We start from the raw sequence: 57,671 nt of genomic DNA, 5'->3' as shown, positions 1-57,671 counted from the left end.
AAATGCAGAGACGATAGGCGACCTTCCAAAGGGAATTTACATCATCAATGGCAAAAAAATAGCTCTTTAAGGAATAAAAAAGCCCCAAATACTTGCCATTTTGGGGCTTTTTGCGTACCTTTGCACCCACATTCAAATGTAATCGACAATTTATGAAGAAATATATGATAGCCCTGGCAGTAAGTTTACTGCCATCTTTGACGACAATGGCGCAGCAGGCAGAGAACCTTGGCAAGGAGCAATCTGCAGAGAAATGGATCAAGAACATAGACGCCTCTATCACAACAGGTACAACAGGTATAGGTATCGACGTAGCCGTACCTCTAAGCAACGTGGTTACCCTGCGTACCGGTTATTCATGGATGCCCCGTACACATGTAACAATGAACTTCGGTGTACAAGTGGGCGACGAAAGGATGTCTGACGAAGAAGAAGCGGCCAAGTTCAATAAGCTGGCAGACATGCTGGAAGAATATACTGGAACCCGAGTTGATAATAATATCGACATGGTGGGAACACCAACGATGAACAACTTCAAGTTGCTGGTAGACGTCCATCCTTTCAGAAACAAGAATTGGCATATCACTACAGGTTTCTATTGGGGACCATCCAAGATAGCCAAGGCAGAGAATGCCATCTATGACGGAACTTCGCTGGTAGCTGTGAGCATGTACAACAACCTCTATGAGCGCGTAAAAGCATCATACGAGAACTTTATCCCTTACATGCAAATGGGCGACCAGTATCTCTATGCCGGCAAGGAGTTATACGATAAGTTTATGAGCTATGGCAGAATGGGTGTACACCTTGGTGAGCGAAAAGACGGTTCTATCTTCCGCCTGGAGCCTGATGCCAACAACAATGTATCAGCCACCATCCATGTGAACAATTTCAAGCCATATCTCGGTTTTGGCTATGGAGGACGCCTCCTCAAGAACAATGATATCTACCATATCTCGTTTGATGCCGGTATTCTGTTCTGGGGTGGAACGCCAAGAATCATAACCAATGACATCTACAAGGTAACCTTCTCGCCAAACGAGGACTATACAGAAGCCATCAAGAACGAACAGATAGAACCTGGTGTAGACCTGGCAAAGGATATATCCAATATTCCTGGCAAGGTGGGCGACTATGTGAAGTTCTTCAAGGCATTCAAGGTTTATCCTGTATTGGAGTTGAGATTAAGCCGTAGAATCAGTTTTTAAACGCAAAGAATCATATCAATAAAACATAAAAACGCTAGAGTTTCCAGATGGTAAACTCTAGCGTTTTTTTTTATTACTGATGCCACGATATATATATAGTTGATGACACGAAAAACAATTATGCTACAATGAATAGCATGCCTATTTTTTCTTATTTTTTAATTCCTTATTCAAGTTTCGCAAGTAACCTCCGGTCCCCGAAGGGGGCCAACTTTCAATAACCGCTGGTGGAATGACCGAAGGTCATGGAACCTGCGGACAAACTAATAGTAGGGAGAAAGCGTCCCCAAAGGGGGCGAACCACATCCAGTCTTGCTCCTGTTCGCCCCCTTCGGGGACGATAAGAGAGTATCTGTGACTATCCGCAGGTTCCATTCCCTTCGGTCATTCCACCCGCGGTGATTCACATTCGCCCCCTTCGGGGACGGTAGAATGCTACTTGCGAAACTTCAGTTCCTTATCCCATTTTAGGAGACAATTATACTCCTTCTTGGTGATTCGCATGAAACTGCCGTGCTGCGGACCGGTTACGCCCTTGATATCCACAGGGTCTGAGAAATTGCGGAGATACTTGTCTGCCTTGCAGATGCGATAGTGCTTTGGATTATCGTGATACTGGATGTATGCCACGCGCCAGGTGTCATCGCCGATGAGCTGGAAGGCAGAGCTACCCTCGCAGTTCTTGCGGCCTTCGAAGCTTACATAATCGTTCTCTACAGGCTCACCCCAGCCATGGTTCAGATACTTGCTGGTAGCAGTGTAGATGCCCGGTTTTCCACCCTCTTTCTTGATGAGCATGTGGTAGAGCCCATCGCTCTTCAGGAAGTTGATGTCGGCATCGATGGTAGCATAGCCCCAGTCGAAGAGCAGCTTCGGCGTGGTGAGCTTGGTGAAGGTCTTGTCGGCATAGCTGTAGTACATGCGGTCGTACTTCTCCTCTGCACGGTTGAGCATGGAATAGTAGATCATGTATCCGCCCTTTTCGCCGTTTTCCCAACGGTAGTCAGGATCCCAGAAGATCTGAGGCGCCCACACACGGTTGATGTTGCTCCAGTCCTTGTATGGAGACTTGGCTGTGGCAGCATCGCAGAAGTTCTGCATACCCTTGCGGTAATCGAAGGTAACGCTGGTCCAGTTTTTCAGGTCCTTGCTCTTCAGGAGGTCGATGCCATAGTTATCCCACTTGCGGCTCTTGCGCACGCACATATCGGTGGTAACCATGATGTACCCCTTGCCATTATGCATGCGGGTGATGTAGGCATCGCGGGTACCGCCTTCGATGCGGGCGTGCTCTTCTGGGTTGAAGATTGGGTTGCCATCGTTGATGTCCTGATAGTTGTAGCCATCACGTGATACGGCGTAGGCAGTCCACTCTCCCTTGTCGCTCATGTGACAGTAGAGATAACCGTAATCGCCCTTTACTAAATTCTGTGCGGTCGTTGGCATAAAGGCTGCCAACGCCAGGAGAACAGCTGATAATTTCTTTTTCATTTTCTGCTGATTTGCTAGTTTAATTATTATTAGTTGAAATATTGAGTGCAAATTTACACTTTTTATTTGAGATTACCAAATTCTTGGGGGGAAGAATGGGGAGTTTTAACGAAAAAGGGAGGAAAACCTCATCACTGAGATTAACCTCCCTGCACTTATAGTTAAAAATAACCGATTTTACTTGCTCAGGAACTTATCTACCTGGGCTGCGATCTTTCTGCCGCTTGCCATGGCACGAACCACCAGAGAAGCACCGCTGGCAGCATCACCTGCCACGAATACATTCTCGGCAAACTCAGGCTGCTGTGGCTTCAGGAAGCCCATTGCCAGGAATACTGCCTCTGCCTTGATGATTTCCGGCTCGCCTGCCTCTACCATCAGTGGGCGACCACCCTCTGGGTTTGGCTTCCAGTCGATAGGCTGAACCTTCACACCTGTCAGCTTGCCGTTCTTTCCCAGGAACTCCAGAGAGTTGATGTTCCAGCGACGGGTACAGCCTTCCTCATGACTGGAGGTGGTCTTCAGGGTGCGAGGCCAGTTTGGCCAAGGATTCTTAGGATCCTCAGGGCCTTCCACTGGCTTAGGCATGATCTCAATCTGGGTTACACTCTTGCAACCCTGGCGATGAGCGGTACCGATGCAGTCGGAACCCGTATCACCACCACCGATTACCAATACATCCTTGCCCTTGCAGTTAACCAGTTCGTCCTTAGAGAACTCCATACCGGCGAGGATACGGTTCTGCTGAGAAAGCAGTTCCAGGGCGAAATAAACACCCTTCAGCTCTCTTCCAGGAATCTTCAGGTCGCGGGCTGTCGGCGTACCGGTAGATACCACGTAGGCATCGAAGCCTTCTGGCAACTTGGTCACATCAATCTGCTGGTTGTATCTGAATTCAATGCCCTCCTCTTCGAGAAGACGGAGACGGCGGTCGATGATGCTCTTGTTGAGCTTGAAGTTTGGAATACCATAACGCAACAGACCACCGGCATTCTCACGTGCCTCGAACACAGTTACCTTATATCCCTTATGGTTCAACTGGTTGGCAGCAACCAGTCCCGCAGGACCGGCACCGATGACAGCCACCGTCTTGCCATTACGCTCCGGAATCTCAACATGCACATAATCCTCAGAGAAGGCGTGCTCCACGATGGCGCACTCATCCTCACGGTTGGTGGTTGGCTCATGATCCATGAGATTCAATACACACGCCTTCTCACAGAGTGCAGGACAGATGCGTCCTGTGAACTCCGGGAAGTCGTTGGTGGAATTGAGGAGACGGTAAGCCTGCTCCCAGTCGCCCTTGTAGAGGGCATCATTCCACTCTGGTGCCTTGTTGCCCAGCGGACAAGCCCAGTGGCAGAAAGGCACGCCACAATCCATGCAACGTGAAGCCTGCTGTCGGCGGTCGTTGCTATTCAATGTCTGTTCTACCTCGCTGAAGTCGAGGATTCTATCGTGAATTGGTCTATAACCTGCTTCCTTGCGAGGTATAGTCAAAAATGCTTTTGGATTTCCCATCGTTATATTCAGTTTATAATTTATAGTTTATAGTTTATAGAGGCTAACGCCCTTGAGCACGGAAGTCCCTATCAACTATAAACTATTAACTGTTAACTATTAATAGTCTCGCTGCATATCCGCAATCTTCTGCTGCAACTTCTTTACCTGCTCCTCCTGGAGAACTCGCTTGTACTCGATTGGCACTACCTGGATGAAATCCTCTACGTAGTGATTCCAGTCGTCGAGCATGGTACGGGCAAGCTTACTGCCAGTGTAGAGATAATGCTGACGAATCAACTCGTGCAACTCCTTGCGATAGGTGCTGTCCTCCACGAGGTTAATCTCCACCATATCCATGTTACAGAAGTAATCGAAGTTGTGGTTCTTATCCCATACGTAGGCAACACCACCACTCATACCAGCGGCGAAGTTACGGCCGGTTTCACCGAGCACTACTACTCTACCGCCCGTCATATACTCGCAGCAGTGGTCGCCAGCACCCTCAATCACGGCGATGGCACCGGAGTTACGAACACCGAAGCGCTCGCCTACCTTACCATTGATATACAACTCACCGCTTGTGGCACCATACAATCCGGTGTTACCGGCGATGATGTTATCCTCGGCAGAGAAGTTGCTGCGGATAGGAGGAAGGATGGAAATACGACCTCCTGAAAGTCCCTTGGCGAAATAGTCATTGGTCTCACCTTCGAGCTTGAAATCCACTCCATTGACCAGGAAGGCACCGAAGCTCTGACCTGCAGAACCCTTGAACTTCACGTTCACGGTCTTGTCTGGAAGACCAGCCTCACCATATTTCCCGGCAATCATACCGCTCAGCATGGCACCTGCGGCACGATCAGTATTCTTGATGGCGAAGTCGAGGTTCACTTCTTCCTGATTCTCGATGGCACGCTGTGCACCACGGATAATCTGCTGGTCGAGTACATTGTCGAGGTCATGAATCTGCTCGGTAGTATGATAGAGCGAACAATGACCTGTCTCACGATGCAAGAGACGAGAGAAGTCAAGCAAGTCGGCCTTTTCCTCGATGCTCTTAGCCACCTCTGGCTCTACGGCATCAGCACCCTCGGTAGGAACAATCTCCTCATCCTTCTTGCGGACGATGAGCTCGGTATGACCGATGATATCGTTCAATGAGGTGTAACCCATCTCAGCCAGATACTCACGAACCTCCTCGGCGAGGAAGCGGAAGTAGTTGATAAGATACTTGTAGCTGCCACGGAAGTGCGCACGGAGCTTAGGATCCTGTGTGGCAACACCCATAGGACAGGTATTCAAGTTACACTTACGCATCATGACACAACCCAAAACGATGAGGGCTGCCGTACCGAAACTGAATTCCTCAGCACCGAGCAAAGCCATCAGGATGATGTCACGACCGCTCTTCAACTGACCATCTACCTGCAGACGAACCTGTCCGCGAAGACCGTTCTTTACCAAAGTCTGCTGGGTCTCAGAAAGTCCGATTTCAGGAGAGATACCTGCGAAACGCATGCTGGATGCAGGGCTGGCACCTGTACCACCCTCAGCACCCGAGATAACGATGAGGTCAGCCTTCGCCTTAGCCACACCAGCAGCGATGGTACCCACACCACTCTCAGCTACCAACTTCACGGAGATAGCCGCCTTAGGGTTCACATTCTTGAGGTCGAAGATGAGCTGAGCCAAATCCTCGATACTGTAGATATCGTGATGAGGTGGAGGAGAAATCAGGCTGATGCCAGGGATAGAGTGACGGGTCTTGGCGATGACCTCGTTGACCTTGAAGCCAGGCAACTGACCACCCTCACCCGGTTTAGCACCCTGTGCCACCTTGATCTGGATTTCCTCTGCATTTACCAAATATTCTGTAGTCACACCGAATCGACCGGAAGCCACCTGCTTGGTCTTGCTGGAGAGGCTGATGCCATCCTGTGTAGAATGGAATCGCTCGTTATCCTCACCACCTTCACCGGTATTGCTTCGAGCGCCCAGGGCGTTCATGGCGAGTGCCATAGCCTCGTGAGCCTCCTTAGAGAGGGCACCGAAACTCATCGCACCGGTAACAAAGTGCTTCACGATTTCCTCTACCGGCTCCACCTTATCTATAGAGATAGGATTCTTGCGGAAACCGAAGAAGTCGCGGATGAAGATAGGCTCCTGCTTATCGTCAACGAGATGTGTATATTTCTTGAAGAGATCGTAATCGCCCTTGCGTGTTGCGAGCTGCAGGGTAGCGATGGTCTCTGGATTCCAAGCGTGCTTGATACCGTCCTTGCGGTAGTGGAACTGTCCCATGCTTGGCAGGAAGTCGAGCTTCTTGGTCTCGAAAGCCTTGTCGTGCAGGCGGATGGCATCACGGGCGATGGTCTCGAGTCCGATACCGCCGATGGTGCTCACCTCTGTTCCGAAGTAGCTCTTCAGCAGGCTCTCGCTCAAACCGATGCTCTCGAAGATCTTGGCACCACGATAGCTTCGGATGGTAGAGATACCCATCTTAGCCATAATCTTGAACAAGCCCTTCTTCACAGCCTTGATGTAGTTCTGCTCGGCTGTATGGTAATCCTCCTGAATTTTTCCCTTCTTTACCAGGTCGTCGAGGATGGCGTATGTCAAGTATGGACAGAGGGCTGATGCACCGTAACCCAGCAACAGGGCTGCGTGCATTACCTCACGAATCTCACCGCTCTCAACGATGAGGGCTGTCTGTACACGCTTGCCGGCATCAATCAGATAATGATGTACGGCGCTCACAGCGAGCAATGATGGGATGGCGGCATGGGTCTCATCCACGCCACGGTCGGAGAGGATGATGTAGTTGTAGCCATCATCCACGCTCTGTGCTGCCTGCTTGCAGAGCTCATCCAGAGCCTCATGCAATCCTTCTTCGCCCTTGGCGGTTTCGAAGAGCATGTGGAGTTTTACTGTATTGAATCCCTTGTAGCGGATATTCTGAAGGATATCCAACTGGGTATTGGTCAGGATAGGATGTGGCAAGCGAACCATCTTGCAGTTGCTTTCGTCTGGGTTCAGAATGCCGGAACCTACTCTACCGATATACTCGGTAAGACTCATCACGAGGTTCTCACGGATGGAGTCGATGGCAGGGTTGGTAACCTGAGCAAACTGCTGACGGAAGTAGTTGAAGAAAATCTGTGGCTGGTCGGAGAGTACGGCAAGTGGGGTATCATTACCCATGGATGCAGTAGGCTCCTGCCCCTTGGTAGCCATCGGAATGATGGTACCGTCGATGTCTTCCTCGCCAAAACCGAATTCCAATTCCTTGCGAGTGAGGTTTTCTACACCATTTTCCACCTTACGTCCACTGCGCAACTTTTCCAGTTCAATACGGTTGGTGTTCAGCCACTGGCGGTAAGGATGCTGCTCAGCCAGGCGCTCCTTGATTTCGCCATCATAGTAAATCTTGCCTTCCTGGGTATCAATCAGGAGAATCTTACCAGGCTGCAAGCGTCCCTTCTCGGCAATCTCGGTTGGGTCGAAATCCATCACACCCACCTCAGAAGCCACAACCATCATATCGTTCTTGGTGATGGTATAGCGTGCAGGGCGCAGACCGTTTCTATCGAGCATACCACCGGCATAGCGGCCATCGCTGAAGAGCAGGGCGGCAGGGCCATCCCATGGCTCCATCAGGATAGAGTGATACTCATAGAAAGCCTTCAGATCCTCAGAGATAGGGTTCTTGTCGTTGAAGCTCTCAGGCACCATCACAGCCATGGCATGAGGCAGAGACAGACCGCTCATCACGAAGAACTCGAATACATTGTCGAGGCTGGCTGAGTCACTCATATCAGGCTGGACGATAGGAGAAATCTCACGGATATCGCCCAGAGCCTCACTGCTCAACACACTCTCGCGCGCCTTCATCCAGGCACGGTTTCCACGGATGGTGTTGATCTCACCATTGTGGGCAAGGAGACGGAATGGCTGAGCCAGACTCCATGTTGGGAAGGTGTTGGTAGAGAAGCGGGAGTGAACCAATGCCAGACCGCTTGTAAAATAATTATTGGTCAAATCAGGATAATATTGACGCAACTGGAGGCTGCTCAACATACCCTTATATACGATGTTCGAATTAGACAACGAACAGATATAGAAATCAGGATCGCTGATTCGTTTCTCGATGCGCTTACGGATGAGATAGAGGGTGCGCTCGAAGACAGGCACCTTATCATCGGTAACGCCCGTGATGAACACCTGCTTGATGGCAGGTTCGTTGCTCAATGCAGCCTCACCCAGACAGTCAGGGTTGGTAGGCACATTGCGCAGGTGCATCAGCTGCAATCCCTCGCGCTCAATTTCCTCGATCATGATAGAGAGGATATCCTGCTGTTTCTTCTCATCCTTAGGCAAGAAGATGAGACCCGTTCCGTATTTTCCCTTCTCAGGCACTGGGATACCCTGAAGAAGAATAAACTCATGTGGAATCTGGAGCATGATACCGGCACCGTCACCCGTCTTGTTATCGGCACCCTCGGCACCACGATGGCGCATGTTCTCGAGCACCTTCAAGGCGTTATCGACCAGCTCATGACTCTTGTTACCGTGGATATTCACCACCATACCTACGCCACACGCATCGTGCTCATAGGCTGAACTGTACAATCCTTTTTCCATTTCTTGTTCGTTTTATATCGGTTATTTCTAACTATTTTATTATTGATATGCTTGCTCGTAAAAGCTATGTTATTTATACGCCTGTTCATGAACTCCCGCCACGGCTCTGCCGCTAGGGTCGTTCTGGTTCTTGAATGAGGCATCCCAGGCAAGGGCTTCGGCTGTAGAACATGCTACGCTAGGTACGCTAGGCACGCTCTTGGCTGCACTGTCGCTTGGGAAATGCTCGGCGAAGATAGAGCGATAATAGTACTCCTCCTTGTTCTGTGGAGGATTGATAGGGAATCGCTCGGCAGCATGCGCCATCTGCTCATCACTGACGGCAGAAGCCGTAATCTGCTTCAGGGTATCAATCCATGAATAGCCCACACCATCGGAGAACTGCTCCTTCTGGCGCCATGCCACTTCTTCAGGAAGCAGATCGGCGAATGCCTCACGAACCACCTTTTTCTCGATGGTCTTATCCGGACACATCTTCAGCACAGGGTTCATGCCCATGGCTACATCCAGGAACTCCTTGTCGAGGAAAGGCACACGGCCCTCGATGCCCCATGCAGCCAGACTCTTGTTGGCTCTCAGGCAATCGTAGAGATAGAGCTTGCCCAACTTGCGCACGGTTTCCTCGTGGAAAGCCTTGGCATCAGGTGCCTTGTGGAAATAGAGATAACCTCCGAACACCTCGTCGGCACCCTCGCCCGAAAGCACCATCTTGATACCCATGCTGCGGATGACTCTCGCCAGGAGATACATCGGGGTAGAGGCACGCACGGTGGTAACATCGTAGGTCTCGATGAAGTAGATGACATCACGGATGGCATCCAATCCTTCCTGAATGGTGTAGTTGATTTCGTGATGCACGGTTCCGATGTGCTCGGCTACCAGTCGTGCCTTTGCCAAATCAGGCGCACCCTTCAAGCCCACGGCAAAGGAGTGCAGACGTGGCCAGTAAGCCTTGGTCTCGCCACCGTTCTCCACACGGGTAGAAGAATATTTCTCGGCTACGGCAGAGATAACAGAAGAATCAAGACCGCCACTCAGCAATACGCCGTAAGGCACATCGCTCATCAGCTGGCGCTTCACAGAAGCCTCCAGGGCATCGTGAATCTCCTTCACGGCTGCCTCTTCCTGAGGTTCCGCATCCTTCAGCTGGGCTTCAGCCTTCTTCTTATCATCAATCTGATATTTCTTCTGCATGGCGGCATACTCAAACCAGTCGCGGGTGTAGTAGCGCTTCATGCCTGGGTTCTTGCTGTAATAATAATGACCTGGGAGGAATGGCTCGTAATGGTCGCACTGACCTTCCAGCGCCTTCAACTCGCTTGCTACCAGCACTTTTCCATCCTTATCATAACCAATATAAAGAGGAATGACGCCGATAGGGTCGCGGGCGATGAGGAATTCATCACGCTCGGCATCGTAAAGGGCGAAGGCAAAGATGCCGTTCAGCTCTTCGAGCATCTTGGTGATACGGGCGTGGAGGGCATCCTCACCTTTATATATTAAGGTATCAAAGTCGGAATCTGCTCGCATCTCACGATAGAGAGAAAGAATCACCTCGCAGTCGCTGCCCGTCTGATACTGGTATTTACCGGCAAAGCGGGTACGGATGTCCTGATGATTGTAAATCTCACCGTTCACGGCAAGCACCTGTTTCTTATCTGGTGCAAACAAAGGTTGGCGACCACTTTCTGGGTCAACGATGCTCAGACGCTCATGTGCCAGGATAGCGGAACCACCACAATAGATGCCGCTCCAGTCGGGTCCGCGATGGCGGATCTTCTGGCTCATACGAAGCGCTTGCTGTCGCAATTCAGGAGTTTGCTCCTGAATATTGAAGATAGATACGATTCCACACATAATATCTTTTCCTTTCTTTTACGGTTATTTTTATCTTTTTACCTGCTAACAAATATCACTTTGCTAGATTTTGACTGCAAAATTACTACTTTTTGATAGAATAAAGAAGATTTCTCTTGCTTTTTGTCTTCATAAAGTTGCGCCACTATCAGATAGACAAATACAGCTCGCAGATTAATTACATTCTGTAAGCAAACAATACTTATTAGATTACAAAACGAAAGTTAGGCACAAAATCAAGGTTTTGTTTAATTTTTCACTGAATATAAGTAAACAGAATCATTTAATGTAGCAGAAACATAAAGAATAATTAATTAATTCTAAAAACCCATCTTATTCATCAGATTTTTACGGAAAACTTGGGTGATAACAGTTTTTTTTCTTATCTTTGCAACAAATTTAATAACATTCTAAACAATACAAAATTTAATATCAAGTATTCATGCTGATAGTTTCATGCAAACTATAGTTTGTACGATTTAAACAATATGAGAAAGAAACTGATAAATCTATTGATGATGACTTGCGTGATAGCCGGTGGCTTCACACAGGCATCCTTCGCTCAACAGGCTAAGTTGGGCAATCTCACCCAGTTTGTAAATCCAAGAATCGGAACGGGTGGTCACGGTCACGTATTCCTCGGAGCCAATGTTCCGTTCGGATATGTGCAGCTGGGCCCTACTGAGCCATCACGTGGCTGGGACTGGTGCTCGGGCTATCACCATTCCGACTCCGTGCTCATCGGATTCGGCCATCAGCACCTCAGCGGCACCGGTATCGGCGACCTGGGCGACGTGGCATTCCTGCCCGTAACTGATGCCAGCCAGAAGGAAATCCTCTTCAGTCATGCCAACGAGAATGTGCGCCCGGGCTATTACGCCGTAAAACTGCAGCAGCCTAACGTGTGGGTAGAGCTCACAGCCACCCAGCGTGCCGGATTCCAGCGCTACACCTTCGGGGCAGATGCACAGCAGGCACAACTGGTGCTCGACCTGAAGCAGGGCATCGGATGGGATGCGGCAAAGGATTACAACGTAGATAAGATTACCTCTACCACCCTGGCAGGCCATCGCTTCTCCAAGGGTTGGGCCAACGACCAGAAGGCATTCTTCTTCGCCGAATTCTCGCAGCCAGTCACCGTGAAGTCATTGGGCACCGGAAGATGGCTGATTACGGCAGCAGATGTTACCAAGCCTTTGATGGTCAAGACGGGCATGTCGGCTGTAAGTGCCGAGAACGCCCAGCTAAACCTGAAGAAGGAGATTCCGGGCTGGGATTTCCGCCAGGTGGTGGCTGCTGCCGACGAAGCCTGGAACAGGGAGCTGAACAAGGTGAACATCGAGACCACCGACTCCGCATCACGCCGCATCTTCTACACGGCGATGTATCACACCATGACCGCTCCATCCGTATTCTCGGATGTCAACGGACAGTACCGCGGTGCCGACGGCAAGGTATACGATGGCAACTTCACCAACTACACCACCCTCTCGCTCTGGGATACCTATCGTGCGGCTCATCCGCTGATGACGATGATTCATACTGATATGCTTCCAGACATGGCAAGCACTTTCATCAATATCTATCGCCAGCAGGGCCAGTTGCCGGTATGGCATCTCATGGGTAACGAAACCAACTGCATGGTGGGCAACCCGGGCATCCCTGTGCTTGCCGACATGGTACTGAAGGGCTACGTGCAGGATAAGGAAGGTGCCTACGAGGCAATGAAGCAGTCGGCGTTGAGAGAAGACCGCGGACTGGGGCTGCTCAAGAAATACGGCTATCTGCCTTACGACAAGGAGAAGACCAAGGAAACCGTGGCCAAGGGTCTGGAATATGCCCTGGCTGATGCCTGCGTTGCCAAGGTGGCGCGCATGCTGGGCAAGAAGCAAGACGCCAAGTATTTCGAGAAGAGAGCTAAATCTTACAGCAAATACTTCGACAAGGAAACAGGATTCATGCGCGGTATCGGTTCCGACGGCAAGTTCCGCACCCCATTCAACCCATTCGCTGCCGAGCATCGTGACGACGACTACACCGAGGGCAATGCATGGCAATACACCTGGCTGGTGCCACACGATGTGCACGGACTCGTGAAACTCTTCGGCAGCGAGCAGAAGTTTGTTACCAAGCTCGATTCGCTCTTCATCGTCACCGGCAGCATGGGCGACAATGCATCTCCCGACATCTCAGGACTCATCGGTCAGTATGCCCACGGCAACGAACCTAGCCATCACGTGCTCTACATGTACAACTATGTGGGCCAACCTTGGAAGGGAGCCCGTCTGCTGCGCCAGACCATGAACGAGATGTACAAGGATGATTTCGACGGATTGAGCGGCAACGAGGACGTAGGCCAGATGTCGGCATGGTATGTGCTTTCATCCATGGGTCTCTATCAGGTAGAGCCAGCCGGCGGCAAGTACATCATCGGCAGTCCTATCTTCGACAAGGCATCGGTGAACGTGGGCAAGGGCAAGACCTTCAGCATCATCTGCAGGGACAACAGCAAGGAGAACTTGTATATCCAGCACATCAAGCTCAACGGCAAGCCATACACCAAGTCGTACATCATGTATAACGACATCATGAAGGGCGGCACCCTGGAAATACAGATGGGCAGCCAGCCATCCAAGTGGGGCACCCGTCCAGCCGACCGTCCATAATATAAACTAACTAACAAAAAGATAAGAAAATGAGAAAGACTATTTTAGCAATGGCTCTTCTTGCCTCCATGACAGCGATGGCTCAGGAGAACGCCAAGGTGGATGTGCATGCACGCTATACCAAGGTGGTGACACCGGTGGATGGCAAGTACGAATCCAAGCGTCCGCCAGTGGAGGACCGCCTCTTCACCTCCACCGCCGTGGAGAAGAAGATCAAGGAAGTGCAGAAACTGCTGAAGAAGAACCCGAAACTGGCATGGATGTTTGCCAACTGCTATCCTAACACCCTGGAGAGCACCGTTCACTACCGTGTGCTCGAAAATGGTGACGACGATACATTTGTATATACAGGCGATATCCCAGCCATGTGGCTCCGCGACTCAGGTGCGCAGGTTTGGCCTTACGTAGCCCTCGCCAACAAGGACGAGAAGCTGAAGAAGATGCTGAGGGGTGTGATTCTGCGCCAGCTGAAGTGCATCAACATCGACCGCTATGCCAATGCCTTCAACGATGGTCCTACGGGTGCCGGATGGGTGAAAGACCGCACCAAGATGCAGCCGGATGTGTTCGAGCGCAAGTATGAGATTGACTCCTTCTGCTACCCTATCCGCCTGGCTTACGAGTACTGGAAGGTGACAGGCGATGACTCCATCTTCGGCGAAGTATGGATGCAGGCTGTGGAGAACATCCTGAAGACCTTCCACGAGCAGCAGCGCAAGGTAACAGCCAAGGCATATCACTTTACCCGTGTTTCCGACCGTGCCTTCGATACCATCGGCTGGGACGGTTTCGGTGCTCCGGTGAAGCCAGTGGGCCTCATTGCCTCCATGTTCCGCCCATCGGATGATGCCACGATTCTTCCATTCCTGATTCCTTCTAATTTCATGGCAGTATCATCCATGAACAAGGCTGCCGAGATTTTGAAGCATGTGGCTGAGAAGGATGCGGCAAAGAAGGATGCGGCTCTGAAGATTGCCAAGGATTGCAGCAGTCTTGCCGATGAGGTGCAGGCAGCCTTGCAGAAGTATGCCATCTACAACCATCCTAAGTACGGCAAGATTTACGCTTACGAGGTTGATGGTTTCGGCAACCAGCTTCTGATGGACGATTCCAACGTGCCATCCTTGTTGGGTATGGGCTATATGGGTGATGTTCCGATGAACGACCCTATCTATCAGAACACCCGCCGTTTTGTTTGGAGCGAGGACAATCCTTGTTTCTTCCGTGGCAAGGCTGGCGAGGGCATCGGTGGTCCTCACATCGGATACGACATGCCATGGCCTATGTCTATCATGATGAAGTGTTTCACAGCCCAGAGCGACGACGAGATTCGTTTCTGCATGAAGATGTTGCTGAACACGGATGCGGGCATGGGCTTCATCCACGAGTCATTCCACAAGGATGATGCATCGAAGTTCACCCGTCCATGGTTTGCATGGCAGAACACGCTGTTTGGCGAGTTGGTGATTAAGTTGATCAACGATGGCAAGGCCGACTTGCTGAACAACTTATAATATCATAGCAAATAATAATACATAAAAAATGCCGATAGTTCCAAATTCCAGAACTATCGGCATTTATCATTTATGAAACTAAAAAACAATATATTATGGCTGCAGGGTGAAACCTACTACCAGATACGCCTTCTCAGTGCTTGGGTTGGCTGCTACCTGGGCGAAGACTGGAACAGAGAAAGAATCGGTAATCTTCAAATCCTTGGTGGCTTTCACGCCTACATGGGTTACTGCAAAACCATTGGCATCACCATAGAAGGATGTGGCAAACGGTACGACACCTACGCTTGCCTCCCAATCACAGCCACCTAACTTGAATGGTGCTGTGGCCTCGAGATAAGATGAATAGGCACGGTCTCCATCCTTGTTTACTCCATCATTGCCCGCAAAGTTGGTGTACCAGTTGAGGGCAAGTGCTCCGAAATCATAACCTACGTTTGCCTCGAAGACATGAGAGGTTTCGTGTGCCTTATAGGCGAAATACTTCTCATTTGGAGAATTGAACCAGTAGTCGGTTACGCCGATATGGAAACCGCCAGTCTCGTATGCCAGGGTAAGATCGAACTCCTTGGTATCCTCAGGCTGAGAAAGTCCTACGCTTCCCCAGGCTGTGAGGGAGAGGCCTTTGTATCCGATGCCCAATGTAGGCTGCAGGGAAACGGCTCCCAAGTCCTGACCACGCCAGTAGTACTGGCTCACGATGTCTGCACCCATAGATGTCTCAACCTTGTCCTGCGCCATGGCAGCAGGAGCAAATGCCATCAAACCGAGTGCCAGGGCACCCATCTTCTTCATATCTGTAATCTTCTTCATAATCTCTCTTATTTTCGGGTTTATAATAAGAAGCGGTGGAAATCAATCCACCCGCTTCTATTCTTTATATATGAAAGGTATTTTAGTTGTAGCAACTCTCACCATGCTCGTAAATATCGAGGCCTTCTTCCTCAATTCTCTTGTCAACTCGCAAGCCGGCAATCTTCTTGATTCCCCAGAAGAGGATAACACCTGTTACGGCTGCCCAAAGGTCGATGCAGAGGATACCGAAGCACTGTGCGCCGAAGAAACCCAAACCGCCACCGTAGAAGGCACCGCCATCGAGGGCGAAGAGACCTGTCATCAAGGTACCGAAGATACCGCAAACACCATGCACAGAGCTGGCACCTACAGGGTCATCGATATGAAGCTTGGTATCAATGAACTCGATAGAGAATACCAGAATGATACCTGCCAAGAGACCGATGATGGCTGAACCCAACGGACTAACCAAATCGCAACCTGCGGTGATGGCTACCAAACCAGCCAGGATACCATTCAATGTCAATGAGAATGATGGCTTACCATACTTGATCCATGATGTGAACATGGTACCGAGACCGCCACATACGGCAGCCAGGTTGGTGGTAAGGAATACGTGGCTGATGGCTACGCGGTTAACCTCGCCAGAAGCAGCAAGCTGAGAACCTGGGTTGAAACCGAACCAGCCGAACCAGAGGATGAATACACCCAGGGCAGCAGCCATCAGGTTGTGACCAGGGATAGCCATGCTCTTGCCGTTGCGATACTTGCCCAAACGAGGACCTAAGCAGATGGCACCAACCAAGGCAAGTACACCACCCACGCTATGAACGATGGCTGAACCTGCGAAATCGTGGAAGGCAGCACCGAAGGTGTTCATCATGAATGAACCAGCCTCGCCGTTGCAGAGCCAACCGCCACCCCATGTCCAGTGACCCTCTACAGGGTAGATGATCAATGAGATGAAGAACGAATAGATGCAATACATGGAGAACTTGGTACGCTCTGCCATGGCACCTGAAACGATGGTAGCACTAGTAGCGCAGAACACGGTTTCGAACATCAGGAAACCCTCTGTAGGAAGACCGGCGGCATTTGTATAGAAAGACAAATCGCCCCAGTTAGGCATGCCGATGAATCCGGCGCCATCGCTACCAAACATGAATCCGAAACCTACGAACCAGAAGAGAACGGAACCGACCATGAAATCGACAAAGTTCTTAAACAAGATGTTCGCAGTGTTTTTACTACGGGTAAAGCCCGCCTCGCAGAGGGCGAATCCCGGCTGCATGAAAAAGACCAACATGGCTGCCAAGAGCATCCACACGGTATCTAATGAAATTCCTAAATCCTGTACACTCATAACATAAAATCTTTAAAGTGTTCTTTTACCTGAAAACTTACTCTCTCTCCTTCCATCCCGCAATCGTTATTTCTCCTGCTCAGCATTATAAAGTGCGATGTCGCCTCTTTCACCTGTGCGGATTCTCACGGTATCCTCTACAGGAATTACAAAGATTCGACCATCACCAATCTCGCCTGTGCGGGCAGCCTCCTGGATGGCATTAATTGTTTTCTCCACGTTCTTGTCGCGAACCACGATGTTCAACAACACGCGCTCAATACTGCTGGTATCATACATGACACCACGATAGATACGCGCCTGTCGCATCTTGCCCTCGCCTCTTACATCGTAGTAAGAGAACCACTCGATGTCGGCGGCAAGCAATGCTTCCTTTACATCCTCGAACTTTGTCTTGCGGATGATTGCTTCAATCTTTTTCATGTCAATCTCTCCTATTATTAAAATTACATTTTGTTTGATTTCGAGTGCAAAGTTACGACTTTTTGCTTAAATAAAAGCAATATTTCTTTCTTTTTGTTCTTACTATTTTTATTTGCTTACTATTTGACAAACTAAAAAGAAACTAAAAATACAAAATGAAAGAAAATAACTAATTTTAGCTTTCATTTTGCTACAAGATACCAGATAAAAGAAAAACGCATGTGATTCAAGGCGCAGGATAAAAGAAAAGGACCTGTATGGACAGATGCCTCGCCAGGCACTGAAACCATACAGGTCGAATCATTATTAACGTAAATCTACCTTCACAATACCAGGCGAACGAAGCCCAGGCTTCAGTTCACCACCTATATAATATAAGGTATGTCCACGCATAACTACTTGGGCCCCCGCTCTAGCAAGCAGCGAACTTTCAGGGAATGGAGTTTCCCACTTCCCAGAGTTTAAACTATAAACTAACAAATTATCATTAAACTTATACCACGAAATATCTTTCTTCAGATAATCCTCCTTCGCCACCATGGAATAGGTTCCGCTGATGGCATCCCAGAAGATTTCCTTGTTCACACCTCCGGCGCATACGATGGCGGGATTGCCCGATGGACTTACCGCCAGCATGGCTGTGGCTCCCGTAAGGGTAAGTTCATCGCCCTTGGCATTGCGTGGGGCAGGAAGCGATGTCCAGCTCTTGCTCTCAGGATGATAGCACAAGCCCGATGTGGCTACCAGGCTCGACTTGCCTTTCTCGTAGAAGCCGCCCCATACATAAAGCTCGCCACGATAGGCAGCACACACTGGCTGAACCCTCGGCTCGCCTATCAGCTCCGTTTCATGCTGCCAGGCTGAAGCCAGCTTCTTTGCCGCATCTTTCTTACTTGCCCCGTTTTTCCACGCTGCATCCTTGCCTATTTCCAGGCTCAGAACGGCAGCCGATGGTCTGCCATCCTGATTGCCTCCCACCACGAAAAGGCGGGTATCAGAGAGGCAGACGCCCATGTTATCTACCGAACGTGGCAGCAATGGCAGCGATTTCAAAACCAGTTTGCCACTCTCCCTGTCCAGGTGGAGGCTCAGCACGCTGCGCAACTTCTGCTCATTGTTGCAGCCGCCCACCAGAATCAGACTGTCGCCCGAGGTTACCGTGCCGCCATAGGCTGCAGGCTCAGGCAGATGGCCTATCAGTTGCCAATCCGGGGTTTCGTCTGAATTGCCCCCCACCTTCGCAGCATAAATGCCCGAATAATACTTCTTCTTTCCAGGCTCAGGGAAATTACACCCACCGGCTACTACCATGTAGTCGCCGATGAAACCACCATAGCAAGCTGATACACCCAGGTCATACCCAGCCTCCCCTGCAGGGAAGCCGGATATGGTTTTGATGTTAGAATACTGTTTTTTAGGATCTGATTTCATTGTACAACAACTATTTATGATTGTAATGATAGAATCTGTATCTCCACGGAAGGTAGAAGCCGGAAGCCCATCGCTGTTCACCAGATTGGCTCGGGTAAACGGCTGCCAGGCGTATCTTACGAATCTCGGGTACTTGACTTCCGGAGATGTCAATCTCACCTGGTCGCCCTCTATCTTCACCTGTGCCGGATAAAACAGCCCCTCTTCTGCGGCTATCTCGAAGCAGCGAGGCGATTGCCCATCCGATGTGCGGAGTCCATCGCCATAGGCGAAGGATACCACCAGGGTATTGCCTTCTCTTTCCACCTTATTATATATAGGGCCTGATGGGGTTACACCGTGACCATAGGTCTGGTTCAATGCCCAGCGACCCAGGCGCTCGCCCACAGGCTGCTTATTCGTTGGATGCACATCAAGAGAGTCACCATAATCAGAAGATACCGCCATTCCGGTATTTGGAATTGACTTCATCAATCGGAGCTGACTATCTCTGAACCAAGTCCAGGAAGGACGGTTCAAACTAGACAGCTGCACGAAATAGAACGGCATCTGTGGATTCTTCCAGTTGCCTCGCCAGCTGTCTACCAGCAGGCGGAAGAGCTGACTGTGGGCATCCATATTGTGCGCATTCGATTCGCCCTGATACCAGATGACACCCTTGATAGGATACTGCTGCAGAGGCAGGATGCCGCTCTCGTAGAGATAGCATGGTTCATAAGGGTGACGGCCCAGATGGGTGGCATCGTTGGTGAGGTTCTTGGCTGCTCTACCTCGCACCCAATCCTGGATAAAGTCGTTCTGCAACCAGTTGCGCAGGATGGCAGGGAACTGGGTTTCCAAGGTGTTTCTATCTACCCAAGCCTCGGTAGGCGCACCGCCGATGGCATTGCATATCAGTCCCACTGGCACCTTCAAACTATCGCGCAGCATCTTGCCGTAGTAATAAGCCACGGCTGAGAACTGGGCTGCCGTCTCGGGGGTAGCCCCCTGCCAAGTGGTATTCCTGTAATACTGCAGATGGTTCAGCGAATCCAGACAGGATGCCGGCCATGCCACATCATAGGTTTCCCAGCGACCCTTCATGTCAAAGAGGCGCAGGTCGGGGTCGTTCGCCTGGGCGATGTCACGCTTGCCGGTGGAAGCCTGGTTGAGTCGGAACGCCATGTTCGACTGGCCTGAGCACAGCCACACTTCGCCCACTGCCACATGGTGGTATTCCTTCTTCTGCTTGCCCGCCTGGATGGTGAGCGTATAGTCGGTGCCCACAGGCAGCGGCTGCAGCACTACGCTCCATTCGCCCCGGTTGTTGGCAACGGCAGAAGCCTTCTGTCCGGCAATGCTCACCGTTACCTGGTCGCCCGTGTTGGCGATGCCATGAATATCCAGCGACTGGTTGCGCTGCAGCACCATGTGGTCTGTATAGAGAGAGGACATCTGGAGTCCGCCATAGTTTCCGGTGATGCCGCCATAAACGGTTTTTGCCAGGATGCCTGCCCCTTCCGGGTTGGGATGGATGGCATCCGGCAACAGGTTAGGATAAGGATAGAGCGGCGCATGAAAATCGATGAGTTCTGCCCCACTCACCCGAGCCACCACCTTGATGGCTTCCTGTATCTCATCGTGCCACTGCTTGGTGCCCGAAATGAATCGGGGATGGCGATGGGCTATCGGCGTCATGCAAGCCAGGATAAAGCGTACCTTGGGATTGGCAGAACGCAGAGAGTCCATCAGCGAGAGATAATCCTTTACGAATTCGTCTCGATAGTTAGGCCAGTTTCTCGGGTCGGTATCGTTGATGCCCAGGTGGATGACGGCGATGTCGCCCTTGAAGGCCATCGCCTGCTTGTATTCCTGCTGCTTCATATACGGACGGTGGCCGTGGTTCAGCAGGGTGGCACCCGGCTTTCCGAAGTTGCCTACCAGATATTTGTCGCCCAGCATTTTCTGCAGTTGTACGGGATAGGAGAAATGCTCTCTATCCTCGATTCCCGTGCCATAGGTGATACTGTTGCCCACGCAAGCCACCTTGATTTTCTGCACAGTTTTCTTTCGGGCAGCCCCAACAGAGAGGGAGCCCGTGAGGAGCATCGACAGCATCAAAGCCGTCAACACTCCCTTTGGATTCATTAATTTATCATACAACATAACCTATATAAATATAACCAATTATAACCTTCTAATTCGATATTACTCGTCGAGGATAGCAGCCGTGAACATCCACTTTACGAGGCGGGTCTCCTTAGAGGAGAACTTGCCTACAGGAAGCTTCAGCATCAGCTTGTTCCATCCCTTCTTCAGGGTGATATCTATCGCCGGACGAGACATGTAATTCTCATTCTTCAACGTAATCTCGTTAGAGCGCTCGGTGTTCGTGTTTTCCCATACAGGAGGCATGATTTCCTGACCATTGAGCCATGCACGGCTGCACTTGTAATCCCAGGTGCCCTGACGGGGAGCCAGGTCGCTCTCAGAACGGCTGTAGTTCTGGAACTCCAGCGCCAGCTTCGCCTTTCTTTCCTTAGGAGAATAAATCCAGCGGGTGGCGTAAGCGGTGTGGTTCTCCTGCGGATTGGCATAGAAGCCGGGAACCAGCGTGCCCCATACATGGCGCAGATAGATGCCGTTGCCGATGATCTTGCGGGTCTTGTAAGTCTTGCCCTCATACTGATAGACGGAATCTTCCTGCTGCTCGGGTGGGAACACCTTGGTCAAGTCGCCTCCGTTAGGGAAGGCATCGGTAATCTTCCACTCGCTCTGGGTCTGGCAAACGTATGGGAAGGGAACCTCCTTCAGCCAGGTCTTCTTCTGCCACAGCAGGCGGTGTTCAAATTCCCTGAATGCAGCCAACTGCTCAGGCTCGTCTTCCCACAGCAGGGTGCCCTTGCCATCAAAATAGCAGTTGCCGCCTCCACGCCAGGCACGTTCTGCTAGGGTGAGCATATAAGGATAGAAATTATTCTCAGCCAGCAGCTGAGAGGTATTGTCTATGAAGCGGTCGTTCCAGAAGGCTACAATGCAGCCAGCCAGATCGTCGCTGCCCTCAGGCTGGTTGTAGATGCGGCTGTTGAACATCGCCACCAGGTCGGCGTAGGTATCGAAATGGTTGGCGTAGTGGTAGCGGCAGTCGATGGCAGGGATGCCCTTCTGTGCCTTTCCACGATAGCTCCAGAGCTGCGTCATGTCGATTTCACCCGGCTTGTAGTTCCAGCCAGGGTTATAGGAGATGACCTTCTTGCCCTTGTCGCGAATGTATTTCACCATCATCGGAACGAAATCCGAATTGGTAAACTGAACCTCGTCGGTTCCTATATGGAGATAAGGCACATCAAACGTAGCGCATACCTCATCGATGATGTCTTTCAGAATCTGCGTGCCCTTCTCGCTCTGCATATCGGTCTTGAAGGTACGCTCAAAGGCAGCACTGTGGCCCGGCATATCGATTTCCGGAATCAGGAGCACCTGGTGCTGCTTGCAGAATTCCACCAGCTGACGAGCCTCATCCAGGGTATAGAACTTACCCTTCTCACGCTCCATGTTTTCAGGCGCATTGAGCTGCGGATATTTCCTGCATTCCAGTCGCCAAGCCTGGTTTTCGGTGAGATGCCAGTGGAAGACATTGATCTTGTATCTGCTGAGGAGACTGATTTCACGCTTCAGTTCCTCTACAGGAATGTAGCTTCTGCCCACATCGTGCATGAAGCCACGGATGCGGAAGGCAGGCCAGTCGGTGATGTCACACTGTGGCACCCAAGTCTTTTTGTTTTTAGTGTATTTCAATTGTTCTAGTGTCTGCCGTCCCCAATACATACCCTTAGGAGTAGTAGCCTCCAGAATGATCTTCTTAGGAGTAATAGACAGATGGTAAGCCTCCTCTTGAAATTTCGCTCCATCAATTTGGGCTACAATTCTTTCTTCTACCGCCATTTTGGCGTTAACCTGTTTGCCATTGAAGCTGTACTTCTGCGGCAGAGGCAACAATGAAGATGGATGATTGGCACTAATGCCAGCCATACACCAAAATACAGATAACAAAAATAGAAAGAAACGATTCATAATTAGGTTGAATTAAATGGATGAAATCATATCAATGATAGAGAGAAGAGCTGCATACCGAAAAAGGTATAAAGGAGAGGGGATTTGACTCCCCTCTACCTTTTTATATATAATCAAACAAGATGATGTGCCTTTAAGGCATTACCATTTTCTGTCTTATCTTTCATAACCAGGAGTCTGGTGCAACTTGCTATTCAAGCCAAGTGTATTCTCGTCGATAGGCCACAACAATTTGCTTGCCTGAGCAGAGGTATATTTGGTAACATACTCAGCACCCATCAGTCGGAGGTCGTACCAACGCTTGCCCTCGAAAAGGAACTCGCGGCATCTCTCCTTCAACACAGCCTCAATGACATTTGCATCGCTGCCTACGAAAGAGTTGTTGGCATAGAAAGAAGCGTCTTTTATTTATATTCCTATTTTACTTTTATGCAGGCTTCTTAGTAGCCTGGGTTCTGCTGGTCAGCCAATTCCGCGTCTGAACCCAACAAGCCCTTGTCGAGAGGCCAGAGGAGCAGGTGCTCATCCTGGGTTGTTCCATTCAGTACAGGAACATTTGTCTCTATAAGGTTGCCGTTGATGTCAACCATCCATGGATTTTTGGCTGTGTCAAGACCGAAGCCGAGACATCCCTCTGGCTGGAATACGAAGTGATCCTTCTGCGAACCACCCTTAACGGTGGTCAGACGACGGAGGTTCCACCAGCGCTGGCCCTCAGCTACGAACTCCTTGTCCCACTCACGCATCAGAGCGGTCTCGTTGGCCTTGAAGTCGCCTGCCTTGTAGCCATAAACGTTCTCATCCCAGTTGCTGCCATAAGCACGCTCGCGCACCTTGTTGATGTACTTCATCATGGCTGTGTTGTCGCCAGCATAGTTGGCACATTCAGCGGCATACAGATAAGCCATAGCCAAACGATAGATAGGCATGTCAACAACCATTGTGTAGTATGTGCTGCCGTTAGGTATTGATGGACGGAACTTGCAAACGAATGTACCAGCCAACTTATGCTTGCCGTCCTTCGGGTCGAAGTTCTCAAGATACTTAACATTGTTGTCACGCTCCTCCTTAGTGAGATTCCACTGCGGATAGAACATATTCACACGTGAGTCTTTCTCGTCAAACTGATAGTAGAGTGAGTTCTTGTAAGTGTAACGGCAAGGACCAAACTTAGTCTTGTCCCAAATCTCTATATTAGCCGACTTGCCAGTCTCCTTATCATACCACTGACCAAAGCGGTTGGCTACACCCTTAACATGTCCCCAGCCTTCCTGGTCCATATTGCTCCAATAGTTGAGGTATGAGGTACCAGTTGTACTTGCCCAAAGCAACATATATGGAGGATTGGTGTAGTAAACACCGTCGTTCTCGCTGCTATAGCACACGCTGAATATCGACTCCTTGTTATGAGGCTTTGTCCACACGCTGTAGAAATCATCCTGCAACTCGAAACCATAGTTGTTTATCACGTTGTTGAAGTAGGTGGCAGCTGTAGCCACATCAGCAGGATTAGCCTGATGGTCGTCTGTGTCAACCTTACCCGACCAAAGATAAACCTCACCGGCAAGCATCTCTGTGGCAGCCTTTGTCCAGTAGTAGTCCTTGCTTGCGCTCTTATATACATAGTCGGTCTGAGCGAAGTACTCCAACGACTTCTGTATGTCATCCTTTATCTGCTTCAATGTCTGTTCAGCAGTACTTCTACCCTTGTAGAGCAGAGTTGCCTCATAGTTGCCAAGAATCACATCAGGCTCGATGCGCAATACTACGCCGCCATACATACGATACATTTGGAAATAGTAGAAAGCACGATAGCCGTATGCCATACCGAGCAATCCGTTCTTCACCTTGTCGCTGAGCACGTTGGTATTGTTGCAACGATAGATAAGCTCGTTGATATTAGCAATGAAGCCGTAGTAGCCACCGAAAGTGCTGAACTGCGGATGGTCGGCATCATAAAGGTTCTGTATAGGCTCACTATTTATAATACCTGAGCCGTCGATTGTTGCCATCTCGAACACTCCCGAACGCAACTCACCTGCATTGAACAACACGTTAGAAGCACCAGCGGAACGGAAATGATTTGAAATGGCAGTGATGAATCCTTCAAACTCAGTCTGGCTTCCCCAGAAATTGTTGGCGCTGAAGTTGTCGATAGGCTTATAGTCGAGATTGCAAGATGTGGTCAACATGCTTGCTCCCGTCATAAGGCCAATTGCCAATGTCTTTATATATTTGTTCATATCTTTATCAATATTTAAATATAGTGTATAACCATTGTTTAGAATTTGACATTAAGTCCGAAGAGCAGTGTACGCGGCACGTTATATGTACCACCATTACCAGCTGTGTTACCGTTTGTATAAGTGGTGTGGTCTGGCAATGGGATTGTGCACGACTTGATGTAACCCAAATTCTGTCCTGTAACAGATACTGTCACACCCTGACAAGCCAACTTCTCACAGATGCTCTTTGGCAGAGCGTATGAGAGCTGCAACTCGCGGCAAGCCAAATAGCTACCGTTCTGTGTAAAGAACGAGTTGGTACGGATGTAGTTGTCAGTACCGAACTGCGAAGCCCATACCACGCGAGGATACTTGGCACCGGGGTTGTCTGGTGTCCATGTGTTGCGTACGTCGTCGTTGAATGCCATTGCACCCTGGCCCTCGCCAAGCCAGAAGGCTATGTTAGAGTCATACACCTGGAAGTCGAAGCCCATATCGAAGCGTGCATAGAGCGACAGACCCTTCCATGTCAATGTGGTGTTGAAACCACCTGTCCACTTCGGAGTAAGGTTACCGAGCACCTTGCGGTCCTTTGACTCAACCCAGTTATCGCCGTTGCGATCCTCATAGATGAAGTCACCAGGCATAAGCTGCACAATGTTCTTGTAGCCTGCAGCCAAAAGACGCTGACGACCAGCCTCATTGGCATATACTCCAGCACCATTGGTTGTACCTGTATCAACATAATCACCAAGAGCATCAATATCAGCCTGCGAACGTGCCATCTTAACAACGCCGTAACCTACGAAGCTGCCCGGAGTCTGACCTTCCTGATAGCCGCCTACATAGTGGGTCTCGTTGCCATTGCCTGTGTACACCTCTGAACCGCCCTGACGGTTGTTCTTCAAACCGTTCTCAGGCAACTTCACGATGGTGTTCTTGTTGTAGGTGATGTTGGCATTCAATGTCCACTGGAAATCACGTGTGCGCAACAATGTTCCCTGGAAGTCAAGCTCAACACCTGCATTGCGATACTGTCCGTTGTTATATGTGACGGTAGAGAAGCCGGTTGTTCGTGGCAACGACAGAGCTGAATACTTGTCCATTGTCAGACGGTTGTAGTAAGTCATACCGAGGTTGAAACGGTTGTTGAGAAAACCGAGGTCAAGACCTACTTCAGCTGTACGTGTCTTCTCCCACTTCAAGTTCGGGTTAGGCAGTGTGCTTATGCGGTAGCCATACGCACCGTCATACTTGTAGGCACTATATGCACCCTGAAGAGTGTAGTAGCCAAGGTATGAGCTGTTGATAGTGGCGTTCATACCGTAAGAAGCACGCAACTTACCATAGGTGATGATGTTCTCCAAACCAAGTTTGTTCCAGAAGTTCTCCTTGCTGAACACCCAACCGCCTGACACACCAGGGAATGTACCCCACTTGTTATTAACCAGTCGTGAGTAACCGTCGGCACGGAATGTAGCAGCAAAGAGATACTTGTCCATATAGTCGTACTCTGCACGGCCGAAATATGACATGATAGCCTCTTCGTTGTGCCACGAACTCATACTGCGTGACTGAACATCAGCATCGTTCTGAGTAAGACCAAGGCCTGGGAAGTAGCCTGTAGGAGCATTATAACCACTTGCGTTGAATCCACGATAGCGACGCTTGTAGAACTCGGTACCTGCCATAACGTTTACAGTATGCTTCTCAGCGAACACACGGTTGAAGTTAGCTACAAGGTTGTAAGTCTGGTCGAAATAACGTAAGAACTGAGCACTTGTATCATAGCTACGGCTCACGCCATTGTTGCCGTCAGGATTTACAGCACCAGCCTGACTTGTGATGTACTTGTGGTTGAACGACTCATCATACTGCTCGTTGTAGAACCAGCTCATAGTACCCTTCAATGTAAGTCCTGGCAAAAGCGTAGCGGTAAGCGACTGTGTCATAGAGAACTTGTCGCTCTGATAGTCACGGTCGAAGTTGCCCTTGTTTACGTTGACGTTGATTGTAGGATTATTTGTACCATACAATTCGTTGCCATCCTCATCACGATAACGTACAAACTTGTAAGCCATAGCACGGTTCATGAAGTATGTAGTGCTAAGAGAAGGATCGTCATTCAGCCAGTTGGCACGGGTGTAGTTGAACACTGAGTTCGACTCCAACCACTTTGTAATCTTATAGCTGCCTGTCAACGCAAAGTTATAGCGCTTGTAGAATGTGCCCTTGATGAAACCATCGGCATCATACAGACCAAGGCTGGCGTAGTAGCGGCCACGGTCGTTGCCACCCGAGATGCTTGCATTATAGTCCTGAGTAATGTAAGGAGAACGTCCGTTAACTTCCAGCGGGTCGATGTTGCGATAGAGTATGTAGTTGTCGCTTACAGGGTCAAGCATCTCGCTCCATCCTTTTTGCAAGAGATAAGCGTTGTCGTCGGTCTTGCGCAGAATGTTGTACGACTGTCCCTGCGACAACTCTGTACGGCCAATACCACCGGGAGTATTTGTACCATAAAGGTTTGAGTTATAGTTGGCTGCATACTTACCGCCAGGCAATGTCCATTCACAGTTCTGTGTAGCAAGACGATAATAATAGAGGTAATCCTCGTCCGAGCACATATTATAGCCAAGGTTGTAATAGTTCAAGCCCACCTTGGCGTTGAATGTCACATTAGCCTTGCCACTCTTACCCTGCTTTGTGGTAATCATAATAACACCATTACCAGCACGGGCACCATAAAGAGCAGTGGCACCAGCATCCTTCATCACGTCCATCGACTCGATGTCGTTGGGGTTGATATCAGACAATGAACTACGGATTACGCCGTCTACAATAATAAGAGGTTCGTTCGAACCACCGTCGTAGTTAGAACCACCACGGATGGTGATAGAAGGAGTTGCAGCAGGACTACCTGAAGTGATGTCCACCTTAACACCCGATACAGCACCAGCAAGAGCCTGGGCAGGGTTGGCGTTGGCACCTACAGTGAGGGTTTTCTCACTAACCTTGGCGATAGAGTTGGTTACCTTGGTGCGCTTCTGAGCTACACCATAACCCATTACCACAACTTCGTCAAGTGCCTTGGCATCTTCCTTAAGAGTAATAGTCAACGGAGTGCCGTTGAACTTCACCTGCTGTGGAGTATATCCTATATAAGAAATTACGAGTGTTGATCCCTTTTCAACATTAGCAAGGGTAAATTTACCGTCAATGTCGGTGACGGTTCCAAGTTTTGTGCCTACGACACGTACGCTGGCACCAATAATGGTCTCGCCCGTATTATCGAGCACTACACCAGTGCAAGTAACACCAGCAGGGGGGGGTAATAAATTCACAACTGCTGGATTGCCGGCAGTTGTAGCAAATGTGCCGAGTGGAGATACAGTAACAGCTATCGCCACAAATCCGAGTTTAAAGTTAATATTTTTCATATTGCTCTGTTTACACATGTTTAGATTTTAATCACACCATTACTGGGCACTGGTGGTAAATTCCTTCCAGTAAATCTGCGCACTGCTGAAGCCACTCTTTGCACTTGGAATGGCCTGGGTAGAAATGACATACTGTGTGTTGGGTGTCAGACCGCTGAAAGTACACTTGCATGTACGATAGTCGAGCTTCTTCTCCTCAACCATGTCACCAACGTTGGCACGTGTACCCTTGTAGAGCTTAATTACGTAGCCATCGCAATTGTCATTAGGAACCAAAGTCCAAATAGGTGTCACCTCCGTAGCGGTGTACTGACATGAGTTGATAGCAACTGGGCCCATCACGCTCTCGTCTTCGTCACTGCACGAAACCAACATCATCGACGATACTGAAATACATAACAGCATCATCAAAAGGTGCTTGATTTTGATTTTCATAAGTAGTAAAATTATAATTAATTAGTTAATATTATTTATATCTATTATTTGTTATCTGCTCAATGCTCAGGTTATAGAATCGGATGTCGTAATAGTCATCTGTCTGTGTCTTCGGATTCTTAAAGGCATTCTCCTCCAAAAGAAAGTAGATGCTTCCATTCTTGCCCTGAACCATAGTTGAGTAAGCCGATGTAGTATTGCTCAGCTGATAGCAGCCTTCCCAGTTTTTGGCAATCGCCTCTGGAGTGGCATAATCAGCAGGAGTCTCCAATGCCTTGTAGTAGATACCTACGTTTGTACGACCTGGACCTACAGGAACACTCTGAAGTAACAGCTTCACCTTCTTGCCGTTTTTCTTGGCATCCACTATGAGGACCTCACCATTACAAGCGTTCTTATGGGCAGCAACACCTAGATTCTGGGCTTCAGAAGCTACTACCTTGCCCCAGGAACCTGTAGCTGTCTTCTCATCATCATAAGAATAGATATTGATGTAGCGTCCACCCATTGTACGGCTGCTGAGCAACACATTGCCGTCTGGCAACTCTTCAATCTTAGCTTCATCTCCACGAGGAGCAGCATCGGCTACATTCTTGCCCAAAACATTCCATGTCTGACCGAAATCGTCACTATAGAGAATGCGGTTACCGCTGCGGGTACACAACACGGTATATACACGATAGTACTTGCCTACCTTAATCTGCTTACTCTGGCAGATTCTACCACTGGTAAAGAAGGCTGATTCCACTTCTGGCATGAGATCGTAAATCTGCTTGGTCACTTCTTCGCCATACCATGTCTTGCCCTCGTCGTCGCTGTAGTATCTACCCATCATCAGGAGATGACCACGCTTAGACTCCCAGTAGCCGATGCCGCCCGATGCACACATCAGGAGAATTCTACCGCTCTCCTTATCTACTACGACAGCCGCATCGCCATGAGCGCAGTCGAAACTGGTAGCGATACCGTTTCCACCCTTTGCCACCATCTGCTCAGGAGAACTCCAGGTAGCACCCTTGTCCATACTGGTCTTCATCACAATGTCGAGATGACGGCCGCCACCAATATCCTGATTGTGGTAACGATGATCGGTAAACGCAATCAACTTTCCCGACTTACACTCTACGATGGCAGGAATGCGATACTGCGCTTCCCTGTTAGGGAAGACCGTAATACCGCCCTGTCGGTTAACAACCTGTGTCTCTGCAGCCACAGCCGGGATAGCAACAGCAACCTGTACTGTAGATAGCAAGGAAATACCCATTGTAGCGAGGCACAATGCCTTGCCTATGTTTGCTGAAAAAATCATATTTCTCATTTTTTGTTCGTTTATACTTCCTTGTTCAAAATCTCCTGGCACAAAGAGTATGCCTTGATCATCATTCTCGGAATGTGGAACGGACCCTTGAAGAGATTACCCTTGGCAGGCTGTGCCACGGTACCGTCTCTGTGAAGATAACCATACCACTCGCCGAACTCTGCATCCGGGAAGTGGGCATAGGTCCATTCGCTGATGCGCTGATGCTTGTAGATGTACTCATCATCACCCGTAGCCAGGTAAGCATAGAGAGAAGCGATGATGGTTTCACACTGTGGCCACCAGAACTTCATATCCTGTGAATAATCCTGCGCAGGAAGATTCCTGCAGTCTCTGAAGTTAATGATGCCGCCATACTGCTTGTCCCATCCCCAGTCCCATGACCAGTCGAAGATCTGCAGCGCCATATCGGTTATCTCCTTGTCCCAGCCTCTGAGCTTAGCCTCTTCCATGATAAACCAAGAAGTCTCGATGCAATGACCAGGATTGATGGTGCGACCCATACAGGTATCCACAAACTCACCGTTCATTCCTACGGTCTCCAGGAGACACTTGAACTCTGGGTGGATGAAGTACTTCTTCAACATAGCAATCGACTCATCAATCTGCTCGGTGAGCTTAGGGTCGCTGATAACCTTGCGGATGCAGGAACCCACATTGATGAGAATCATGATGATGCTGTGGCTCTGCAACTGCACTGATTCTTCAAACTTTGGAGGCAGGATACCTGGAGTAGTGAGAAAACGCTGGGTGTCCTTAAAGATCTGCAAGGCACGCTCGGCATACTTCTGGTCGCCGGTAGCCAAAGCATACTCCGACATCGCAATGGCTGCGAAAGTCTCAGAGAACACGTAGCGGCGCATGCGCAATGGCTTGCCCTCGGCTGTGACAGAGAAGTACATTCTTCCGTTCTTGGCGAAACAATGGTTCTCGATGAAGTCGAGGGTGCTCTTCGCAGCCTCCAGCCACATCGGATTCTTCTCTACATTATTATATGCATAGGCACATACAAAGGCAAATCGTCCCTGGAACCACACAGACTTGGTGGAGTCTATCAGACTTCCGTCTCTATTCAAACAGGTATAGACACCGCCGTTCACCTTGTCCCAACCATGCTCCATCCAGAAAGGCATGATGTTCTCTGTGAGATCTGTCTTGTAGGATTCAGCCCACTGCTTGATATATTCCTTGATATTCATTCTTATCAATTTACTGGAGATTACTGTTATTGAATTTTAAAATTGGTTGCAACGCTCGAAGAAGTGGATAGCTTCCAACTCTTTCTTCATAGCCTGCTCTTCCTCATCGGTCATGTTGCGGAATGGAGTTCGGTTAGGACCCAGGTCGAAGCCCAACAGTTTCATGATGCGCTTGCCGCCCACGATGTTGCCACGGTAGTGACAGATCACGTTGATAACCTCCTGGGCGAAGTTCTGCTTCTCGCGTGCTGTCTCGATATCGCCGTTCTTCCAAGCCTCGATGATACCTACCAACTCCTTACCGTTATAGTTGGTTGTACCACCGATACCACCCTGTGCACCGCCCTGAGCCAGGCTAGGAAGGATGGTCTCATCCTGACCGTGGAGCATATCGTACTTACCGTTCTTGTAGAGACGGCACTGGTTGTACTCATACAAGCTCTCGAAGGTATATTTGATACCAGCGAAGTTAGGAATGCGTCCATCTACAGCCTTCAACAGATCGAGCATTGGCAGGTAAGCACCGTTGAATGCAGGAATATGATAGTAGTAGAAAGGAAGCTCAGGAGCCGCAGAAGCAATCTCCTCGCAATACTTCACCAGTTCCTCGATTCGACCGATGTGCGGGAATGGAGGAGCCATTGAACCGATACCCCAAACACCCAACTTCTGTGCATGCTCTGCCAAACGACGACTCTCACGGAGGCAGCAGCTGCCCACATGAACGATAATCTTGAAGTCCTTAGGAGCCACTGCAACCCATCGCTCAGCAAGGAGCATTCTCTCCTCAGTGGTCAACATATAGCCCTCGCCTGAGGAACCATTGATAAACACGCCCTTCAGACCGTTTTTCTGAAGCATCTTGGCATAAGCCTCGATAGGTTCCAAGTTCACATCACCGTTGGCATAAAAAGGAGTGAACGGTGCATCAATGAGTCCAATGATTTTTTCCATAATCAAAAATATTTTTTACGTTAATTATATGATTCTTAATTCTTTATCTTATTCCAGATTATCTTATTTAAGAAAATCTGTCTTTATCTTATTCCAGATTATCTGTCTTTGGCTTCAGGCAGACCAACTGGAGAGTCAGTGCAGCTATCACCACGATGCCGAGTACGGCGAAGGCAAAGCCCAGGTTGCCGCCATCAGAGCACTTACCCATCACCTGGGTAACCATGGCTCCGGCAAATACGCCCACCATGTTCATGATACCGTATGCGGTGGCTCTGTACTTTGCCGAGATAATCTGGCAGAGGATTGGCATATTGTTGGCATCAAACATACCGTAACCGATACCGAAGAGCAAGCCTGCACCTACGATGGCTACCAGACTGTGACCGAAGCCGAGGAGGAAGAGCGCAGGAATGGTCATTCCCAAACCAATGGCACTGGTATAGACACGGCCACGGATGTTCTTCTGTACCCACTTGTCAGAAAGCACACCTCCGAAGAGTACACCAATCAATGAAGATACGGCAATGGTGATGGTTGACATCGGACCCGCCTGCGACATTGGGATGCCCAAATTCTCAGCAAACAAGGTAGGGAGCCAGTTCTTGGTTGCCCAACCCGGGAGAGAAGGTACTGCAAAATAGAAAAGAATAACCCAGAAAGCCCACGTAGAAAGCACTACCGACAAGCCTTGGAAGAGTCCGCCCTTCGCAGGTTTCACCTGCTGCGCCGCCACACTCACGGTCTCCTTTTCCTTATCATGCAAGAGGAGGAGCAATACTACGGAATAAGCGATTCCGAGGATACCGAACCAGTGGAAAGTGGTATGCCAAGAGAAGGCTGCAGCCACTGTGGCACCGAATCCGCCGATGGCCTGACCCACATACAAACCGGTCATGTGGACGCCGATGGCGAGAGAGCGGGATTTGCCTTCATGCCAATCGGCAATGAGCGAGAGAGCAGAAGGGATGTAGAGTGCCTCACTGATACCCATCAAAGCTCTGAGCATGTAGAGCTGGTTGAAACTGGAAGCATAACCCATGAGGTAAGTAACCAGCGACCAGACGAAGAGACTGCCCACCACCAATTTCTTTCGGCTGATTCTATCAGCCACGATACCAGCGAACGGGCTCACGATTCCATACACCCAAAGGAAGACAGCCATCAAAGCTCCGAAGGCCTCAGCCTGCTGCAATTCCACGATGTCAACCTTCATTTCTGCCTGCATGGTTGAAAGCATCTGGCGATCCATATAGTTGAGAAGTGCAACCACCCACAGGAGCGCAACAACCAACCAAGGGTAAAACTTTCTATTTCTCATTGTTGTTGTTATTGTTAGTTTGCTATATAATTATTGTTAGTTAGAAATTCTGCTGCAAATATACGACTATTTTTAATATCAACCAAATTTTAAAGAAACTATTTTCATTATTATAATTAAATAAATTAGTTTATTTATTTATTATGACAGTTTCACCCCTTATACCTTATTATATATTATATAGAGCACCTCGATACATCATTTATAGCACAAAGAAAGCCGCTTTTGGGGCTAAGGGTATCCCAGCTATCGCTTTCCAGGGTACATTCGGGGGAAATCAGAGCAAAAAATGTTTAAATTGGCACTTTCTTTAAAATATTTAGATTAATTAACTAGCAAATATTAATAAAATGGATTTATTTATTTAACTTTGCACCGTTAAATCATTCATTAAGGCAACGCTTATGTTAAAGAACATCATCAACCAAACAAAATGGTCGGCCTCTATGACTGCTATCCTAAACCAGTTTATAGAATATGGCGGGCAGACCATAGCCGAACTCTCAAAAAGCCTAGGCGTTAGCGTGCCATACACCACAAAGACTCTAAACGAGCTGATTGACATCGGCCTGGTACAGGTAACAGGAAAGAAAGACAACTATTCGAAAAGAGCACCCAAGATATACGACCTGATTGCTACTTCGGGCTACTTCCTTGGAATCGACACGGGAAAGGATAATCTAACCTTCGGCATCTGCGATTTTTGCGGCAACATGGTGACAGAACCACAGAAGATAGACTTCATCTACGAGGACAGCATGGAATGCTTCGAGCAATTCATCAGTCTCACCAACGAGTTTATCGAAAAATCGGGCATCACCAAGGAACAGATTAAGAATACCTGCCTGAGCATCGGCGGACGTGTGAATCCTAACACAGGCTGCGCCTATAATTACTTCACCTGCGTGCAGAAGCCACTGGCAGAAATCCTGTCGGAAAAACTGGGATTATCCGTATGCATCGACAATGACACCCGATGTATGACCTACGGCGAAAGCCTCAGAGGCGTGAGCAAGGGCGTGAAGAACGTTATCTTTGTCAACATCAGCTGGGGTATCGGCATCGGCATCATCATCGACGGCAGACTCTATCTGGGAGAATCGGGCTTCTCGGGAGAAATCGGACACATGCACATCTATAATAATGGCATCATCTGCCATTGCGGAAAAACAGGATGCATGGAAACCGAAGCTTCCGGTTCAGCCCTGCTGAGAAAGATGAACCAGCTGCTCAAGAACGGAGAAACATCGGTACTCACCGAAAAAGTGATGAAGCAGCACCAGCCGCTCACCCTGCAGGACATTCTCGATGCCATCGGGAAAGAAGACGTGCTCAGCATCGAAGCCTTGCAGAAAATGGCTGTGGAACTGGGAACCAATCTTGCAGGAATCATCAATATCTTCAACCCTAAGATGCTCGTCATCGGTGGAGACCTCTCGGTGACCGGAGACTATCTCACCCAACCTATCTGCATGGGTATCAAGAAGTACTCCCTGAATCTGGTGAGCGAAGACTCACAGATTGTGACATCACAGCTGAAAGGTCAGGCTGGGCTGATAGGAGCCTGCCTCATGGCAAGAAGCAGGATGCTGCAAGGGAACTGATTTTCAGTAAAGAAAAAGAAATAGAATATAAACTTTTCAACTATTTATTAATAAAAACATAAACAACTATGCGTGTAATCATCGAAAAGAATTACGAGGAGTTGGCCCGCTGGGCAGCTCGTCACGTTGTGGAGACCATCAAAGCCTTCCAACCAACAGCAGAAAAACCATTCGTTTTGGGTTTGCCAACAGGTTCATCACCAGTAGGCATGTATGCAGAAATCGTTAAGGCTGTAAAGGCTGGCGAGATTTCGTTCAAGCATGTACTCACCTTCAATATGGACGAGTATGTAGGCTTGCCAGAGTCTCACCCTGAGAGCTACCATTCTTTCATGGCTCACAACCTCTTCGACCACATCGACTGCCCTAAGGAGAACATCCATATCCTCAACGGAAACGCAGAGGATCTCGAGGCAGAGTGCGCTCACTATGAGCAGATGATTGAGGAAGCAGGCGGCATCGACCTCTTCATCGGCGGTATCGGTCCTGACGGCCACATCGCTTTCAACGAGCCTTTCTCTTCTCTCACATCACGTACACGAGTTAAGACTCTGACCACAGATACCCGTATCGCCAACTCACGCTTCTTCGGCGGCGACATGAACGCTGTGCCTGCCACTGCTCTCACAGTGGGCGTAGGTACCGTTATGGCAGCCAGAGAGGTAATGATTCTCTGCAACGGCCACAACAAGGCTCGTGCACTCCAGGCAGCTATCGAGGGTCCTGTTACACAGGCTTGGACTATCAGTGCGCTTCAGACTCACCAGCACGGCATCATCGTTTGCGATGAGAGCGCTACCGACGAGTTGAAGGTCAGCACCTACAAGTACTTCAAGGACATCGAGAAGGACAACCTGTAAATGGTAACATTTATAAGGACAACTTGTAAAAAATAGAATTACAGAATTATAAGGAACACCCCTACAACCTTTAAAAAACCAGAATAATGAGACTCAATCTAAGTTCACAGATTGTACTCAACAAGGTTCCTTTGGCTTACTACAAGCCAAAGACTACCGTTGAGTATTCAGAAATCTCCAGAATGGAGAAAATTCACACCGACATCTTCGCCTCTTCCATGGAGGGTGCAGCTCACGTAGCTGACCAGATAGAGAAGGAAATCAAGGCAGCCCAGCATGAGGGTAAGTATTATGTAATGGCATTGGGCACAGGTCTTTCGCTCACACCTATCTACAAAGAATTGCAGAAAAGATGCGAGGCTAAGCAGCTCAGTTTCAGAAACGTGGTTGCTTTCAACGCCTACGAGTACTATCCTATTGCCAAGGAAAGCTCGCTGAAGAGCATCAACCAGCTGAAGGAGCGCTTCCTCGACCATATTGACATCGACCCACAGAATATCTTCACGCTCGACGGCAGCGTGGCTCAAGACGCAGTGCAGGATACATGCCGCCTCTACGAGCAGCGCATCAAGACTTTCGGCGGTCTCGACGTGGCTCTGCTGGGCATCGGAAGAATGGGTAACATCGCTGCCAACGAACCTGGTTCCGGCATCCAGTCGATAACCCGTCTCATCCTCATCGGCAACACATCCCGCGAGGAGATGGAGAACAGTTTCGGCACCAAGGAGCAGATTCCTCCTTGCTCGCTCACCATGGGTATCGCTACCCTGCTCTCTGCCAAGAAAGTATATCTCACGGCTTGGGGCGACGAAAAGGCTGACATCATGCAGAAGGTAGTGGAAGGAAACATCACTGACACATTGCCAGCAAGCTTCCTCCAGACTCATCCTAATGCACACGTCATCCTCGACCTGAGCGCTGCTTCTCACCTCACCCGCATCAAGCATCCATGGCTCGTAACCAACTGCGAGTGGACCGACAAGCAGGTGCGTTCTGCATTGGTATGGCTCTGCCAGAAGTTGCACAAGCCTATCCTGAAGTTGACCAACAAGGATTACAACGAGAACGGCTTGAGCGAACTTCTGGCTCTCTACGGCTCTGCATACAATGCCAACATCAAGATCTTCAACGACTTGCAGCACACCATCACAGGCTGGCCTGGTGGCAAGCCAAACGCTGACGACACCTATCGCCCTGAGCGTGCGAAGCCATTCCCTAAGAAGGTGATTGTCTTCTCTCCTCACCCAGACGATGATGTAATCTCAATGGGTGGTACTATCCGCCGATTGGTTCAGCAACAGCACGAGGTTCACGTGGCTTACGAGACATCGGGTAACATCGCAGTAGGCGACGAGGAGGTGACAAGATTCATGCACTTCATCAACGGCTTCAACCAGATCTTCGCTGATTCTAAGGACAGCGTTATCTCTAAGAAGTACAAGGAGATTAAGGAATTCTTCGCCAACAAGAAGGAGGGCGACTTCGACACCCGCGACATCCTGACCATCAAGGGCTTGATTCGTCGTGGCGAGGCTCGCACAGCATGTACCTACAACCAGATTCCTCTGAACCGTGTTCACTTCCTCGACTTGCCATTCTATGAGAGCGGTAAGATTGAGAAGTTACCGATGACAGAGAAGGATGTTGAGATTGTTAGAGCTTTGTTGCAGGAGGTGAAGCCTCATCAGATTTATGTAGCTGGCGACTTAGCAGACCCACACGGCACCCACAAGAAGTGTACCGACGCTGTTCTCGCAGCCATCGACGAGGAGAAGAAGGCTGGTGCAGAGTGGCTGAAGGACTGCCGCATCTGGATGTATCGTGGTGCATGGGCAGAATGGGAGATTGAGAACATCGAGATGTGTGTTCCATTGAGCCCAGAGGAGTTAAGAGCAAAGCGTAACTCTATCCTGAAGCATCAGTCACAGATGGAGAGTGCTCCATTCCTGGGCAACGATGAGCGTTTGTTCTGGCAGCGTGCCGAGGACCGCAACCGTGGCACCGCCCAGCTCTATGATGAGTTAGGCCTGGCTTGCTACGAGGCTATGGAGGCTTTCGTGGAGTATGTTCCGCTATAAGCTTTTATAGGCATACGAAATGATTTATAGTTGACAAACATTCAAGGAATTTAATCCTCTAACTTTTATATCAACTATTCATTTAAGCATTTAAATGTACGAGAAAAATTGGTATTTGTGCCCTCTTGCTGTGAAGCAAGGGGGCATTTTTTGCTTATCATCATCTAAAAAACAATGAAAGCCTTGGATTTTAGTAAGAAAAAGCGTACCTTTGCAATCAAAAAGCAACGCTACGAATATGAAAAGAATCAAAATGCCACTTTTGGCAAAAGTCAAAACACCACTTTTGGCAAGAATCATCATTGCCATCATCTTGGGTGTAGTTTTCGGCAATTTCTTCAATGAAGCGGCCGTCAGAGCATTCCTCACCTTCAATGGTATCTTCAGCCAATTCCTGGGCTTTATGATACCGCTCATCATCATCGGTCTCGTTACACCAGCCATTGCCGACATCGGTCATGGCGCCGGGAAACTCCTCCTTGCCACCGTGGGCATCGCCTTTGCCGACACCATCCTGGCAGGTCTGCTAGCCTATGGCACAGGATCGGCGCTCTTCCCTCACATGATTGCCAACTCTGCCCATGTGGCAGTAGATAAGGCAGAAGAACTCAAACCCTTCTTCGAAATCAAGATACCTGCCATGGTAGACGTGATGAGTGCACTCGTCTTCTCGTTCATTGCCGGACTGGGCATTGCCCACAAAGGCAGCCGCACCATGCAGAACATCTTTCAGGAATTCAAGGAAATCGTTTCCGGTGTCATCGCCAAAGTCATCATCCCTCTCCTGCCCCTTTACATCTTCGGCATCTTCCTGGGCATGACTTTCTCGGGCGAAGCATACCATATTCTGCTTGTCTTCGCACAGATTATCCTCGTGATTCTCGTGCTCCATATCGTAATATTACTTTACGAATATCTATTGGCTGGAGGCTTAACCCATAAGAATCCGTTCAAGCTGTTGCTCAACATGTTGCCAGCCTACTTCACGGCACTGGGCACCTCATCGTCTGCAGCCACCATTCCGGTTACACTGAAGCAGACCTTGAAAAACGGCGTTACCGATGGCATTGCCGGCTTCACCATTCCACTCTGTGCCACCATCCACCTCTCGGGTTCAATGATGAAGATTACCTGCTGTGCACTCACCATCTGCCTCATCAATGGCTTGCCGTGCAATCTGCCTCTCTTCCTCAACTTCATCTTCGTGCTCGCCATCTGCATGGTAGCAGCTCCGGGAGTTCCAGGAGGAGCTGTGATGGCAGCACTCGGTCCGCTAGCCTCAGTATTGGGTTTCAATGCTGATATGCAGGCGCTTATGATAGCCCTCTATATTGCGATGGACAGTTTCGGCACCGCCTGCAATGTAACGGGCGATGGTGCCATCGCCGTTGTCGTTGATAAGATATTCAGGAAGGATCAATAAGAGAAAAAGGTGTGTCATGGAGTTATGACACACCTTTTTCTCTTATGTAAACTTGAATCTCTAGAACTTAATCCAGGTCAGCTTCTTCCATATTCCCTCAAAAGGACCATGGGAATGATACTTGAGCCAGATATTTGAAAACAGACATTGCACCACTACCATTGCAATTCCTACCAGAAAGGCATAGGTAATGCCGAGCTTTGTCTGGAGATTGAAACCATAATAGGCAAACAGTCCGCAACCGATGATAGACTGGAGGAAATAGTTGGTCAGACTCATCTTACCAAACTGACGCAGGAACGACAATCCCTTTCTGAACCATTCCTTACCATACCACAACAGTACGAAGCCTGAAACTACGAACGAGAGGATAAAGAAATTGTAGATAGGATAAAGCCAATTGTTCCATGTTTCCATGTGGCGCACATCTGCGATGCCACCCACAATCAATACCAGGAGGGAAACCACAAGCACCTTCTTCCACAAAGCCAGGTTGTTGTTCTCATTGTAGAACCAACGCTTTCTGCCCACCAGCATTCCGAGAATGAAGAGGCAGATGGTCTGCGTATGTCTTCCCTTCATCATGCACCAGTAATAGGTAGCCACCTGTCCGTATCGCAGGTTACCATAGGCATTCTCCAGGAAGGAGCCATGCTGATGACCATTATACATGTTTCCATACACCTCTCTCAACGCCGATGCATCCACCTGCCATCCCGAAATGAGGGAGTAGATTTCTACCGGTTGGATAAAGAGGAAGGCAACCACCCACCAGAGCCATTTGGTAGGAAGATAGCTCAATGGGATGAGAACCAGTCCATAGATGGCATAGGAGAAAAGGATGTCGCCATCGAAGAAGGCGGTGTTCACGATACCGAGCATCGCCAGAAGGAACATTCGCCAGGCAAATCTTCCGGAAAAACAATTTCCCCGCTGCTGCTGGTTATCGTTCATGATGAAGAAACTCAATCCGAAGAGCAGGGCAAAGATGCCATACATCTTTCCCGACAGCAGCAAAGCCAGCACATCTGCCATCCAATCATCACACCCCAGCGTATAAGCATGCTCTATGCTTCCATCGTACATATTAAAATGCTCCACGGAATGATAGAGAATAATACCTGCCACTGCCAATCCTCGCAAGGCATCAGCCACATCAATACGGCTGTTTTTCAATCCTAATGTCTTGTAAAAATTCATTTCGATATTGTATGTTAGTTATTATGAGTTGGCAAAGGTATAACATTTTATTGGAAAAAGAGAATAAATCAGCCTTTTCCTTAGTTATTCGTCAGAAAAAGTGTGGGAATTTGTTGATTATTCGTTAGAAAAAGTGTGGACTTCTACAGATATTCGTCAGAAAAAGTGTGGAGTTATTGCGATTATTCATCAGAAAAAATGCAAATTAACACAAAATTATTTAACGAATAAAAACTTCGATTCTGACATTTCCGTCAGAATCGAAGTGCAAGCCAGTCATCGAACTTCACGTTTTGGAAGGTATGGATGCCCAGTTTCTCGGCAGCTTCGCAGTTTTCCTTCAGGTCATCGATGAAGAGGGTTTCGTCGGGATGGATGTTCGCCAGCCTGATTACCTCCTCATAGATGCGGGCATTAGGCTTAGCCAGATGCATTCGCTGAGAGAGGAAGCACTGCTCGAAATAATCCTCTACCCCATGGTTCTGATAAGGAAAGAGATGCTCCACACAATAATCCCAATGAATATCAATGGTATTGCTCAGGAGGAAGAGGCGATAGCCAGCCTTCTTCAACTGCAAGAGTCGCTCCTTCTTCTCATCAGGAATCTCCACCAGCATCTTGTTGGCAGCAGCGATGATTTCTTCATTCGTCACATCAGCTCCTGTCAACTTACGGGCTGCATCGCAGAACGCTTCGGTGGTCATCATTCCCACACCCAGCTTGCTCATCAGCTTCATCCCCTCACTCTGAGGATTTGAATCAACCAACTCCCCCATTCCTATCGCCTTGAAAGCCCCGATGCATCCTTCCGGATTGAGCTTCACCAAGACATTACCTAAATCGAATATAATATTCTTGTATTGCATAATCTAAATATTTATATATTAACAGAACTTTCTTCTGCCTAGGGCAAAAGTACGGAAAAAAAATCATTTAAGCAAATAAAATGAGAAAAAGCTTGCATTCAGACCCATTTTTTTGTATCTTTGCAACCAGCAAGAAAAGTTCTTGCCGATTCCACCTAGAAGCTCAAGACTCCTGTGAAACCACAACTCAAACTTAAAAACAAGATGAGCCTATGACTCAAGCAGATTTAGTAAGACTCTATTTCGCCAACGGCGAAAGTCACAGCACATGGACCTATTGCTTCAACCAGCAATGTCCCCTAGCCCAGCAATGCGCACGCTATCTATCCGTAACCTATAAAGATCCGGAGCACACCATCGGCTACGCCGTCTATCCCGACGCTTATCACGACGATAAGTGCGAACACTTCCTGCAACTACGACTGATGAAAATGGCATACGGTTTTGAGAAACTTCTTGACGAACTGAAGCGCAAAGACGGAGGCAGTTTCAGAACCCACATGACTTCCTACTTCGGAAGCAACACTTCATATTACAGATATAAGTTAGGACAGACGGGCCTCTTGCCAGAACAGCAGCAGTATGTTCTTAACTGGTGCAAGGCACGTGGATACACCAACCTGAAATTCGATAAGTATACGGAAGAGGTTAACTACTAAGCACCCGCGTACATGAGGATTCGTGCCCATGAACATGAGCACTCATGCCCGAGAACACGGGTACTAATAACCGACTACCTCGGTCATAAGTGCCCAAAGCCTCGGGCAAAGTTGGGCAACGCCTCGGGTAACATTCCTCGATGCCTGGAAGCACCGTTCAGAACGTCATTTACAGCTTAACATATACGTCATAAGCTATTCTAAATATCGTTATATCATATAATTAGCTTGAACATGAAGTTTACCATCACTAGAATCAACAGGCAGAACCAACTGATGGTCAGCCAGAAAAGCATCGACCGTTTTTGGGAACGCATCGCCAGAAACTGCCAACTATCAGCAGCCGCACCCAAGCGAGTGGATGACCTGAAGGCATTCCAGGACAACGAGTTTCTTTACAGTAAGGCCGTCCAGGAGACGCAGGCAGAAATGACAGAAGCCAACATGAAGTGGGCTAATGAGAACGACCAGTTTTTCGCCTTCCTTTCAGCCGTTGCTGCCAAGCTCTGCCGCATGGGCATAAGCGAAGAGGAGGCATTCATCCATATCCGAAGAAACAACTGGAATGATGCCACCGAGGAAGAGTTCCGTCAGATTGTGAGCAGCGCCTACGCCACCCATTCCAAGGATAGGAAAACCGAGAAAGCCTCATCGGGAAGAAAAGGCAGAGCCGATATTCTGCAGATGAAGAATTTTCTGCAAAGCAGATACCAGTTTCGCTATAATGCCGTGATGAAATACACGGAATATCGCCCCAACAACTCGTGGGTGGGAGATTTCAACCCCGTGGATGGCCGCATGCTGAAAAGCATGACCATCGACACCCAGCTTGCCGACATCCACATAACCATCAACGATGTCAAGAACTTTCTAGGCTCCAGTCATATCAAGAGTTACAATCCGATAGAGACTTTTCTTTACGACTGCGTAGGAAAATGGGACGGCAAGGATCGCATCCGTGCCCTCGCCCGCACCGTTCCTACCCAAAATCCGCATTGGGAAGACTGGTTCTACACCTGGTTTCTGGGCATGGTAGATCAGTGGCGAGGTTCCTATCGCCGCCAATACGGCAACAGCACGATGCCGCTGCTCATTTCCAAGCAGGGCTACAACAAGAGCACCTTCTGCCGCCGTCTGATACCGGGCGAACTATCGTGGGGTTTCACCGACAACATGCTTCTTTCGGAGAAGCGCCAGGTGTTACAGGGCATGGTACAGTTTCTGCTCATCAACCTGGATGAGTTCAATCAGATTTCGCCCCAGATACAACAGGGTTTTCTGAAGAATCTGCTGCAACTGCCCACGGTGAAGATCAAGCCGCCGTACGGAAGTCATGTAGAGGAGTTCCCCCGCCTAGCCTCCTTCATAGCCACGAGCAACATGACGGATATTCTAGCCGACCCATCCGGCAACCGCCGTTTTCTGGGTGTGGAGCTGACGGGTCCTATCGATGTGAGCGGCAGATTGAACTATGAGCAGCTTTATGCGCAGGCGATGCAAGCCCTGGAGCAGGGAGAAAAATCCTATTTCAATGCCCAGGAAACTGCCATCATCATGCAATACAACAGGCAATTTGAGCAGATTTCGCCAATAAAACAATGTTTTCTGGAGGTTTTTGAGCCAACAAATGACCCAGAAAAGGGAGAATACATGATGGCAGCCGCCATTTTCGACATTTTGAAGCAGAAATTCGGCTCCTCCCTGCAGGTTTCGAGTCTGCAGAGATTGGGCAGAGAGCTTCAGAATATCGAGGGACTGGAGAATCGAAGGACGAGATTTGGAACTGAGTATCTGGTAGTTAGAAAATAGTTTTCTTTTATAGAAAGCGTAAAGACGATTGGCAAGGCGTGGTAATAGTGGTAACAGGTGATAATAAAAATCCGCTTATTACCACGCCTTATCATCCTTATTATCAGATGGTTAAATTGTGCGTGGTAATAGTGGTAATAAAAAAGAGGAAATTATTTATGGTTCTTCTCAAATTTTAGTACAAAGCCCCAATTTTTATATGAAGGAGCAATATTTTTGAGAAAGTTTAATATAAAAAATTAGCGATTGTCTCCAAAAATATGTAAGTTTAAAGTGATCATAAAATATGACTTACAATGGATACAATCGCTAACAGATGCAAAATTATAAAAAAGATAAGGAACAACCAAATAAAATCCGATATAAATGCTTCTATGGCCGGAGAAAAACTTCTTATGGACATTTTTCCTGCCATAGATGGCTTTTTTATCACAAGTTGTGACTTCTCTTCCACGGAACTCAAAATGGTTCTCGTGAGTACGGCTACCCATGCCTTCTGCGACCGTTGTGGCCAGAAAACCACTCATACCCGTGGCTGGCAAAAGAGAACGGTCACGATGTGTCCTTTAGGGTGTAAACGGTTTGTTCTCACCCTTTACATGCGCCGTTTTTACTGCCAGTCTGATAAACATATATTTGTAGAGCAACAGACGAAGTGGCTAAACAAATATGCAAGATTCAGTGTAAGATGCATAGAGTTGATGAACCAGCTTCATATACATATGTCATCTGTGTCGACCTCCAAGGTCATGAGAAAGATGGGAATCACCTGCTGTCCAAATACTTGCATAAATCATTTGAAAAAGATCCAAAGACTTCCAGACAGGACTGCCAGGAATATAGGCATAGATGACTTTGCCAAGAGAAAGGGACATACCTATGGCAGTGTTATCGTAGACCATGACACAGGCGAGATTTTGGAACTGATAGACTCTAGAGATTCTTCGATTGTGGCAAATGTCTTGAAACAATACAAGAAAGTCGATACTATCACTCGTGATAGGGGACGATGCTTCATTAAGGCTATCAAGCAAGGAGCCCCATCAGCACATGCTATCACAGACAAATTCCATGTCATTGAAGACTTGACGAGCGCAGTCTTTCCAAAGATTCTGCAGGAGTTTTTGCATAAGAGAATGGAGTTGCTGACTCAAGGTCTAGTTGGTCCCATTAAGCCACAAATAAGTAGAGGTTGGCTTTATACCAGCATATATGCAGTCTTGGAATCGATGTGCAAGGATACAAGAAGAATCAAGAAAATGGCTGAATGGAACACTTTCATGGATCTTTATGCAAGGCAAGGACTGACTTTGAGTGAAATCCATGACAAAACAGGGTTTGATGGATTTAAGATGGGAAAGCTAAGGAACACCAAATATGAGGACTTGCTCAACCCAACGCAACTAAGGGCTTACAAAGCCATAGAATCTATTACAAACAGGATTCTCTGTAAAAAGTCATTGGATTACTCTGTGGTTACCAAGGGGTTACATTCTACAGAGAAGAAAGAAATACTGAAAAGACTTCTTTTTCTACTGAGAGAAAAATGGAAGGAAGACTGGAAGGCATACGATGATGCCTACAAGGCATTTCTTGCAAAGGCAACTATCAGGAGCGAAGAGTATGACCTTTGGAATTCAATAGTTCACTTCAACTGGAAAACCAAGACTGATACAGTCAGATTGTTTCTGCAGGACTTGCATATTACCGATTTAGCCTATTATATAACAACATTTCAAGGCATTTTGAGCGGAGAGGTCAAAATGAACTTGTACAAATGGATTAACATGGTCATAGGATGTGGTAATGAGAAAATGGAAAAGTTTGCCAAAGGACTGATTAAGGACTATTCCGCCATCAATAATTCTATTGCTAGCAAATTGAACAATGGAATCCTTGAAGGTTCGGTCAACAAGATAAAGACCGCAAAGCGAATTATGGGTGGAAGAGCATCGATTTCTCTTTTGCAGATAAAGGTCTCCTCAAACTTAGATACATAAATGTACCAAAATTTGAGAAGAACCTTATTTATAGTAGTTACCACGCTACAAGGCTATGGCGTCTTTTGTCTTATGATCAGAGTCATAGAATATCTGTAATGCCCTGTCGGTTGATATATGCAGCGTGTCGGCTAACTGCTTTATGACACGAGCGATTTTGTTCCATAATAAAAAATCCAACATAATTATATCCTTTCGTATGATTTGAATTGCAAATACTTATCTACTATCTCTTGGCTTAATATGAACCTTGATATAATATTTGCTTTTCCATTATTCTTTTCTTTCCCAATTTTTAAGAGCTTCGACCACATCATTTGCCACAGCGTCCCGACTCTCGTTATGTAGAGTGTCATAGCAATCTTGAATGAGACTCTTGATTAGCCCCACCTTATCCAATCGCTTTCTCATTTCAGACGGCGATATACCCATTTTTTGTGCCGAAGCCTCGATAGCCAACACCGTAAAGGCGAGGCGTTCGAACTCTGGAGCACTTTTCTGTAATAGTTCTCTATCTTCCATTCTTTGCAAAATATTGTATTTAAATGCAAATTTAAAGATTTTCTCTGATATTCCACTCAATTTCGGAGTTAAATAAAGAAAAATAGACTGATTTTGCCAATTTCTTTGCTAAACATTCCTGAATCTCACTCAATTTCTGCACTTTTTGCGAAGCAGATTGGAGGCTCTGCGTTTTCCCCTCTAAGGTACCATGTTGAGTGGTCTGTCGGAAATTCCGACAAACCACTTTTTTCTTACAAGGTCTATTATCAGACACAGCAAACAACAACGAAGAATCGAACAAGCCCGAACATGAAATTAAGGTAGAAATCGTTAGCATTGAAGTAGTAGGCGAAGATACTTGACGATAGCGCCGTACCGATACCATACTATCACTGCAAACGATACCAAGATTTAAGTTTCGCTTGTTGAATCCACATCATCTACTCTTGTAATTCGGAGTGGTTATTCGGAATTTCCGAACAACCACTCCGGTACAAAATATAATAGCCATACTCTACATCAAACTCCAAACCTAATTGATTGGCCGATTCCTTGATGTTTTTAAAGGTTGGAATCAATTCACTATACCTTGATAGTATAGTATGAAAGACAAAGGCTGCGATAAAGCAAATTGAGCAAAAAGACTATGCTAAGTTTTTTTGCCGGCGACAGCAGAAGGATTGTGAAGGTGGTGTGAGAATGAACTTCTTATGATTATTGAAATATAAGGAATCCGCCCAGCAAGAAATTATTCTGATTTCTTGTCGGGCGTCTCCCTTGTATTCGAATTATTTTTTCATCCTTACACCATATTTTCGCATAACTTTACATCTCCAAGCAACAAACATACTTAATCGCACCTTTATGGAATTATCTACAACAGTAGAAATTATGAAAACTTACTAATATTAATCCTCATCCTATGTGGGTGCGTGGATTATCTACAATAGTAGAAATTATTGAAGCTTACTAGCCCATATCACACATCAACCCCCTTCGCCCCCGATCTACAATAGTAGAAATTATTGAAGCTTACTAGCCCGTGTAACCATTGACCGGTACCCGAGTGTTATCTACAATAGTAGAAATTATTGAAGCTTACTAGCCGCTGTTGGCTGGGAACTCTACAGGGTCACATCTACAATAGTAGAAATTATTGAAGCTTACTAGCCGTGTAGACTTTCTTTTCCAAGTCGCTGAATCTACAATAGTAGAAATTATTGAAGCTTACTAGCCTATATCTCTGTCAATGCTCCCTGCTCGTTCTATCTACAATAGTAGAAATTATTGAAGCTTACTAGCCCCTTTAAAGCCTGATTCTTTTTGAGCAATATCTACAATAGTAGAAATTATTGAAGCTTACTAGCCTCTTCTTGTTTTTGCTCTGTAGTAATCTCATCTACAATAGTAGAAATTATTGAAGCTTACTAGCCGTGATGCGTAACAAGCAATGGACGTTTCCGATATCTACAATAGTAGAAATTATTGAAGCTTACTAGCCTTAATAAGGTGTTGGGCGAAATTGGTTGGATCTACAATAGTAGAAATTATTGAAGCTTACTAGCCTAAAGAGAACCTACTTCGTTTCGTACCAATCTACAATAGTAGAAATTATTGAAGCTTACTAGCCGATAACGGAGCAGAAGTAGAAATCTATATATCTACAATAGTAGAAATTATTGAAGCTTACTAGCCATTTGATCGTATTCCAGTCACGATATTAAATCTACAATAGTAGAAATTATTGAAGCTTACTAGCCATCAAAACCATTGGCAGAACATACACCAATCTACAATAGTAGAAATTATTGAAGCTTACTAGCCTGCAAAATATCTAAATTCTGCTTTCTCACATCTACAATAGTAGAAATTATTGAAGCTTACTAGCCATCAAATCTGCTTTAAATGGTTCAACAAATCTACAATAGTAGAAATTATTGAAGCTTACTAGCCACGGCAACAGGTGGAAGTTTTGGCTCTTTTATCTACAATAGTAGAAATTATTGAAGCTTACTAGCCCTATTAGTTTCATAACTGCCCGTACCATCATATCTACAATAGTAGAAATTATTGAAGCTTACTAGCCCTAAAACTCCAACTTCTTACGTGCCTTAAATCTACAATAGTAGAAATTATTGAAGCTTACTAGCCCCTTATCGACTGCAAAGATACAAAAAATCCTTGAAGCAAAGGCTTTTTTGCTTGAATATTTTGGAGATTTTATCCACCCCTCCCATTAAGGTTTAATCAAATATTTCAAAGAACGACCTGTAAATAAGCAACTTATATACTTTATCACAAAAATATAAAGACCAAGGTTTGCAATATCAAAAACAGATTTTTGCACAATCAAAAATAGACTATAGCCTGATCTCTATGAATAGCATTACCATACTTAGTAAGCTTATCAGAATCTACACCAAAGAGAATTACACTATCATCAGCTGTAAAATGTTTGGCATAAGCCTCTATCTTTGCAACAAGATTATCCATAATTCTCTTTGTGTTTCTTACTTCATATACAGAAAACTGAAGACGGATAGCCCCATTGCTTTTGAGCATTTTAGAGAAGTTGGTACGCATCTTGTCATCTGAAATATCATAACTAACTATTATCATTTAAAACTCAAATATTGGATATTCTTTTACTGACTTACATCCCATGAAACAACGATAATACTGCTGAACGAACTTGAATATGTCCATCTTACGAGCAATCAACTCGTCATAAAATACCCTATAATAGTCAGCACACTTCTCATACTTCAAATGATACTCCTGCTTTATCAAAGTAAAGTCTTTTTCAGAGAACTGCTTTCTATTAAACGCCAACAATACAGCATGGTCTATGATGCATCTGAAAGGTTCCATCAAGTCACATACCAATGATTTGCGCTTGAACCATAATCATTGTCCCCAAAGTTGATAAATCTGACCACGAAAGATGCGTTTGAGATTGTTCTTACGTTCTATCAACAAACGCTTGTCCTGTTTATAGACATCAATCTTGCCAGATATGCCTAACTCATCGCAATAGACTGGGAGCGACATAATATCACTCTTTCGAGTACTCCCTTTTTTTTCATCCACGCCTTGGTGCGCCAGAGTACCTTTGGTCTGTGGAGCGGCTTTATATAAATCTCCATCCGACTCCATATACACGCTATGCAAGTATATGGAGTACGGACAGAAAATAAAGTCATTCAACGTTGAAAGCTGAATATAATCATTCATTCTTATATGGCTTTTGTTGTGCAAAATTGAGCCAAGACTTGTTGGAAATATCAAACTTCAAGTTATCCAAATCCTTAGCATCTTTTATCTGCTCAATCATCATCAGTCCCTTGCGGGCGATGTTATAAGCACCATTAGCATCCGCATTCTCAGGAAGTTCATCACCACAAGAACGGCTATCGTAGAATATTCCGTTCTCATCGGCAACTGGAGAAAGGATATAATCTTCGTCAGTACCAGCCTTACTATTACGCAATTGTAGCAGCAATTTCATAAACTGCATCAAAGGTTCGAGATACTTTTGGCTTTTACCTTCCAAATTACAGATTGCATCTTTTAGATTCTCATGAATATCAATGCCAGCTTCTCCAAGTATTTTTTTGAATTCATCGGTAAGCGCTACTACCTCTGAATCCCAATTATATTGTTTTGCTGGATTTTTAAATGAACGCAAACGCATACCATAAGTACAGAGTGTCCACCTGGTACGAGTACCATGAGCCTTCTGAGTGAAGTTATCGTAATCAAATTCAAACTCAAACCAGTCTTTTTCCTCGTTATAACGAATTGCATCAAATTTACTAAAGAATTCATGTGCCTCAACTGCATTCGAATATTTCGTATTAAAGAGATTGACAAAACCTGTTGCAGGATCTATTTTACTAGTATTCCATGCTGGAATATAGAAAAGACACCCATTCTGATGCTCACTTTTTTTGAAATTTTTAAATTCAGAAGTAAGCTGAAGTGCATGCAATAATCCTCCTACTTCATTGATATCTTTATGCTTGTCAACATAAAAATTCAACTTGTCAATCAGCATTTTTTCGAATTGATCGTATACGTTACGCTCGATTTTTTGTCTTCCTCTAATAAAACCAGGATTCAAATCTTCAAGTACAACAATTGCATTGTATTCTACCATCATTTTACTAATGACATGCACTACTTGACTCAAATAACCTCGTTTAAGATCTTTGATATTCGCAATCTTCTTCCAATTATGGCGAGCATCTTTACGTTCTCCCTCTCGTTCTGTCAGCAAGCCTTTATAATCAGTTCCCTTTACATTATGATCGTTCTTGAGAATATTGAGAGATTTCTGCATGACAATATTTCCCTTCAGATCTATTAAAGACAGATAAAGTAAATTACGTTCACCACGATCTATGCCGATAATATGCTTTATACCTCCATTACTAATTATTTCACGAACTTCAGAATTTACATCAAATTTATTTGGTTGTGAATAATTCAAATTCATAGACAACTTAAAAAGGTACTTATCTACCGTAAAACGTTTATTCTTCACTATCTCATAGCCAAAAATACTCTTTTTCTTGTCATTAAGCTTGTTCTTATTAGCAACAAACTCATTAGCTTTATGTCTTGCCGTTGTTTCTGCCAAACCTTTAGTCTGGTGACGAAAGAATACCATTCCACTTCCAATATCAAAAACACTCTGTGTCATCCCCAAAAGAGCTTTGAGATACATTGTATGAAGATTCTCTGTTCCTCGACCTTTTCTTAACCCTTTAGAAGCTGTTGCTGCATAAGAAAGATCCTTGTTACTCATCTTAAAAAGGAACAAAGGTTTATTCTCTCTCTTGTTAGCTTCTTCTATTGCTGCAGTGACAATAGGGAAATAGCCGAATGACTTGGACGGTAAATTCATTATTTCATCAATCAATTCGTCAATACCCAATTCTGTTTGAGTAGCTAACTCTATTGCCGCAGGTACACGAATCGAAGAAGCCAATGTCGCAAGAATATGCTGCTTCATACCCTTGTAAGCATCTACAACCTTATCATCATTCATCAAAATTTGATAAAATCCTGCATAATCCAGTTTTAGGCGCTTGAGATATTTTGGCACATTCTCTTTATCTTTAGGAACCACTTCCTTTTCAAATTGGAACTTAGCTGCAGCATTTTTAAATGCAGAAAGCAAATCCATCGAATCCTGTCCATAATCTCCAGCATAACTATTTCCGAGTAAAGTTTTTGATTTCAGTTGATAGTAATCTAATCTCTCGTACATGCCATCATCATAACTGATGGCAGCATCACGACGAAACAGTTTTGTATCAGCAGAAATACCCAAATAGAAATCGTATTCACCAATCTCATTCTTCTTTCTGAAGATATACCCACCATATTGAGTACCATTATCGGATTTAGTTCTGCTGTCAACCCATCCAGATAACAACTTGCCATTATTCTCAAAACATAGCTTTATCTTCTCAGGGTTATATATCTTACGAGAGAGCCAATTGCGTACCTTATCATAAAGCGGTGTAATGATGTCGAGTTCATCCCATACTTTACGAAGTTTTGCATCAAACTCATTGTCTTTATCAGCTTCATCACCATGACCTAATAAAGGCTTGATAAAGCGTTGTAACCCCTTATAGGCTTCGAGCAACTTTTGGACAAGCTCAACATCTGAGTCTGACTGGGCTATTTCGCCATGTTCCCCAAAGAAAAGATGTGATATAGCACAATAAGCACCATCAATACTCTTAAAGAAATCATCTTTTTCTTTTACTTCTTCACGACAATAAGCTCCCAACTGCTTATAATATTCATTAATAGTAAAATGCCCTTTCGCATCGACTAATCGATTAAGATAAGCAATAGAAAAACTACTCACTTTTTTATACAATTTATCTATACGTTCATCATACAAATCAGGAGTTTCTCTTTGCTTCTTTGTTGCAGGATAATCCCTTTGTAGTTGGTCTTTGATTGCCAAAGTATAAGTATCATAACATCCAAATATTTTCTGTGAAATGGAAGTCAATCCGGAATCATTTGCAATGTAAATATGTTCAAGATCATAATGCTCTATATTGAGCAATAAGTTGCGAAGACTTTCATCATTATCACCTACTAAAACTTCTCTCAAAGATTCGTAAGCAGCTTTGATGGCAGTCAACATGTCGTTATCGCTTTTAAAACATTCCGGTAACCATGACGGGGCAATTCTATCACTCAAGATCATTTTATATAATGGTTTGAGCAATGGAACACGAACTGTTTTGTGCTGTTGCTTATAAAGATTTACAGCTTTATTGACTGCCCCTACAATATAGTTATAGTTGTCTATCTTTTTCTGAGTCAATGTATTATTAAAAAAGTCAATCTGAAAAAACTCAGTCAGACGCTTTCCTTCAAGAGTATCAGTAAATTCTGTCTCTATACTAGAAAAGTACTCATTTACTCCTGTCCCAGAAATTGCATTAAAGGATGCTATATTATCAAGAAACATCGGCAAATTCTCATGAATAAGTCGATAAGCTATCGTACCGGATTTGGCATCTCCTGAATATAAATTTTTACGATTGTCATTAAACGCATCAAAGTAAGTGGTAAATTTGCTAAATTTGTTCACCACACTCTTCTCTTCCTCACTTACAAAAGCTGGAAGATACTCCTTAATAAGATTTTTCTTGAATAAATTAGTAAATAAAGAATTCTTTCTGAATGCTTCAGTTATCTGATTACGCATTTTGGTCTTGATATTGTCAAAATCCTCAGCATCTCTATTAGAGTTTTCTGCCAATGACACATATTTCTCTAAATCATCTTTTTTGATTTTAACACAGTTAAGACACTTATCGATAAAATCCTTATGATAACGATCTATAATATCCTTTACTATTTTGTAATCTTCGGCACGCTGATCATCCTGCTCAATAAGCTTTTTAGCTTCAATGAGCTCTTGCGTCTTACCCACTGGCTTTAATTCTACCCCAATAGTCTTAGTTAAAGAATACAAGCCTGTTAGTTCTTTAATTTCTTTCATATAATTCTCTTTTAAAATGTTCACTAACTAATTACTACTACGAAAAAACAAAATTGAATTTCCGATTTTCCGGTAGGAGTTATTATTATGTACCTCCCATTTTCTCCAGCAAGTTCATCCTTGCATTATCAGCAATCTCTTTCGCCTCCTGATAGCACCCATCAATTTCTTCATAGGTGTATGCATTTCGAGCCTCAGCGATGCTTTCGGTTGCAACCTCTTCGAACATATCGAAGACAATTTGTTCATTATTATTTTGCTTCATATCTAACACTATTAAGAATTCGTATTTCCATGTTCGAGTATCACCCAAACACCAGCATTCACTCTTCCTTCATGTCTAATTATTCCCGCTTTTTGTAATACAGATAAGTCACGTTCTATGGTACGTTGCGTTACCGACATTGTTTCCGACATTTCCTTACCCGTAACAAAGGGATTTTCCTTAATCATAGAAATGATATTTAACTGGCGCTCAGATAGTTCGCTTTCCGACATGTTTCCGACATTTGTTTCCGACATGTCTCCGACATTTACACCGACATTCCCATCACGCTCTGCGATAACTTCGTCTATCGTCTTACGCTGAACAATCGCCATCACACCACCTCCATTTTCTTCTATCGTTGGCAATGGTAAGCTGGCACGTTCAAACTCCTCGGCAATCTTCTTGAAACCACGTCCCCATGACTCCACAAAGCCTGCTTTGTAAAAAACATTAGCAATATTGTGATTACGAGGATAAGAAGAATGCTTCTGCATTAAGGCTGCAGGAGTCAACTCTTTCGGCAACAAACCGTAGTTCCACAATTCTATACTGCGATCGTAGATGCGCATTTGGATGGCAGGACCATTATAAGCCTTATGCGAAATGGCATTGTATATCAACTCTCGTAATGCTTTATCAGGAATCTCCAGCTGCTCTATGCGCTGCAATCCCTCGTAGTGAATAGGCGAAAGCAGATACTTGGTTCGGAGTACTTCCATCACTCGACTTGCCATTTGAATCAGGTTGCCTTCTATCACATCTTGAATAATCAAATCACTCTCATCTGTATGAAAACGTCCAATCTTGAATACCGCAGATGGAAAGAACTGACCAACATGCTTTCCGAAAAGCAAAATGGCAGCATTCTTCAATTCACCTTCCCTGGTAAACAAGCCAAGATTACGCAATACATCCTCTGTGGACGAATTGCCCTCTGATTCATCCATACGACCTGCCTTGATGCTACATTGCAAGAAATAGTCAATCGCATTGCGGTCAATATCATCAAGAGTTGCACCATAAACAGGAATATCGTCCCATGAATGCCCCATCTTCTCCATAATGAATTGCTGCAAAGCAAGCCCTTTGAGTTCTTGCTTGGTAGAACCACTACGATAATGATACGTACCTTTATAGGCTATCGGCATATTACTTGGTGAGACCACAATCTCTATGTACTCTTTATCACCTTCCATAAGAAGGTTTACATCTTCTACGATGCCCAGATAATTAACTATCTTGTTAGGAATATCTTCCAACAACCGTTTGGCATCAGATAAACCGATTACTTCTTTCCGGTCGTTTACACCGATATAAATACGTCCACCTTGCGCATTGGCGAAACCACATATCCATTTCAGATATTCATCACGCCATGATTCCTTATATTCTATATTTTGACTTTCATTCTGCATATTTTATTCCTCCATACTTTTGATGATTGAGTTGACTCTCTTCTCCCTTCCCAATGTCTCAGGAAATGCATAGTGGCCATTACCTATTTCACGAGGATTAGGCTCTATATGCTCGGCATACCATGCACGTTTATACTCGGTGGTGATAATGCCGTAATCTCTGGCGGCAATGATGGAAGCGGCGAGAGAGGCACCATATAGCTCCTTGATGTCTATCATCTCTTCCAGCGTTATCAACTCTCGTTTCCTGGAACCCAACTCTTCAATAAGCGCCAATTTGGGAAGAAGGAAGAAACTGGCAAAGAGATCACAGCGCTTCTCCAGTTTCAACGGACTGTCTTCCGGGAAGAGGAGAAGCAGATGGGCTAACTCATGAACTGCCGTGAAACGAAGTTTCTCTACGCTACTCTTTTCTGGATTAAAATCGAGAATCATCAGCGGATGCTTCTTATCTGCCCAGGTACTCATTCCGAAAACATAATCCGGGAGAGTAGCAGCAAGTATCATGATGCCTTTTCTTTCCAAGAGTCTCAGAATGCTGGCGATGGGACCATCACCGCAATGCCACTTTTCACGAAGAAGACTGGATGCCTGGATGGCATCTTCCTGCGTTGATATCCTGGTTTCTTTTATCGGATTCTTGAACTGGGTAGGAAAACCCGCTTCTTTCTCCTTGGCAAGATACTGCTCCGCCCAAAAAGAGAGTTTTGCTTCAAGGGCTTGCAACTCGTCTTCGGATAACTTACCATTGGAGGTGGTGCGGAGCATCGGAACATCTATCTTGATATTGGTACCATCGAAATATGCCTCGCTGATATTGAGGGCTTTGGCTATGGCTTGCAGGGCATCACGCTTGGGGCGCATGATGCCTTTTTCATAACGGGATATGCTCTGCTTGGTGATGGCTCCATGGGTTCGCTCTACGAGTTTATCCATACTGAGTCCCATCATCTGTCGCGCTTCCCGCAATCTTATTGAAAATGAGTCATTAGTCATAATTGTCAGCTCTTTAATTTGTTGACAAATATAATAAGAATGTCTGATATTGTCACTAAACTACAGATAGATTTAACATAAAAAAGCACTTGAATATAGGAAGAACTAGAAGATTTAAGGAGAAACGGGGATTACACATTATTATATATAGGAATCCATAGGAAAATTTCATATAAAATTATTGCCCAAAACATTTGTATATCCATAAATAATATCGTATCTTTGCAATCGGATTTCAGACTCTATCCCAAAAAGAGGATCATATAAAAAAATCAAACTATAAACAAATAAACGTCATGAAAAGATTATCAGTTATCGTCTGCCTCTTTATGTTCGCTCTGATGCCTCTTCTGGCACAGGTGAAGCAGACCGTTGCCGTTCTCGGCGACTCGTATTCAACATTCGAGGGTTTCATTCCAAAGGGATATGCCACCTGGTACACCACTGCAGTTCAAAAAGTAACCGATGTCAACAAGGTGGAACAAACCTGGTGGTGGCAGGTTATCAAGGAAGGTGGTTACAAGATGGGCAATATCAATTCCTATTCTGGTTCCACCATCTGCAACACCGGCTACAGCGATGAGGATTACAGCGACCGTTCATTCATCAACCGCACCACCCTGCTGGGCAATCCGGACATCATCTTGATTTGCGGCGGAACGAACGACAGTTGGGCAAATGCCCCTATCGGCAATTACCAGTACAGCAACTGGAAGCGTGCCGATCTCTACTGTTTCCGTCCTGCCCTGGCGAAGTTGCTTTCCGATCTCCGTCAGCGCCATCCGAATGTAGATATCTACTTCATTCTAAATTCTGAGCTGAAGGATGAAATCAACGAGTCAGTAAAAAAGATCTGCAAGACCTATCAGGTTCCGGTCATCGCCCTTCATGACATAGACAAGAAGAACGGTCACCCAACTATCAAGGGAATGAGAAGCCTTGCCGACCAGGTTCTGAAGGTGATAAAGAAATAAAATTTCCGCAACATAACCTTCCTAAGAATGGATATAAAATCTAAGCGCAATAGCTGAAGGAATGGCTACTTTGAGAAATTCATATGGAAGCGGACATGGACGTGCTGCTTCATATAAAGGGTTAGAAGAACGTCAT

The 57,671-nt window shown here is 46.5% G+C and carries 38 protein-coding genes, 3 pseudogenes and 1 CRISPR repeat array (2 of these 42 running past the window's edge); of the genes and pseudogenes, 13 read left to right on the top strand and 28 right to left on the bottom strand.

Annotated elements, in window-relative coordinates:
* Together KUA49_RS04315 and KUA49_RS04310 are read left to right on the top strand one after the other, a co-directional pair.
* A protein-coding gene (locus KUA49_RS04315; RefSeq protein ID WP_203049856.1) for a hypothetical protein crosses the window boundary here: on the top strand, positions 1 to 70 show its end. The gene continues 1,091 nt to the left of window position 1, outside the view; the window shows 70 of its 1,161 coding nt (coding positions 1,092-1,161); the start codon falls outside the window, past its left edge; it ends in the stop codon at positions 68 to 70.
* Positions 71 to 152: 82 nt separating this feature from the next.
* On the top strand, positions 153 to 1,208 hold the full coding sequence (locus KUA49_RS04310) for a hypothetical protein (protein ID WP_203049854.1): 1,056 nt from the start codon (positions 153 to 155) through the stop codon (positions 1,206 to 1,208).
* 435 nt (positions 1,209 to 1,643) lie between these two features.
* Here KUA49_RS04310 and KUA49_RS04305 read toward each other — a convergent pair whose 3' ends face one another.
* From KUA49_RS04305 to asnB, 4 genes are all read right to left on the bottom strand, one after another.
* Positions 1,644 to 2,699 (bottom strand): glycoside hydrolase family 43 protein, encoded by a 1,056-nt coding sequence (locus KUA49_RS04305; protein WP_218412928.1) that lies wholly within the window; start codon positions 2,697 to 2,699, stop codon positions 1,644 to 1,646.
* A gap of 177 nt (positions 2,700 to 2,876) precedes the next feature.
* A complete protein-coding gene (locus KUA49_RS04300) occupies positions 2,877 to 4,220 on the bottom strand; it encodes a glutamate synthase subunit beta (RefSeq protein WP_218412929.1) in 1,344 nt (447 codons plus the stop codon).
* A gap of 99 nt (positions 4,221 to 4,319) precedes the next feature.
* The gene (gltB, locus tag KUA49_RS04295) at positions 4,320 to 8,843 is read right to left on the bottom strand and encodes a glutamate synthase large subunit (protein WP_218412930.1); all 4,524 of its coding nucleotides are present in this window, start codon (positions 8,841 to 8,843) and stop codon (positions 4,320 to 4,322) included.
* Positions 8,844 to 8,912: 69 nt separating this feature from the next.
* A complete protein-coding gene (gene asnB / locus KUA49_RS04290; protein WP_218412931.1) occupies positions 8,913 to 10,700 on the bottom strand; it encodes an asparagine synthase B in 1,788 nt (595 codons plus the stop codon).
* A gap of 488 nt (positions 10,701 to 11,188) precedes the next feature.
* Between asnB and KUA49_RS04285 the strand changes: the two genes are divergently transcribed.
* Both KUA49_RS04285 and KUA49_RS04280 read left to right on the top strand, forming a co-directional pair.
* A complete protein-coding gene (locus KUA49_RS04285; protein ID WP_218412932.1) occupies positions 11,189 to 13,366 on the top strand; it encodes a GH92 family glycosyl hydrolase in 2,178 nt (725 codons plus the stop codon).
* Between the two features lie 29 nt (positions 13,367 to 13,395).
* Positions 13,396 to 14,880 carry a glycoside hydrolase family 125 protein gene (locus tag KUA49_RS04280; protein ID WP_203039659.1) on the top strand — a complete coding sequence of 495 codons (1,485 nt, stop codon included), beginning with the start codon at positions 13,396 to 13,398 and terminating at the stop codon, positions 14,878 to 14,880.
* A gap of 93 nt (positions 14,881 to 14,973) precedes the next feature.
* On the opposite strand, the gene KUA49_RS04275 is transcribed toward KUA49_RS04280, so the two are convergent.
* From KUA49_RS04275 to KUA49_RS04210, 14 genes and pseudogenes are all read right to left on the bottom strand, one after another.
* Positions 14,974 to 15,693: a hypothetical protein gene (locus KUA49_RS04275; protein WP_218412933.1), complete on the bottom strand. Its 720-nt coding sequence runs from the start codon at positions 15,691 to 15,693 to the stop codon at positions 14,974 to 14,976.
* An 82-nt stretch (positions 15,694 to 15,775) separates the two neighbouring features.
* Positions 15,776 to 17,038, bottom strand: a complete 1,263-nt coding sequence (locus KUA49_RS04270; RefSeq protein WP_218412934.1) for an ammonium transporter — start codon at positions 17,036 to 17,038, stop codon at positions 15,776 to 15,778.
* A gap of 66 nt (positions 17,039 to 17,104) precedes the next feature.
* Complete coding sequence (locus tag KUA49_RS04265) at positions 17,105 to 17,461, bottom strand: P-II family nitrogen regulator (RefSeq protein ID WP_022120874.1); 357 nt, start codon at positions 17,459 to 17,461, stop codon at positions 17,105 to 17,107.
* Between the two features lie 306 nt (positions 17,462 to 17,767).
* A pseudogene (locus KUA49_RS04260) lies at positions 17,768 to 18,802 on the bottom strand (cyclically-permuted mutarotase family protein); the annotation flags it as partial.
* Between the two features lie 129 nt (positions 18,803 to 18,931).
* Positions 18,932 to 20,989: pseudogene (locus KUA49_RS04255) on the bottom strand (GDSL-type esterase/lipase family protein); the annotation flags it as partial.
* A 90-nt stretch (positions 20,990 to 21,079) separates the two neighbouring features.
* Entirely contained in the window at positions 21,080 to 22,903 is a 1,824-nt protein-coding gene (locus KUA49_RS04250) for a family 20 glycosylhydrolase (protein WP_256624860.1), read from the bottom strand.
* A 198-nt stretch (positions 22,904 to 23,101) separates the two neighbouring features.
* Positions 23,102 to 23,338 (bottom strand): annotated as a pseudogene (locus KUA49_RS04245) (RagB/SusD family nutrient uptake outer membrane protein); the annotation flags it as partial.
* Positions 23,339 to 23,385: 47 nt separating this feature from the next.
* Positions 23,386 to 25,188 (bottom strand): RagB/SusD family nutrient uptake outer membrane protein, encoded by a 1,803-nt coding sequence (locus tag KUA49_RS04240; RefSeq protein ID WP_218412936.1) that lies wholly within the window; start codon positions 25,186 to 25,188, stop codon positions 23,386 to 23,388.
* A gap of 38 nt (positions 25,189 to 25,226) precedes the next feature.
* Positions 25,227 to 28,610 carry a SusC/RagA family TonB-linked outer membrane protein gene (locus KUA49_RS04235; protein WP_218412937.1) on the bottom strand — a complete coding sequence of 1,128 codons (3,384 nt, stop codon included), beginning with the start codon at positions 28,608 to 28,610 and terminating at the stop codon, positions 25,227 to 25,229.
* Positions 28,611 to 28,649: 39 nt separating this feature from the next.
* A complete protein-coding gene (locus KUA49_RS04230; RefSeq protein WP_218412938.1) occupies positions 28,650 to 29,045 on the bottom strand; it encodes a fibronectin type III domain-containing protein in 396 nt (131 codons plus the stop codon).
* A 31-nt stretch (positions 29,046 to 29,076) separates the two neighbouring features.
* Positions 29,077 to 30,354 (bottom strand): sialidase family protein, encoded by a 1,278-nt coding sequence (locus KUA49_RS04225; protein ID WP_218412939.1) that lies wholly within the window; start codon positions 30,352 to 30,354, stop codon positions 29,077 to 29,079.
* A gap of 20 nt (positions 30,355 to 30,374) precedes the next feature.
* Positions 30,375 to 31,562, bottom strand: coding sequence for an AGE family epimerase/isomerase (locus tag KUA49_RS04220; RefSeq protein ID WP_218412940.1), 1,188 nt, complete (start codon positions 31,560 to 31,562; stop codon positions 30,375 to 30,377).
* A 36-nt stretch (positions 31,563 to 31,598) separates the two neighbouring features.
* Positions 31,599 to 32,516: a dihydrodipicolinate synthase family protein gene (locus KUA49_RS04215; RefSeq protein ID WP_218412941.1), complete on the bottom strand. Its 918-nt coding sequence runs from the start codon at positions 32,514 to 32,516 to the stop codon at positions 31,599 to 31,601.
* A gap of 88 nt (positions 32,517 to 32,604) precedes the next feature.
* Positions 32,605 to 33,837, bottom strand: coding sequence for an MFS transporter (locus KUA49_RS04210; protein WP_218412942.1), 1,233 nt, complete (start codon positions 33,835 to 33,837; stop codon positions 32,605 to 32,607).
* 404 nt (positions 33,838 to 34,241) lie between these two features.
* Here KUA49_RS04210 and KUA49_RS04205 point away from each other — a divergent pair, with 404 nt between their 5' ends.
* The 4 genes from KUA49_RS04205 to KUA49_RS04190 all read left to right on the top strand — a co-directional run bounded on the left by KUA49_RS04205 (position 34,242) and on the right by KUA49_RS04190 (position 39,802).
* Positions 34,242 to 35,441: an ROK family transcriptional regulator gene (locus tag KUA49_RS04205; protein WP_218412943.1), complete on the top strand. Its 1,200-nt coding sequence runs from the start codon at positions 34,242 to 34,244 to the stop codon at positions 35,439 to 35,441.
* Positions 35,442 to 35,509: 68 nt separating this feature from the next.
* Positions 35,510 to 36,301, top strand: a complete 792-nt coding sequence (nagB, locus tag KUA49_RS04200) for a glucosamine-6-phosphate deaminase (RefSeq protein ID WP_203039691.1) — start codon at positions 35,510 to 35,512, stop codon at positions 36,299 to 36,301.
* A gap of 86 nt (positions 36,302 to 36,387) precedes the next feature.
* Entirely contained in the window at positions 36,388 to 38,379 is a 1,992-nt protein-coding gene (locus tag KUA49_RS04195; protein WP_218412944.1) for a glucosamine-6-phosphate deaminase, read from the top strand.
* Between the two features lie 238 nt (positions 38,380 to 38,617).
* Positions 38,618 to 39,802, top strand: coding sequence for a dicarboxylate/amino acid:cation symporter (locus KUA49_RS04190; protein ID WP_218412945.1), 1,185 nt, complete (start codon positions 38,618 to 38,620; stop codon positions 39,800 to 39,802).
* A gap of 60 nt (positions 39,803 to 39,862) precedes the next feature.
* Here the strand turns inward: KUA49_RS04190 and KUA49_RS04185 are convergent, their stop codons facing one another.
* Positions 39,863 to 41,002 (bottom strand): DUF418 domain-containing protein, encoded by a 1,140-nt coding sequence (locus KUA49_RS04185; protein WP_218412946.1) that lies wholly within the window; start codon positions 41,000 to 41,002, stop codon positions 39,863 to 39,865.
* A gap of 254 nt (positions 41,003 to 41,256) precedes the next feature.
* Positions 41,257 to 41,868 carry an HAD family hydrolase gene (locus KUA49_RS04180; RefSeq protein WP_256624861.1) on the bottom strand — a complete coding sequence of 204 codons (612 nt, stop codon included), beginning with the start codon at positions 41,866 to 41,868 and terminating at the stop codon, positions 41,257 to 41,259.
* 212 nt (positions 41,869 to 42,080) lie between these two features.
* Here KUA49_RS04180 and KUA49_RS04175 point away from each other — a divergent pair, with 212 nt between their 5' ends.
* From KUA49_RS04175 to KUA49_RS04165, 3 genes are all read left to right on the top strand, one after another.
* On the top strand, positions 42,081 to 42,527 hold the full coding sequence (locus KUA49_RS04175; RefSeq protein ID WP_218412947.1) for a DUF6078 family protein: 447 nt from the start codon (positions 42,081 to 42,083) through the stop codon (positions 42,525 to 42,527).
* Positions 42,528 to 42,761: 234 nt separating this feature from the next.
* On the top strand, positions 42,762 to 44,336 hold the full coding sequence (locus KUA49_RS04170) for a VapE domain-containing protein (RefSeq protein ID WP_256624862.1): 1,575 nt from the start codon (positions 42,762 to 42,764) through the stop codon (positions 44,334 to 44,336).
* A 296-nt stretch (positions 44,337 to 44,632) separates the two neighbouring features.
* Positions 44,633 to 46,336, top strand: coding sequence for an ISL3 family transposase (locus KUA49_RS04165; RefSeq protein WP_318331673.1), 1,704 nt, complete (start codon positions 44,633 to 44,635; stop codon positions 46,334 to 46,336).
* 273 nt (positions 46,337 to 46,609) lie between these two features.
* Here KUA49_RS04165 and KUA49_RS04160 read toward each other — a convergent pair whose 3' ends face one another.
* The 8 genes from KUA49_RS04160 to KUA49_RS04130 form a co-directional block, all read right to left on the bottom strand.
* Complete coding sequence (locus KUA49_RS04160; protein ID WP_218413262.1) at positions 46,610 to 46,858, bottom strand: DUF3791 domain-containing protein; 249 nt, start codon at positions 46,856 to 46,858, stop codon at positions 46,610 to 46,612.
* A gap of 854 nt (positions 46,859 to 47,712) precedes the next feature.
* Positions 47,713 to 48,991: direct repeats of the CRISPR family, unit length 36 nt; unit sequence ATCTACAATAGTAGAAATTATTGAAGCTTACTAGCC.
* Positions 48,992 to 49,189: 198 nt separating this feature from the next.
* A complete protein-coding gene (gene cas2 / locus KUA49_RS04155) occupies positions 49,190 to 49,459 on the bottom strand; it encodes a CRISPR-associated endonuclease Cas2 (RefSeq protein WP_218413263.1) in 270 nt (89 codons plus the stop codon).
* Complete coding sequence (locus KUA49_RS17620; protein WP_412178597.1) at positions 49,460 to 49,726, bottom strand: CRISPR-associated endonuclease Cas1; 267 nt, start codon at positions 49,724 to 49,726, stop codon at positions 49,460 to 49,462. It abuts the gene before it with no gap.
* A 21-nt stretch (positions 49,727 to 49,747) separates the two neighbouring features.
* Positions 49,748 to 50,074: a type V CRISPR-associated protein Cas4 gene (gene cas4, locus KUA49_RS04150; RefSeq protein ID WP_218413265.1), complete on the bottom strand. Its 327-nt coding sequence runs from the start codon at positions 50,072 to 50,074 to the stop codon at positions 49,748 to 49,750.
* Entirely contained in the window at positions 50,067 to 53,882 is a 3,816-nt protein-coding gene (cas12a, locus tag KUA49_RS04145; protein WP_218413266.1) for a type V CRISPR-associated protein Cas12a/Cpf1, read from the bottom strand. Before cas12a ends, cas4 begins: the two co-directional genes overlap by 8 nt.
* An 85-nt stretch (positions 53,883 to 53,967) precedes the next feature.
* On the bottom strand, positions 53,968 to 54,147 hold the full coding sequence (locus KUA49_RS04140) for a hypothetical protein (protein ID WP_218413267.1): 180 nt from the start codon (positions 54,145 to 54,147) through the stop codon (positions 53,968 to 53,970).
* Positions 54,148 to 54,158: 11 nt separating this feature from the next.
* Positions 54,159 to 55,565 (bottom strand): ATP-binding protein, encoded by a 1,407-nt coding sequence (locus tag KUA49_RS04135; RefSeq protein WP_218413268.1) that lies wholly within the window; start codon positions 55,563 to 55,565, stop codon positions 54,159 to 54,161.
* Positions 55,566 to 55,568: 3 nt separating this feature from the next.
* Positions 55,569 to 56,561 (bottom strand): helix-turn-helix domain-containing protein, encoded by a 993-nt coding sequence (locus KUA49_RS04130; RefSeq protein WP_256624901.1) that lies wholly within the window; start codon positions 56,559 to 56,561, stop codon positions 55,569 to 55,571.
* Positions 56,562 to 56,857: 296 nt separating this feature from the next.
* On the opposite strand from KUA49_RS04130, the gene KUA49_RS04125 reads away from it, so the two are divergent.
* Positions 56,858 to 57,535, top strand: coding sequence for an SGNH/GDSL hydrolase family protein (locus tag KUA49_RS04125; RefSeq protein ID WP_200756126.1), 678 nt, complete (start codon positions 56,858 to 56,860; stop codon positions 57,533 to 57,535).
* 49 nt (positions 57,536 to 57,584) lie between these two features.
* Positions 57,585 to 57,671: the 5' portion of an abortive infection family protein gene (locus KUA49_RS04120; protein WP_254949409.1), read on the top strand. It continues 87 nt past the right edge of the window; the window shows 87 of its 174 coding nt (coding positions 1-87); it begins with the start codon at positions 57,585 to 57,587; its stop codon lies beyond the right edge, outside the window.

This window comes from Segatella copri (assembly GCF_019249655.2).
In the GTDB taxonomy this organism is placed as follows: Bacteria; Bacteroidota; Bacteroidia; order Bacteroidales; family Bacteroidaceae; genus Prevotella.
This window is presented reverse-complemented; position numbering and strand designations above follow the sequence as displayed.

Bases quoted from the DNA above. Each gene is read 5' to 3' on its own strand.
- KUA49_RS04280 (WP_203039659.1), top strand. From the start codon at position 13,396: ATGAGAAAGACTATTTTAGCAATGGCTCTTCTTGCCTCCATGACAGCG.
- KUA49_RS04140 (WP_218413267.1), bottom strand. From the start codon at position 54,147: ATGAAGCAAAATAATAATGAACAAATTGTCTTCGATATGTTCGAAGAG.
- cas4 (WP_218413265.1), bottom strand. From the start codon at position 50,074: ATGAATGATTATATTCAGCTTTCAACGTTGAATGACTTTATTTTCTGT.
- KUA49_RS04275 (WP_218412933.1), bottom strand. From the start codon at position 15,693: ATGAAGAAGATTACAGATATGAAGAAGATGGGTGCCCTGGCACTCGGT.
- KUA49_RS04215 (WP_218412941.1), bottom strand. From the start codon at position 32,516: ATGGAAAAAATCATTGGACTCATTGATGCACCGTTCACTCCTTTTTAT.
- KUA49_RS04205 (WP_218412943.1), top strand. From the start codon at position 34,242: ATGTTAAAGAACATCATCAACCAAACAAAATGGTCGGCCTCTATGACT.
- KUA49_RS04235 (WP_218412937.1), bottom strand. From the start codon at position 28,610: ATGAAAAATATTAACTTTAAACTCGGATTTGTGGCGATAGCTGTTACT.
- nagB (WP_203039691.1), top strand. From the start codon at position 35,510: ATGCGTGTAATCATCGAAAAGAATTACGAGGAGTTGGCCCGCTGGGCA.
- KUA49_RS04225 (WP_218412939.1), bottom strand. From the start codon at position 30,354: ATGATTTTTTCAGCAAACATAGGCAAGGCATTGTGCCTCGCTACAATG.
- cas2 (WP_218413263.1), bottom strand. From the start codon at position 49,459: ATGATAATAGTTAGTTATGATATTTCAGATGACAAGATGCGTACCAAC.
- KUA49_RS04270 (WP_218412934.1), bottom strand. From the start codon at position 17,038: ATGAGTGTACAGGATTTAGGAATTTCATTAGATACCGTGTGGATGCTC.
- KUA49_RS04210 (WP_218412942.1), bottom strand. From the start codon at position 33,837: ATGAGAAATAGAAAGTTTTACCCTTGGTTGGTTGTTGCGCTCCTGTGG.
- KUA49_RS04170 (WP_256624862.1), top strand. From the start codon at position 42,762: ATGAAGTTTACCATCACTAGAATCAACAGGCAGAACCAACTGATGGTC.
- gltB (WP_218412930.1), bottom strand. From the start codon at position 8,843: ATGGAAAAAGGATTGTACAGTTCAGCCTATGAGCACGATGCGTGTGGC.
- KUA49_RS04160 (WP_218413262.1), bottom strand. From the start codon at position 46,858: ATGGAAGATAGAGAACTATTACAGAAAAGTGCTCCAGAGTTCGAACGC.
- KUA49_RS04165 (WP_318331673.1), top strand. From the start codon at position 44,633: ATGGATACAATCGCTAACAGATGCAAAATTATAAAAAAGATAAGGAAC.
- KUA49_RS04130 (WP_256624901.1), bottom strand. From the start codon at position 56,561: ATGACTAATGACTCATTTTCAATAAGATTGCGGGAAGCGCGACAGATG.
- KUA49_RS04125 (WP_200756126.1), top strand. From the start codon at position 56,858: ATGAAAAGATTATCAGTTATCGTCTGCCTCTTTATGTTCGCTCTGATG.
- KUA49_RS04135 (WP_218413268.1), bottom strand. From the start codon at position 55,565: ATGCAGAATGAAAGTCAAAATATAGAATATAAGGAATCATGGCGTGAT.
- KUA49_RS04220 (WP_218412940.1), bottom strand. From the start codon at position 31,562: ATGAATATCAAGGAATATATCAAGCAGTGGGCTGAATCCTACAAGACA.
- KUA49_RS04305 (WP_218412928.1), bottom strand. From the start codon at position 2,699: ATGAAAAAGAAATTATCAGCTGTTCTCCTGGCGTTGGCAGCCTTTATG.
- KUA49_RS04175 (WP_218412947.1), top strand. From the start codon at position 42,081: ATGACTCAAGCAGATTTAGTAAGACTCTATTTCGCCAACGGCGAAAGT.
- KUA49_RS04265 (WP_022120874.1), bottom strand. From the start codon at position 17,461: ATGAAAAAGATTGAAGCAATCATCCGCAAGACAAAGTTCGAGGATGTA.
- KUA49_RS04250 (WP_256624860.1), bottom strand. From the start codon at position 22,903: ATGGCTGGCATTAGTGCCAATCATCCATCTTCATTGTTGCCTCTGCCG.
- KUA49_RS04285 (WP_218412932.1), top strand. From the start codon at position 11,189: ATGAGAAAGAAACTGATAAATCTATTGATGATGACTTGCGTGATAGCC.
- KUA49_RS04195 (WP_218412944.1), top strand. From the start codon at position 36,388: ATGAGACTCAATCTAAGTTCACAGATTGTACTCAACAAGGTTCCTTTG.
- KUA49_RS04185 (WP_218412946.1), bottom strand. From the start codon at position 41,002: ATGAATTTTTACAAGACATTAGGATTGAAAAACAGCCGTATTGATGTG.
- KUA49_RS04300 (WP_218412929.1), bottom strand. From the start codon at position 4,220: ATGGGAAATCCAAAAGCATTTTTGACTATACCTCGCAAGGAAGCAGGT.
- KUA49_RS04180 (WP_256624861.1), bottom strand. From the start codon at position 41,868: ATGCAATACAAGAATATTATATTCGATTTAGGTAATGTCTTGGTGAAG.
- KUA49_RS04230 (WP_218412938.1), bottom strand. From the start codon at position 29,045: ATGAAAATCAAAATCAAGCACCTTTTGATGATGCTGTTATGTATTTCA.
- KUA49_RS04240 (WP_218412936.1), bottom strand. From the start codon at position 25,188: ATGAACAAATATATAAAGACATTGGCAATTGGCCTTATGACGGGAGCA.
- cas12a (WP_218413266.1), bottom strand. From the start codon at position 53,882: ATGAAAGAAATTAAAGAACTAACAGGCTTGTATTCTTTAACTAAGACT.
- KUA49_RS04310 (WP_203049854.1), top strand. From the start codon at position 153: ATGAAGAAATATATGATAGCCCTGGCAGTAAGTTTACTGCCATCTTTG.
- asnB (WP_218412931.1), bottom strand. From the start codon at position 10,700: ATGTGTGGAATCGTATCTATCTTCAATATTCAGGAGCAAACTCCTGAA.
- KUA49_RS04190 (WP_218412945.1), top strand. From the start codon at position 38,618: ATGAAAAGAATCAAAATGCCACTTTTGGCAAAAGTCAAAACACCACTT.